This window comes from Desulfonatronum sp. SC1, from assembly GCF_003046795.1.
GTDB lineage: Bacteria > Desulfobacterota > Desulfovibrionia > Desulfovibrionales > Desulfonatronaceae > Desulfonatronum.
On sequence record NZ_PZKN01000035.1, the window covers coordinates 1 to 42937 of the forward strand.

Annotated in this window: 36 protein-coding genes and 1 pseudogene; 8 read left to right on the plus strand and 29 right to left on the minus strand. The window is 59.3% G+C overall.

Annotated elements, in window-relative coordinates:
- Window positions 1-176: 176 nt before the first annotated feature.
- From C6366_RS15725 to C6366_RS15755, 7 genes are all read right to left on the minus strand, one after another.
- Window positions 177-653, minus strand: a complete 477-nt coding sequence (locus C6366_RS15725) for a FeS-binding protein (protein WP_107739625.1) — start codon at window positions 651-653, stop codon at window positions 177-179.
- Entirely contained in the window at window positions 646-1644 is a 999-nt protein-coding gene (locus C6366_RS15730) for a 4Fe-4S dicluster domain-containing protein (protein ID WP_107739626.1), read from the minus strand. The genes C6366_RS15725 and C6366_RS15730 overlap by 8 nt, the downstream gene beginning before the upstream one ends.
- Before the next feature lie 282 nt (window positions 1645-1926).
- Window positions 1927-3423 carry an efflux transporter outer membrane subunit gene (locus tag C6366_RS15735; RefSeq protein WP_199221536.1) on the minus strand — a complete coding sequence of 499 codons (1497 nt, stop codon included), beginning with the start codon at window positions 3421-3423 and terminating at the stop codon, window positions 1927-1929.
- The gene (locus C6366_RS15740) at window positions 3416-6559 is read right to left on the minus strand and encodes an efflux RND transporter permease subunit (protein WP_107739628.1); all 3144 of its coding nucleotides are present in this window, start codon (window positions 6557-6559) and stop codon (window positions 3416-3418) included. Before C6366_RS15740 ends, C6366_RS15735 begins: the two co-directional genes overlap by 8 nt.
- Window positions 6560-7774 (minus strand): efflux RND transporter periplasmic adaptor subunit, encoded by a 1215-nt coding sequence (locus C6366_RS15745; protein WP_199221537.1) that lies wholly within the window; start codon window positions 7772-7774, stop codon window positions 6560-6562. It abuts the gene before it with no gap.
- Between the two features lie 135 nt (window positions 7775-7909).
- Window positions 7910-8182 carry a hypothetical protein gene (locus tag C6366_RS15750; protein ID WP_107739633.1) on the minus strand — a complete coding sequence of 91 codons (273 nt, stop codon included), beginning with the start codon at window positions 8180-8182 and terminating at the stop codon, window positions 7910-7912.
- Window positions 8183-8232: 50 nt separating this feature from the next.
- The gene (locus C6366_RS15755; RefSeq protein WP_107739635.1) at window positions 8233-8520 is read right to left on the minus strand and encodes a hypothetical protein; all 288 of its coding nucleotides are present in this window, start codon (window positions 8518-8520) and stop codon (window positions 8233-8235) included.
- A gap of 270 nt (window positions 8521-8790) precedes the next feature.
- On the opposite strand from C6366_RS15755, the gene C6366_RS20340 reads away from it, so the two are divergent.
- Complete coding sequence (locus C6366_RS20340) at window positions 8791-10326, plus strand: sigma 54-interacting transcriptional regulator (protein ID WP_233248535.1); 1536 nt, start codon at window positions 8791-8793, stop codon at window positions 10324-10326.
- 181 nt (window positions 10327-10507) lie between these two features.
- Here the strand turns inward: C6366_RS20340 and C6366_RS15765 are convergent, their stop codons facing one another.
- Both C6366_RS15765 and C6366_RS15770 read right to left on the minus strand, forming a co-directional pair.
- Window positions 10508-13681, minus strand: a complete 3174-nt coding sequence (locus tag C6366_RS15765; RefSeq protein ID WP_107739637.1) for an efflux RND transporter permease subunit — start codon at window positions 13679-13681, stop codon at window positions 10508-10510.
- Between the two features lie 7 nt (window positions 13682-13688).
- Window positions 13689-15065 carry an efflux RND transporter periplasmic adaptor subunit gene (locus C6366_RS15770; protein WP_158269821.1) on the minus strand — a complete coding sequence of 459 codons (1377 nt, stop codon included), beginning with the start codon at window positions 15063-15065 and terminating at the stop codon, window positions 13689-13691.
- Window positions 15066-15724: 659 nt separating this feature from the next.
- On the opposite strand from C6366_RS15770, the gene C6366_RS15775 reads away from it, so the two are divergent.
- The gene (locus tag C6366_RS15775; RefSeq protein ID WP_107739641.1) at window positions 15725-16849 is read left to right on the plus strand and encodes an NAD(P)-dependent oxidoreductase; all 1125 of its coding nucleotides are present in this window, start codon (window positions 15725-15727) and stop codon (window positions 16847-16849) included.
- A 655-nt stretch (window positions 16850-17504) separates the two neighbouring features.
- On the opposite strand, the gene arsB is transcribed toward C6366_RS15775, so the two are convergent.
- A complete protein-coding gene (gene arsB, locus C6366_RS15780; RefSeq protein WP_107739643.1) occupies window positions 17505-18608 on the minus strand; it encodes an ACR3 family arsenite efflux transporter in 1104 nt (367 codons plus the stop codon).
- 28 nt (window positions 18609-18636) lie between these two features.
- On the minus strand, window positions 18637-19008 hold the full coding sequence (locus tag C6366_RS15785) for a helix-turn-helix transcriptional regulator (RefSeq protein WP_107739645.1): 372 nt from the start codon (window positions 19006-19008) through the stop codon (window positions 18637-18639).
- Window positions 19009-19134: 126 nt separating this feature from the next.
- Here C6366_RS15785 and C6366_RS15790 point away from each other — a divergent pair, with 126 nt between their 5' ends.
- The 3 genes from C6366_RS15790 (at window position 19135) to C6366_RS15800 (ending at window position 21592) form a co-directional block, all read left to right on the plus strand.
- Entirely contained in the window at window positions 19135-20556 is a 1422-nt protein-coding gene (locus tag C6366_RS15790; RefSeq protein WP_158269822.1) for a heterodisulfide reductase-related iron-sulfur binding cluster, read from the plus strand.
- 99 nt (window positions 20557-20655) lie between these two features.
- Window positions 20656-20874, plus strand: a complete 219-nt coding sequence (locus C6366_RS15795; protein WP_107739649.1) for a hypothetical protein — start codon at window positions 20656-20658, stop codon at window positions 20872-20874.
- Window positions 20875-21103: 229 nt separating this feature from the next.
- On the plus strand, window positions 21104-21592 hold the full coding sequence (locus C6366_RS15800; protein ID WP_107739651.1) for a universal stress protein: 489 nt from the start codon (window positions 21104-21106) through the stop codon (window positions 21590-21592).
- Here C6366_RS15800 and C6366_RS15805 read toward each other — a convergent pair.
- The 18 genes and pseudogenes from C6366_RS15805 to phnD all read right to left on the minus strand — a co-directional run bounded on the left by C6366_RS15805 (window position 21569) and on the right by phnD (window position 38463).
- On the minus strand, window positions 21569-22063 hold the full coding sequence (locus C6366_RS15805) for a rhodanese-like domain-containing protein (RefSeq protein WP_199221538.1): 495 nt from the start codon (window positions 22061-22063) through the stop codon (window positions 21569-21571). The genes C6366_RS15800 and C6366_RS15805 overlap by 24 nt on opposite strands.
- Before the next feature lie 131 nt (window positions 22064-22194).
- Complete coding sequence (locus tag C6366_RS15810) at window positions 22195-22629, minus strand: arsenate reductase ArsC (RefSeq protein WP_107739653.1); 435 nt, start codon at window positions 22627-22629, stop codon at window positions 22195-22197.
- A 38-nt stretch (window positions 22630-22667) separates the two neighbouring features.
- Window positions 22668-23969, minus strand: a complete 1302-nt coding sequence (locus tag C6366_RS15815; RefSeq protein WP_107739655.1) for a permease — start codon at window positions 23967-23969, stop codon at window positions 22668-22670.
- A gap of 61 nt (window positions 23970-24030) precedes the next feature.
- On the minus strand, window positions 24031-24513 hold the full coding sequence (locus tag C6366_RS20345; protein WP_107739657.1) for a co-chaperone YbbN: 483 nt from the start codon (window positions 24511-24513) through the stop codon (window positions 24031-24033).
- A gap of 73 nt (window positions 24514-24586) precedes the next feature.
- Window positions 24587-25291, minus strand: a complete 705-nt coding sequence (locus C6366_RS15825; RefSeq protein ID WP_107739659.1) for a cytochrome c biogenesis CcdA family protein — start codon at window positions 25289-25291, stop codon at window positions 24587-24589.
- Window positions 25292-25389: 98 nt separating this feature from the next.
- Window positions 25390-25821, minus strand: a complete 432-nt coding sequence (locus tag C6366_RS15830; RefSeq protein ID WP_233248536.1) for a co-chaperone YbbN — start codon at window positions 25819-25821, stop codon at window positions 25390-25392.
- Window position 25822: 1 nt separating this feature from the next.
- Window positions 25823-26056, minus strand: coding sequence for a thioredoxin family protein (locus C6366_RS15835; RefSeq protein ID WP_107739662.1), 234 nt, complete (start codon window positions 26054-26056; stop codon window positions 25823-25825).
- A gap of 78 nt (window positions 26057-26134) precedes the next feature.
- A complete protein-coding gene (locus tag C6366_RS15840; protein WP_107739664.1) occupies window positions 26135-26464 on the minus strand; it encodes a helix-turn-helix transcriptional regulator in 330 nt (109 codons plus the stop codon).
- Window positions 26465-26629: 165 nt separating this feature from the next.
- Window positions 26630-27238 carry a hypothetical protein gene (locus C6366_RS15845; RefSeq protein WP_107739666.1) on the minus strand — a complete coding sequence of 203 codons (609 nt, stop codon included), beginning with the start codon at window positions 27236-27238 and terminating at the stop codon, window positions 26630-26632.
- A gap of 12 nt (window positions 27239-27250) precedes the next feature.
- A complete protein-coding gene (locus C6366_RS15850) occupies window positions 27251-28510 on the minus strand; it encodes an NAD(P)/FAD-dependent oxidoreductase (protein WP_107739669.1) in 1260 nt (419 codons plus the stop codon).
- A gap of 177 nt (window positions 28511-28687) precedes the next feature.
- The gene (locus tag C6366_RS15855; protein WP_233248537.1) at window positions 28688-31918 is read right to left on the minus strand and encodes a molybdopterin-dependent oxidoreductase; all 3231 of its coding nucleotides are present in this window, start codon (window positions 31916-31918) and stop codon (window positions 28688-28690) included.
- The gene (nrfD, locus tag C6366_RS15860) at window positions 31911-33179 is read right to left on the minus strand and encodes an NrfD/PsrC family molybdoenzyme membrane anchor subunit (RefSeq protein WP_107739671.1); all 1269 of its coding nucleotides are present in this window, start codon (window positions 33177-33179) and stop codon (window positions 31911-31913) included. The genes C6366_RS15855 and nrfD overlap by 8 nt, the downstream gene beginning before the upstream one ends.
- An 11-nt stretch (window positions 33180-33190) precedes the next feature.
- The gene (locus C6366_RS15865) at window positions 33191-33943 is read right to left on the minus strand and encodes a 4Fe-4S dicluster domain-containing protein (protein WP_199221539.1); all 753 of its coding nucleotides are present in this window, start codon (window positions 33941-33943) and stop codon (window positions 33191-33193) included.
- Window positions 33944-34064: 121 nt separating this feature from the next.
- Window positions 34065-34448, minus strand: coding sequence for a hypothetical protein (locus tag C6366_RS15870; protein WP_158269823.1), 384 nt, complete (start codon window positions 34446-34448; stop codon window positions 34065-34067).
- Between the two features lie 554 nt (window positions 34449-35002).
- A pseudogene (locus C6366_RS20350) lies at window positions 35003-35148 on the minus strand (arsenate reductase ArsC); the annotation flags it as partial.
- Entirely contained in the window at window positions 35102-35257 is a 156-nt protein-coding gene (locus tag C6366_RS19715; RefSeq protein ID WP_158269824.1) for a hypothetical protein, read from the minus strand. The pseudogene C6366_RS20350 and the gene C6366_RS19715, both read right to left, overlap by 47 nt.
- A 63-nt stretch (window positions 35258-35320) precedes the next feature.
- A complete protein-coding gene (locus C6366_RS15880; RefSeq protein ID WP_107739675.1) occupies window positions 35321-37519 on the minus strand; it encodes a sigma 54-interacting transcriptional regulator in 2199 nt (732 codons plus the stop codon).
- Window positions 37516-38463, minus strand: a complete 948-nt coding sequence (gene phnD / locus C6366_RS15885) for a phosphate/phosphite/phosphonate ABC transporter substrate-binding protein (RefSeq protein WP_107739677.1) — start codon at window positions 38461-38463, stop codon at window positions 37516-37518. The genes C6366_RS15880 and phnD overlap by 4 nt, the downstream gene beginning before the upstream one ends.
- Window positions 38464-39057: 594 nt before the next feature.
- Between phnD and C6366_RS15890 the strand changes: the two genes are divergently transcribed.
- From C6366_RS15890 to C6366_RS15900, 3 genes are all read left to right on the plus strand, one after another.
- Window positions 39058-39447, plus strand: coding sequence for a hypothetical protein (locus C6366_RS15890; RefSeq protein ID WP_107739679.1), 390 nt, complete (start codon window positions 39058-39060; stop codon window positions 39445-39447).
- 131 nt (window positions 39448-39578) lie between these two features.
- Window positions 39579-40814 (plus strand): nitrate/nitrite transporter, encoded by a 1236-nt coding sequence (locus C6366_RS15895; protein WP_158269825.1) that lies wholly within the window; start codon window positions 39579-39581, stop codon window positions 40812-40814.
- Window positions 40815-41033: 219 nt separating this feature from the next.
- Window positions 41034-42937: radical SAM protein (locus tag C6366_RS15900; RefSeq protein WP_107739683.1), on the plus strand; the 1904-nt coding region annotated here is incomplete at its 3' end.

Sequence of the window (42937 nt, forward strand, 5' to 3'; positions counted from 1 at the left end):
GGGGGGGAGAGATATGGCTGTTGCTGAATTACCCTTTGTGGGTTGGGTGGCGCGGGCATCCTACCTGCGTGGACAGGCAAGATGCCTGTCCACGCTATTTTGACACCAACCGCCCATGCAAGGGACAAAAAAGCATGGGTGATGGAATAAGGTAAATAGAGACCCAGCTAACTCCCTTATTTCAAGGAACGGGGGACCAGATACGCGGAGTTCCCGCTGATCCGGGCCAACAGGGCCAGAACGCCGAAGAGCAGGGCCGCCGCCAGGTGGGACCAACCGATGAGCATCACGGCTTCCGGGGAAAAGGACCATTCGGGCAGGTTCTTGAGCACCCGGAAAAAGCCCGTTCCGATCAGGGCGGCCACGGTCGCGACGCGCAGCCAGCCCCAGAGAGTAATCCGGTATTTCCGGGAATGAATCCGCAGGTGGATCACGGCCCAATAGGCGACCAGGGCCAGAAAAACCCCGGCCGCGACGTAGTGCAGGACGTGCTGGACAAAAAAGTCCGCGGTCCAGGCCAAGCCGGGAATGTCGGCGACATAGTACCGTTTGAACAGAGGCATCTGGCCCAGCCCGGAAATGGCCAATACGAACACGCTGACCGCGAAAAGCCGTGTCTGCCAGAGGGATACGGGAGATTTCGGGCTATTCATGGTCGACCTCCTTCCGGGTCATGGCCCGTGCGCCGGTCAGCAGCCCGGCGGCAATGCCCGCCAAAGGCGCCGCGACCAGGGCCCAGGTCAGATTTTCCGCCTTGGCCATCACGTCCGGGACCGGCTTGAGATGTGGCCGGCCCGGGCCGGTCTGGATCGTGCCATTCAGCACCTCAAAGGGCACCGGGGAAACATAGAAGGTGTTCGTCCCGCCGTTCTCTTCAGCCCCGTACACGTACCCATCCATGTCCGCGGCCAGCTTACGGGCCAGGTCCAACATTTCGGAACGCGGTCCGATGTGCTGAATATGCATGGGGCAGATCTCGATGCACGCCGGTTCGTGTCCTTGGGCCACCCGCTGGTAACAGCGGTCGCACTTGTACATCACCCCGTTCCCGGCGAACCTGGGCATCAGGTCCAGATACAACCCCACGCCGGTCTGGCGCTGCGGAATCTCCCAGGGGCAGACGTCACGGCACTTGCCCCCGCCCAGGCAGATTTTTTCGTTGATCCGTACAATCCCGTCGGATTGGCGAAAGGCCGCGCCCCAGGGGCAAAGATTGGCGCAGGGCGGGTTTTGGCAATGCAGGCATCGTCTGGGGACGTGCAGCTCGAAAGGCTTGCCGTTCCACTCCCCGGCGGCGGTTTGGATATACAGCCAGTTAAACGGGGTCAGCCGGTCGTCCGTGAACCGCCGCTCTGTCCAGTCCTCAGCCTGCACCCGCTTGGGAAACATCTCCGGAAACGGCTTCTCCGGTTTGGGATGCTTGAACCCGTTGACCTCCCGGCAGGCCTCCACGCAGGCCCCGCAACCGATGCACTGGCTGATGTCCAGGACCGTTGCCAACTCCTCCGGGCGACCGGCTGCCTCGACGGAGCCTACGTTCATGGGCATAACCGCCGCCGCGCCGGCCACTCCCGCGGCTTTCAGGAAATTTCGCCTGGAAAGGGTACTAGGGCGCGTCACCGCGCCATCTTTGGCATCGTGCATGAGAGACCTCCCGGTCGCTATTTTTTCACGGAATCGGACCTTGTTTGTCTCACTGTTAAAGCATGAAGCATGCCATACGATTGCCATCCATCATTCCATTAAAATGATAAGAATAAATACACGGCCTGTCCTGTTGAAAAAACAACCTTTCCCGACTTGTTTACATATGATTAATCAGTCGTGAGCAGGCTGGCGAAACAAAGCCTCCTTGGTTCGGGAAAAACTCGGTATGGCGCAATGTTGTAATCGTTGCCAACAACCAGATAATCAAAACCGCATTTCTCATCTCTTCGTTAAACTTTCCGGATGAAAATCCACTGGCGTCATTTCCGCTCTATCGTGCTCCCCAGTCCATCCCCCGCCCAGAGCCTTGAACAGGGTAGCCGTGGCGCTGAACACGTCTCTGACGGCATTGTTCAGGTTCTGTTCCGCGGCCAACCGCGTCCGGTGGGCGTCGAGAAACTCGATGAAACGCACCAGACCCTGACGATAGCGGATGTCCGCCAGTTCCTCGGCCCGTCGGGCGATAGCCAGTTGCCGATCAACGGTGTTCATGTACTCACGGGAGCTTTGATAAAAAACCAGGGCGTCCCGTACCTCGTTGAAGGCTTGGCTCACCGTTGCCGTATAGTCAATTTCCGCCTGCGCGAACTGCGCTTCGGCGGATTCCACCCGGGCCTTGTTGCGTCCGAAATCCAGCAATGGGCCAGCCGCTCCAACGCCCAGGCTCCAAGTTCTGGCCGAAGAAGTAAACAGATCGCCCGCCTCCACGGACGTCCCGCCTAGGAGGGCAGCCAAGTTCAGCTTGGGCAACCGTTCTGCCTGGGTGATTCCGATCCGGGCCGAAGCGGCCCGCAGGGCCTCTTCCACGGCCCGGATGTCCGGTCGGCGGAATAGCAGTTCCGAAGGCAGCATCAGGGGCATGACGCCGGGATCACGAATATCCGCAAGGACCCGCGTGCCCATGTCCGGCTCAGCCATCAGCCCAGCCGGACTCAGGCCCGTGAGGATGCCCAAGGCCCCCTCCAACATCCGGACCTGTCTGTGTTGAAGGGGCAGCATCGCCCTGGTCGCCTCCAATTCGGACTCGGCTTGGCGCAGGACCAGTTCGTCGACCTGACCATGCTTGAACCGGATCGCCTCCAATCGATACATTTCCTCGAGGATGCCCAATGCCTGCCGGGTAACCTCCAGTTCCCGGCGAGCCGCCTGCAGGCTGAAATACGTACTCACCACTTCGGCGATCACGGCCAGACGCACGGCCTCATGGGCGTACACACTCCCCTGCAGCAAGGCCTCGGAGGCCTCGCGCTCCCGGGCTAGTCGGCCCCAAATGTCCACCTCGTAGCTAAGCACGCCGGCCAGGGAAAACAGGTTTCCGACCGGCCCACGGTCCTGGGACAGGCCCGCGGCCTGACCGGATGCCTGCTGGCGGACTGCGTCGGCCTGGATCCCCACCGTGGGGAATTGATCGGCCGTGCTGTAGCCCAGGCGAGCCCGGGCTTCCCGCACGCGGGCCGCCTGCATTCGCACGTCCGGATTATCCTGAACGGCACGGGCCACCAGTTTGTCCAGGGTTGAGTCATCGAAGCGCTTCCACCAATCCTGCCAATCCTCGGCGCCCTCGCCTCGCAACGCGGTGTTCTCCGGCCATACCTCGGGCAGCGGCATGGCCGGGCGGCGATAGTCCGGCCCCAGGGCGCATCCCGCCAGCGGCAACACAGCGAAAACCAGCAGAACTGCTACCATATGGAAGAGAAAAAAACATCGCCTATACATTGCTGACCTCTTTTTTCGGGCACAACATTTTTCGATTATGGAACCAGAAGGAAGAGTCGTCCATCAGCTTGTAGAACACCGGGACGAAGAGCAGGGCCAGGGAGCTGGCCAGGATCATCCCGCCCACCACCACGGTCCCGATCTCCTGGCGGCTGTTTGCTCCGGCCCCCGTGGCGAAGACCAGAGGCATGGAGCCGATGATGAAGGTCAGGGCGGTCATCATGATCGCCCGGAAACGCTGCCGGGCCGCGGCCAGGGCCGCGTCGAGAGCGCACAGGCCTTCGCGTTCCCGGTTCTGGGCCGCGAACTCCACGATGAGAATGGCGTTTTTGGCTGCCAGCCCGATGAGCACCAACAACCCGATCTGGAAGTAGATGTCGTTGGGAAAGCCGCGCCACAGCCCGGACAGGGCCGCGCCGAGCACGCCGAAGGGCACGGCCGAGGCCACGGCAAAGGGCAGGGACCAGCGCTCGTACTGGGCGGCCAGGATCAGAAAGACCATCAGCAATCCCAGCCCGAAGGCCAGCCCCCCGGCCCCGGCCGCGGCGTCCAGCTGATAGGCCTCGCCCACCCAGCCGATGCGCGCCGACAGGCCCAGAATTTCCGCCCCCGCGTCCTCAATGGCCTGCTTGGCCTGGCCCGTGGTGTAGCCCGGGGCCGGATCGGCGAAGAACTTGGCCGCGCTGTTGACGTTGAAGCGGTTGATGACGTCCGGTCCCGGTCGGCGCTCCAGGGTGACCAGGGCGCTCAAAGGCAGCATCTCGCCGTGCTCCGAGCGGACGAAGACCCGGTTCAGATCCTCGGGGCGGCTTCGGAACTCGCCTTCGGACTGCATGTTCACCTGCCAATTGCGCCCGGCCAGGGTGAAGTCGTTGACGTACAGGGAGCCGAAGGTGCTCTGCATGGCCTCGAAGATCTGATTGATGGACACTCCCGCGGCCCGGGCTTTTTCCCGGTCCACTTCGGCGTGGTAGCGAGGAATGGTGGTGCTCAGGGTGACCCGGGCGTTGATCACTTCCGGGCGGGCATTGATCGCGGCGATGAAGCGTCCGGCCAGGGACTCGATTTCCCGGGGCGAGGAACCGTCGCGGACCTCCAGGTAGCCCTGCACGCCCCCGGTCAGGGACAAGCCCTGGATGGGCGGCGGGGTGAAGGCCAGCACGTTGGCTTCCTGAACACCCATGCCCATGCCCATGATCCGCCCGGCCAGGGACATGGCGTCCTGGCCCGGGGCTTGGCGGTCCTTCCAGTCGGTCAGATTGGCGAAGCCCAGGCCGACGTTGGTGCGCAGGGCTCCGTCAAAAATGTCGAATCCGGCCACGGTGGTGAACTCCTGGACCTCCTCCAGGCTGGTGAGCATGTCCGTGATGGTCTCGCGCGCGGCCTCGGTGCGCGGCAGGGCCGCGCCTTGGGGCAGTTGATAGACGACCAGGGCCACGCCCTGGTCCTCCTGAGGGACCAGGCCGGAGGGCAAACGCGAGACCGCGTACACCGTCCCGGCGGTCACGGCCAGAAAGAGCAGCATGCTGATCACGGAGTGGCGCAGCATTTTCTCCACGACCCAGGCGAACACGGAGGTGAGCTTGTCGAACAGATAGTTGAACAGGGCGAAGGGCCCGGAGGTTTTCCGAGGCTTGCGGTCCAGCAACAGGGCGCACATGGCCGGAGTCAGGGTCAAGGCCACCACGCCGGAGACTACCACGGAGACGGAGATGGTCACCGCGAACTGACGGTAGAGTTCGCCGGTCATTCCGCCCAGAAACGCCACGGGCACGAAGACCGCCACCAGGACCAGGGTAGAGGAGACCACGGCCCCGGAGACCTGTTTCATGGTCTCGACGGCCGCTTCCCGGGCGCGCAGACCCTGCTCGCGCATCAGGCGATCCACATTTTCCAGGACGATGATCGCGTTGTCCACCACGATGCCGATGGACAGCACCAGGCCGAACAGGGTCAGCAGATTCACGGAAAAGCCCAGGAGCAGCATTCCGGCGAAGGTGCCCACCAGGGAGACGGGGATGGCCGCTGCCGGGATCAGCGTGGCCCGGAAGCGTTGTAGGAAGACGAAGGTGACCAACACTACCAGGACCACGGCGATGAACAGGGTGATCATCACCTCGCGGATGGAAATCTCCACGAATTCCGTGGTGTCGTAGGCCACGGTGTAGGCCACGCCGGGGGGGAAGTGCCGGGAGAGTTCCTCCAGGGTATCGTGGACCCGGGAGGCTGTATCCAGGGCGTTGGCGCCGGGTTGGAGATAGACCCCGAGGGGCACGGCGGATTGACCATTGTACGAGGCGGAAAACGCATAGCTCTGCGAACCCAGCTCGGCCCGGGCCACGTCGCCCAGGCGCAACACGGCCCCGTCCTCGGAGGAGCGCAGGATGATTTCCTCGAATTCCCGGGTGTCGGCCAACTGCCCTCGGGTGGTCACGGCAAAGGTGAAGGCCTGGTCCGCCGAGGAAGGCGCGGCGCCCAACTGCCCGGCGGCGAACAGGGCGTTCTGTTCCCGGACCGCGGCGGCCACGTCCGACGGAGTCAGGTCGTACTGGGCCAGCTTGTCCGGGTTCAGCCAGATGCGCATGGAATAGTCCTGGGCTCCGAACAGAGACGCATCGCCCACCCCGGGCAACCGGACCAGCTCGTCCAGGACGTTGAGCAGGGCATAGTTGCTGATGAACAGCGTGCTCTGGCTGTCGTCGGGCGAATAGAGCACCGGGACCATCAGGATGTTCGTGGAACGGGCCTCCACGCGTACTCCCAGGTCCCTGACCCGCTGGGGCAGCCGGGAGGCGGCCGCCTGGACCCGGTTGTTCACATTGATGGCCGCCTGGTCCGGGTCCGTGCCCATTTCAAAGGAGACCGTGATCTGCAGCATGCCGGAATCCGTGGCGCTGGACTCCATGTAGATCATGTCGTCCACGCCGTTGATTTCCTGCTCCAGAGGCGCGGCCACGGCCGCGGCGATGACCTCGGAACTGGCCCCGGGATACATGGCCGAAACCACGATCTGCGGCGGGACGACGTCCGGATACTGCTCCACGGGCAACACGCGCAGGGCCGCGGCCCCGGCCATGACGATGATGATGGAAATGACCGAGGCGAAGATCGGCCGGTCGATAAAAAACCGAAACATCTAGTTTTCCTCCAGCTTCGGATTCTCCCTGGGAATTTGGTCGTTGCTCACTTGGTCGCTCACGTGATCACCCTTGGGGGCGTCCTCCATGGCATCGTCATGGACGGTCTCCACGACGTTCACGGGCATGCCGTCGCGCAGGGCCGCCTGGCCGTTGATCACGACTTGGTCGCCGCTCTTCAGCCCCTCCAGAATGATCTGCCGACCATCGGTCACGGGTCCCAGGCGGACCGGCCTGAGCCGAGCCGTGTTCTCGTCGTCCACGACGAACAGGTGCGTTGTTTCCCGCCCCTGCCCCACCGCGGCCTCCGGCACCGTGAACACCTCCTCCAGAAGCCGCAAGACGACCTGAATCCGGACGAATTGCCCGGGGATCAGCGTCAGGTCCGGATTGGGGAAAACGGCCCGGGCCGTAACCGTGCCGGTCCGGGGGTCGATGACGCTCGCGGTGAAGTCGATGTCCCCCTGGCGAGGATGTTCCAGGCCTCCCGGCAACAGCAGCTTTGCGCGCCGGGAGCGCTCGTCGACGCCGCGCATCGCGGCGTCGACTTCCGGCATGGCGAACCGGACATGCACCGGATCCTGTTGGGTGATGGTGGCCAGAAGCCCGGCCCATTCGATCAAATTGCCCTCGGAGAGGCTCTCCATGCCGGTCACCCCGGCTACGGGAGCGCGGACTTCCGTGTAGCCGAGGCTGCGCCGGGCGTCGGCCACGACCACTTCGGCCTGGGCGTGACGGGCCTGAGCCCGTTCCAGGTCGGTCAGAGCCTTGTCCTTTTCCAGTTCGCTTACCGCGGCTTCGGCGAACAAATTGGAGTATCTGGCCCATTCCCGCTGGGCATGGTTCAGACTGGCCCGGGCGTCGGCCAAATCGGCCTCGGCCCGAAGCAGGGCGATCTCGTAGCGTTCCGGATCGATGCGAAACAGCAGCTCATCCTTATTGACGGACCGCCCTTCCTCGAACAGCCGTTCCCGGAGGATCCCCTCCACCCTGGAGCGCACTTGAACCTGACGCGAGCCGTGAACCCTGGCCGGATACTCCCGAACCACTTCCACGTCCCGCGTCTGCACGGTCAAAACGGTCACCGGCGGAGGAGGAGGCGCGGGACGCTCCTGGGACTCCGAGGGCCCGCCGCACGCCGCCAGTCCCAGAACAAGCAGCAAAACGACCATCATTGCCGCGCCACGCCGTACCCAAAAATCTATCCTTCGCATCCAACCCTCCATATCTTCACATCATCCCCATTCTGCTTTCCATTCAACACAATCAGCCAGTGCATGCTCGAAATCGAGATCATTCCGACCTCCTGACTCCTGACTTCTGACTTCTGACTCCTGACTTCTGTTTTTTCACACTCTCGACCATCGAGTATGCGACACCCAGCCGAAGCGCGAAAAAAAGTCCGCGATCCGGACGCCTTCCGTGGACAAATCCTGCATGCCCGGTTCCTGGTCCTGATAGAGCAAAATGACGATGTCGCCCTCCCGCTCCGGACACGTCCAGACATCTATACAGTTTACGGCCCCGTCGCCGGAAAGATACAACTCCTCGGCGCTTTCTTTCGCCCTCGCTCCATCTTCGCGACTGAGGGGGCAGACGTAGATAACTTCCATTCGTTGCATGGCATCGCCTTGGCGCGGCCTGTTGCGCCGCGGTCGGAATTCGGGTTCGGTCAGATCATTGTCCGGAAAAACGACGCGTCGTTCTTCATGATGAACCGAACGGCGTCCATATCCTTTTCCGAAGTCGCGAAGGCGTTCAACTCCTTCAGGGTGTCGAAAAGCTGGGCCCTTCTGAGATAACGCAGACCAAGAAAGGAATACTCGCGAGACAAGACGTACCTCCCCTCCCGCGTCAGATAGAGCACGAATTTGACCTTCTCCAATCCCAGAGCGAAAATGACCCTGCCCTGAAACACAAGATCGGCCTTGCCTGTCTGCTTGACCCTGAACTCCTGCATTTCCCCGCCTCCGGACAAAACGTTCGAAGTAGCGTTTGTTTTGACGCCAGGAGTATTCATTTGTCATGCCATAATGGATAGCCATTAATTTCAGCGTAGTGAGACGCCGTGCTGATGTTTTACGTCATATTTGACAAGAAATGGCCAGCCAAATATGACGCTTTAACGCAATCCGCCAAATATAACACAACCGAGGCACATCTGGACGAAAACATTTTTTTCCGGGAAGCGACGCTGCGGATCTGCAGCAGTTTGAATCCGAGACGGGCCATGGAGCGGACCCTGGAGTACATTCGGGAGTTTGTTCCGGCGGATGGTTTGTTCGTCGGCCTGTTCGAGCCGGACCTGAACATTGGGCGGACCATCGTCCGCATTGTCCCCAACGATTGGCCCAAGGTCCCGGAACCCTTGCCCATTCCTGACGATTCTCTGGCATATATGCATCAAAAATGGCAGTCAGAGCCCACATTCCGTATTATCAACGACTGGCGCGAGGCTGAACCGGAAATACAGCCGCTGCTGAAGATGACATGGCCTGAAAACACCTCTCTACTTATCACCGACCTGGCTTTGGAATCCAAGCGCATCGGCGTTCTTCTGCTGGGGGCCGAGGGCCGCGACCGCTATACGGACCGGCATGCCCGGCTGATGAACAACCTCAACGAACCATTCGCCGTGGCCCTGGCCAACGCCCTGCAATATCAGGAGGTGGTTCGGCTCAAGGAAATGCTTGAGGACGACAACCAGTATCTGTTCAACGAGCTGCGCGGCATTTCCTCCAGCGACACCATCGTCGGCGCGGATCTGGGACTTCGGGAAGTGATGCGGTTGGTCCGGCAGGTCGGGCCACTGGAGAGTCCGGTGTTGCTTTTGGGGGAGACCGGCACGGGCAAGGAACTCTTGGCCAACGCTTTGCACCGGGCTTCTCCCCGGCGCAATGGCCCGTTCGTCAAGGTCAACTGCGGCGGTTTGCCGGAAAGTCTGTTGGACAGCGAGCTGTTCGGCCATGAAAAAGGGGCGTTCACCGGCGCCATCGCCCTGAAGCGTGGCCGGTTCGAGCGCGCCCACGGCGGCACGATTTTTTTGGATGAGATCGGCGAGCTGACGCCGGGCGCCCAGGTCAAGCTCTTGCGGGTCTTACAGCAGAAGGAAATCGAACGGGTCGGCGGTACGCGGACCATTCCGGTGGACGTCCGGATTATCAGCGCCACGCACCGCAATCTGGAGCAGATGGTCCGGGAGGGGACGTTTCGCGAGGACCTCTGGTTCCGGCTGAACGTCTTCCCGATCATGATCCCGCCCCTGCGGCACCGCCCTCAGGATATTCCGGCCCTTCTGGACCATCTGCTGACCAGGAAGACCCGGGAGATGAAGATCACCCGCAAGGTCCGCCCGGCCCCAGGGGCGCTGGACCTGCTTAAACAGCATCCGTGGCCCGGCAACGTCCGGGAACTGCAGAATCTGGTGGAGCGCTCCCTGATCCAAAGCCAGAGCCAGAGCCAGAACCAACGCCTGAATCAGGCAACCTCGACTGATGCGGTCCTGACCTTGGAACTGCATCCCGGCGGCCCGGCACCAACAGCGACACCGTCGCCGTCCTTGGCAGAAGACGTGCTCCCCTTCGACCGGGCCGTGGCCCGGCTGATCATCACGGCCCTGGAACGCACGGAAGGCAAGGTCATCGGTCCCGGCGGCGCCGCGGAATTGCTGGGCCTTAACCCCAGCACCCTGCGGGGTAAAATGCGCAAACTGGGGATCAGCGCATCCCGAAGCCGGAAGAAGTCCCAGGGCGTTGCCCCGGGCTGACTATTTCGCCCTTTCAGGGCTTGCCCGCAGCCCAACGGAGCGGCATTCGATAGCCCAGGGCAACGCCCTGGGATGGAGATGGTGCAACAAGAACAGCCCTGAAAGGGCGACCCTCTTTTACCCCTTGACCCAGCCCACCAGAACGACTTCCGCCTTGCGGCCGCTCACCAAGGCACCCTCATCAAGGCGTCTCAGTTCCATCCTCCGTGGGCCCGGTCGGCTCTGGCTGAGCTTCGCGTCGCCCACCCCGGAGCCGATCCAGCATCCCGATCACCATGGCATAGAGAAAGGGCACGAAGACCACGCCCAGGAAGGTGGCCGCGATCATGCCGGCGAAGACCGAGGTGCCCAGGGCGTGGCGGGCCGAGGCTCCGGCACCGGTGGCGATCACCATGGGCAGAACCCCGAGGATAAAGGCCAGGGAGGTCATCAGGATCGGGCGGAAACGCATCCTGGAGGCCTCCAGCGTGGCGTCGAACAGGCTCAGGCCCCGTTCATAGGCCGCCTTGGCGTATTCCACGATAAGCACGGCGTTCTTGGCCGCCAGACCGATGAGCATGACCAGGCCGATCTGGGCGTAAACGTTGTTGTCCAGTCCGCGCAGCCATTGCCCGCTATAGGCTCCGAAGACCCCCAGGGGCAGGGCGAAGAGCACGGCAAAGGGAATGGCCCAACTTTCGTACAATGCGGCCAGACAGAGAAAGACCATCAGCAAGGCCAGGGCGAAGACCGGGCCGTACTTGTCGGCGGACTCCTTTTCCTGCAGGGCCAGCCCTGCCCATTCATAGCCAAAGCCCGGGGGCAGAGATTGTTCCGCGGTTTGCTCCATGGCCGTGATGAGCTGCCCGCTGCTGAACCCCGGCGCCGCCGCGGCGGTTACGCTCACGGCGGGATAGACGTTGTACCTGGCGATATATTCCGGACCGGAGGCGTCCGTGACCGTGACCAGGGTAGACAGGGGAACCATGTTGCCCTGGTTGTTGCGCACGTAGAAGTTCACGATGTTCTCGGGCCTGGCCCGGAACTCCGGCTTGGCCTGGAGCATGACCCGGTAGGTTCTTCCGAACATGTTCAGGTCGTTGATGTACAGCCCGCCGAGAAAGGCTTGCAGCGCCGAATAGACCTGGTTCAGGGGCACGCCCATGGCCTTGGCCTTGTCCCGGTCCACTTCCAACAGCAGGTGCGGTACGCTGGAGGAAAAGGAGGTGAACGGGCTGGCCACCTCGGGACGCTGGCCGGCCGCGGCGATGAATTCGTTGGCCACTCGGGCCAACTCTTGGACTCCCGCCCCGGCCCGGTCCTGGATTTGAATCTCCACTCCGCCCGTGGATCCCAGCCCAGGAATGGGCGGAGGAGAAAAGGCGAAGGCCAGACCGTCGTCGATGGTCCAAAAGTATCGGCTGGCCTTGGCCAGAATGGCGTCCAGGCTCAGGTCAGGGGTTTGCCGCTCGTCCCAGGGATCCAGGATCACGAACAGGGTCGCGGCGTAGGAGGTTATGCCCGCGCCCAGGATGTTGAACCCGCCCAGGGTGATGTAGGCGTCCACGCCCTCGGCCTGGTCCAGGTAGGCCTCGATCTTGCGCACCGCGATGTCCGTACGCTCCAGGGAGGCAGCCGGAGGCAGTTGGAGGCTGACCAGGAAATAGCCCATGTCTTCCGGGGGGACGAATCCGGTGGGCAGGACGCGCAGCAGACCGTAGGACGAGCCGAAGATGGCGATCAGCACGCACAAGGTCAGGGCCCAGCCGCGGATGGACGCCCGGACTGTGGCCACATAGCCCCGGGTAAAGGCCTCGAAAAAGCGGTTGAACCAGCTGAAGAACCATCCCAGGGGGCCGCGCATGGGTTTGGAGGGCCGCAGCAGGAGCACGGCCAGGGCCGGGCTGAGGGTCAGGGCGTTGAAGACTGAAATGCCCACGGATACCGTCAGGGTCAGGGCGAACTGCTTGTAAAGCTGTCCGGCTATCCCTCCCAGGAAGGCCACGGGAATGAACACCGCCGCGATGACCAACCCGTTGGCCACCACCGGCCCGGCCACGTCGTCCATGGCCTTGAGGGTCGCGGCCCGGGGTTCCATGCCTTCCTTGTCCATGTTGTGCTGGGCTGCCTCCACCACCACGATGGCGTCGTCCACCACCAGGCCGATGGCCAGAACCAGGGCGAACAGGGTCAGGGTGTTCAGGGTGAAGCCGAGGATGGGAAAGGCGATAAACGCCCCGATCAGGGAGACCGGCACGGCGATCATGGGAATGACCGTGGCCCGCCAGCTTTGCAGGAAAAGAAAGACCACCAGGAAGACCAGGAGAAAGGCCACGAACAGGGTTTCCACCACCTCGTCGATGGAAGCGGAGACGAACTTCGTGGTGTCATAGGCAATGGCATACGCCACGTCGTCCGGAAAGGTCCGGGACAATTCCTCGATGGCCTTGCGCAAGTCCGCTACCACGGTCAGGGAGTTGGCCCCGGGGAGCTGGTAGATCATCAGGGTGGCCGTGGGCTTGCCGGAAAAACGGCTGAACGAGCTGTAGAAATCCCCGCCTATTTCCACTTCGGCCACGTCCCGCAGCCGGACCAGGGCTCCGGAATCCGCGGTCTTGATGATCACGTTTTCAAACTCCTCCACCTCGGAGAGCTGCCCACGGACCTTCACAGAGTACTGGAACAGCGTGCCCGGGGGGGCCGGGGCCTGGCCGATCTGCCCGGCCGGGGCCGGGATGTTCTGGTCCTGCAGGGCTTGATCGATGTCCGAGGCCACGACGCCCAGGGAGGCCATCTTGTCCGGATCCACCCAGATGCGCAGGGAGAACTCCCCTGCCCCAAAGGCGTCCACCTTGCCCACTCCGGGCACCCGGCTCAGGGCGTCGGTCAGGTTGATTTTGGCGTAGTTGAGCAGGAACAGGGCGTCGTAGGTCTCCTCCGGCGATGTCAGGTTCACGGCCAGCAGCATGTCCGTGGCCTGTTTCTGCACCGTGACCCCCATCCGCTTGACCATGTCCGGCAGTTTGGGCTCGGCCTGGCTGACCCGGTTCTGGACCTCCACCGTGGCCATGTCCAGATCGTGACCCACCTCGAAGGTCACGGTCAGGCTGTAGCTGCCATCGTTGGAGCTGGTGGAGGACATGGAAACCATGCCTTCCACCCCGTTGACCTGCTCCTCGATGGCCGAGGCCACGCTTTGCTCCACCACCTCGGCCGAGGCACCGGGATAGCTGGCGCTGACGTTCACCGTGGGCGGGGTGATTTCCGGATACTGGGCCACGGGCAGATTGATCAGCGCCAAGGCCCCGGCCAGGGTCATGACGATGGATAGGACCGAGGCGAAAACGGGCCGATCTATGAAATATTTATAAAACATGGCGGCCTCACTGGCCTGTGGCGGCGTCTGAAGTGTCGCCTGGATGGCCGTCCGAAGGGGTGCCTAAAGCACCTTCCGTTTCCTCACTGGTTTCCTCCCGTGAGGCCGAGGCAGGCGACGTGTCGGAGGATGGTAAAGAAGGCGACGTGTCGGCGGATGGTGAAGAAACCGACGTGTCAGTGGGATCCGAAACCGGAGTGCCGACCGGTGCCGTCAGCGTCGTTTCAGAGTCTTCCAGCTCGTAGGAAATAACGGTGGGGGCGACGTGGGCGCCGGGACGCAATTTTTGAAGATTGTCCACGACCACCCGGTCGCCGGGCTCGACGCCCCTTACAGCGCGCAGGTTGTTCAGACGCATGCCCACCTCCACGCCGCGCGAGGCGACCAGCCCCTGATCGTCCACCACGAAAACGCTCTTGCGGCCCAAGGTGTCCATGATCGCCACCTGGGGAATGAGCAGTGTTTCCCATTCCTGTTCCAGGGTCACCCGGACCCGCCCGAACATGCCCGGGCGGAGCATTCCGTCCGGATTGGGAAACACGGCCCGGGCCGCGATGCTGCCGGTCTTGGGGTCCACTTCCCGGTCAAACATGTCCAAATGGCCGATATGCTGGTAGATCAAACCCCCAGCCAGGGTCAGTTGGATGTCCAGGGTCTTGATCACGTCCTCGAAGTCGTCCCCGAAGTGGTCGCTGAGATTGAGATAGTCTTCTTCGCTGAGATAAAAGAAGAGGTGCATCGGGTCCACGGTGGATACCCGGGCAAGCAGAGTGGTCCCGGCGCTGACCAGCCCGCCCTGATCCACCAGGGCAAAGCCGATCCGGCCATCGATGGGCGAATTGATCCGGGTGTAGCGGAGCTGGAGTTCCGCCAGATTGACCGAGGCCGCGCTGACCAGGACACTGGCCTCGGCCTCCTGCTCCTTGATCTCTTTCAGGTCGAACTCCTCCTGGGAGATCATGGCCTGACGAAGCAGCGTGGCGTAACGCTGGGTCTCCTTGCGGGCCAGCTCCAGGCTGACCTTGGCGTATTCATGCTGGGCCTTGGCCTTGGCCAAATCCTGCTGGTACTGTTCCGGGTCGATCAGAAACAGAAGCTGATCCTTTTTGACCAAGGCCCCATCATCGAAATCGCGGCGCAGCAGATGTCCGTTGACCCGTGAGCGGATTTCCACGGTTTCCAAGGCCTGGGTGTTGCCCACGGCCTCCCCGTAGATGGGCACGGTCATCATCCGGGCCGTGATCACGTTCACCGGCAGGGCCGATGGCGGCCTCTGGGCAGGCGGCGAGGAATCCCCGCAGCCCGCCAAAAGCGCCGTCCCACCTAACAACAAGCAAACGCTTATCCACCGCCAAAAACGCCTTGCTCCAGAATCACTACGCATCAGGTGGACTCCTTTCCGCCGAGTCAACATTATTATCCGAGAAGTTCGGCGATTGAGGAAGCTGGTGGTCAACACAAGAATCGCCGTGAACACTTCTGATCAAGCCATTTACCATCTTGTGTGCCGTAATCCAGGAGGACAGGGTTTGCAAGGACCTGCTGGAAACACCAGCATGAATACCGTGCTTTTGGCACGATCCAAATGAACGACCTACCGGGAGTATCGATTAAAATGGCTGGACATGCACGCCATGTGCGCATGTCTTCCGATTCCCCTCTGGAGCTTCGCGTACCGGCGGAGAATCGGGCGATCATTTGGGGAGAAGCAGCAACAATATGCCCACGGGCACGATCCAGGCCACAGCCAAGGTGGGGATGAGGACTTCATGCATGCGGATGGATTGTTGGGTTTGCTTGACCATTTCGGTGTCGGCCAGGTCCGTGGGCAGGCCGACGATGTCCGGGGCGGACTATTTTGATGTACCATTCTGCTGGGTTCATGTTTTATTATTAATTCCTCGTGTGTGAGACCAAAAGGCTTTAATAAAGAGCGATACGGGTTATTTTGTCGCGATATTATTGCCTTATGAGCGAGGATCGCATAATTTGTCAGGGGCGAATTGTACAAGGTGATTCTCAGTAACAGTGGAGGAATTTGGCATGGCCGAAAAGAATATAGAGTGTTTAGGCAATGTCGCTAAAAGCGGTTTGCTGGTAGGTGGGTCCGGCTTGATCGGCGGTGGAATTCTCCATTATTTCAAGACATATGTTGATGGTGAGTTCGAACTGATGGGGCCCAACAGCAAACAGTTAAGCTTGCGCAACCCTGAAGACGTACGTCTTCATGTTCGTCGCCACCGTCCAGAATTCATCGTCAACTGCGCCATCGCCGCCCTTGATTCAAATCCTTTGCTCGCCTACCAAATCAATTATCTTGGCACTCTGCACTTGGCCCGCGCGGCTCTGGAGCAGGGAATTCCTTATATTCACTTCAGCTCCGCCGCCGTGTTGCCTCCCGGCGAGAATCTTACCGAAGACGACCACCTGGAGCTGACCGCGAAGCTCCCCAACTACCCCAAATCCAAATTGCTTGCGGAAATGGCCCTGGCCGAGATGCACCGGAAATATGGGCTGGATTATACAATTATTCGCTTGGCTGTGGTTTACGGCGCCCATGATCACAAGATCCAGGGCTTTCATCGCATGTTGTTCGCCATTGCCGACCAGACAATGCCCCTGCTCTTCACGAACCGTCGGGCTGCGCACTCCTATACCAACGCCATGAAGATTCCGCCCTTTGTTCATCATATTCTCACACATCGCGAGGAATTCGGGGGAAGAATTTGGCATTTTGTCGATCCTGCTCCTGTGTCGCTCAGCGAACTTATCCTCACGATCAAGTCCTATCTCCAACTGAAGCGGCCTTGGAAGATTTATCTCCCCTATCCCGTGGCCCATTTCGGCGCTGGTATCATACATTGGTTGATCCGCATGCTGGGGCGAATCGGCATTGATGCCCGAATGCCGGCGGAACTGCTCTTCATGGAACAATTTTACCAGACCCAAACCCTGTCCTCTCGTCGCCTCCAGGAGTCCAGCTTCTTCGACCCCAAGCCTGAAACCACCGTATTCACGGAATTGCCTCATTTGCTGGAATATTACCTGACCCGCTGGGAAGCTCTCAATCTGATCACCACCTACAACAAAGACTTTTTCGATTGCGGACGCCAAAGCGAGGATTTTGTGAACAATCCGTCCAAGTTGCTGGAAACTTTGGGCAAGTGAAGATGTCGCGTTCTCTGTGGCACCAAAGACAAGCCTCACACGCCAGTTGGTCGATGGTCGTTGTCGGAAGAGGATAAGGGCTGGATCAAACAACCGCGGCTTGGGAATTTTCGTCGTCGACAAGACCGGTCAATACCTCACGGCGACGCAGTTACCTTCGACCACGGGGGGGCATACCCAGGTGGACTTGCACCTCATGCCGGCGAAAGCCGACGATCGCTGTTCAGGTGATGCTGCCCGGAATTGTTGAGCAGTTACGGAACAACGATTTCCGGCTTTTGCACTCAAGTTCGTTGGGTGCCCTGGATCGGATGGCCCAGGGCCAAGGCCGAAAGTTTGAGACTGGGGAACGCAACGTGGCCCCGTGCCGGCGAGGAAGATTTTCTTCCGGCATGGGGCCACGTCTTTGTGAGGTCTACTTCAGGAGAAGCAGCAGGCCCACGGGCACGGACCAGGCCGGCGCGAAGGCGGAGATGAGGATTTTTGGGAAGTGGATCAGTTGGCGGGTTTGTTTGATTATTTCAGGATCGGCCAGGTCCTCGAACAGGCCGACGATGTCCGGGGCGGACTTTTCCGATGCTCCATTCTGCTGGGATCATGTTTCATTATCAATTCCTCGTGTGTGAGGCTAAAAGGCTTTAAAATGCGATACGGGTTATTTAACCTCCACCGGCTTGCAGGTCACATGGCAAATCCCGGTCGGGGTCTGCATTGCATAGGGGAAGTACCTGCGTTTGAAATACAGGGCCACGTGGACCAGCCCGATGAGCACGGGTACTTCCACCAGGGGCCCGATGACCGCGGCGAAGGCCACTCCGGAATGGATGCCGAACACGGCGATGGCCACGGCGATGGCCAGTTCGAAGTTGTTGGAGGCCGCGGTGAAGCTCAGTGATGTGGACTGTTCATAGGTGGCCTTGAACTTCATGGACAGGAAAAAGGAGATGATGAACATGGTCACGAAGTAGATCAGCAGCGGAATGGCCACCCGGACCACGTCCATGGGCAGTTCAACAATGTACTCGCCCTTGAGGGAGAACATCACCACGATGGTGAACAGCAGGGCGATCAGGGTAAAGGGACTGATGAAGGGGATGAATTTTTCCTGGTACCATTGTTCGCCCTTGGTCCGTACCCCGTACAACCGGGAGAAGATGCCCCCGGCAAAGGGAATGCCCAGATAGATCAGGACGCTGACGGCGATTTCCTTCACGGTGATGTCCACCAGGGTGCCCTCAATGCCCAGCCAGCTTGGAAACACGGTCAGGAAGAGGTAGGCGTAGACCGAGAAGAGCAGGATCTGAAAGACTGAATTGAAGGCCACCAGTCCGGCGCAGTATTCCCGGTCGCCCTTGGCCAGATCGTTCCAAACGATGACCATGGCAATGCAGCGGGCCAGACCGATCAGGATCAGACCGACCATGTACTCGTGATGGTCGGAGAGAAAGGCCACGGCCAGCAGAAACATCAAAATCGGCCCGATGATCCAATTCTGGACCAGAGACAAAACCAGCACCCGTGTATGGCGGAAAACCAGATGCATCTTGTCGTACTGGACCTTGGCCAGGGGCGGGTACATCATCACGATCAGGCCGATGGCAATGGGGATGTTCGTATTTCCGATCTGGAAGAGATTGAGGATGTCCGGGATGGCCGGGAAGAGATACCCGGCCCCCACGCCAACGAGCATGGCCAGGAAGATCCAGAGGGTCAGGTAGCGGTCCAGAACGGACATTTGTTTGGCAACGGATTCAGTCATTGCGTTCTCCTTGAAACACGTTGGAAGATTACGCGGAGCATTCCGCATTTTCCCGTTGACGTCGGCAGACTTCGTCAGGTTCACAGGCCAGGATGGCCTCAAGGCTGTTCCTGTCAGCTTGAATGGTCGCCGATGCGGCCAAGGAATCCCGCAACCATTTTTGCAGTAGATCAGGGAATTGATCGGCCAAGCGATAATAGACCCACCGTCCCTGCTTGCGATTCTGAACCAGACGGGCGGCCTGCAGGATGCTCATGTGCCTGGAAACCGTTGCCCCGGCTATGCCGAGCATCTCGATCAACTGGCAGACGCAGAGTTCGTCCCGCTCCATGAGCGCGGCGACAATCCGCATCCTGTTGCCATCGGCCAGTCCTTTGACCATGGTCAGGGGTGTCTCCATTTTTTCTCCTGGAATGCACATCTAGCTAAACGACGAAATATAAGTTACAAAACAATTTCTCGTTGTCAAGCGAACTACACCACCATGCGGACCCCATAAAAGATTCACGCAACAAGGATGTGCGCGATGCCCCAAGACGCACCGAAAAACGCCCCGGAAACACTGATCCAAAAAGTGGTCACGGCCTGCGGCTCCTGCGAGGACTGTCGCCACTTCATCGAGGACGCCTGCCTGTTTCTGCCGGAATTGTTCCGCCTGCACGACCGCAAACGGGAACACGGCGAAGAAGCGACAAAAGATGAATTGCAGCGACTGTCCGACCTGTGCAATCTTTGCGGGCTTTGTCCCTGCGCCAAAATCCGGCGAGAAATCATGACCGCCAAGGCGGCTTACGCAGCAAGGGACGGGTTGCCCTTCAGCGTGCGGGCCCTTCAGGATGTGGGGCGGATCGGCAAACTGTGCGGAGCGTTTCCGCGGTTGAGCAATGTGATGGTCGGCAATCCCGTGACCTCGGCCCTGATCAAGAAAACCCTGGGCATGCACGCGGACCGAACAATGCCGGCGGTGCCCCGGAAAAATTTCGACCATTGGGTGCGGAAGCGTTCAGCCAGGGTGGGCCGAGACACGGATCATCAAGCGCGCAAGGCGGTCTATTTTCCGGGCTGCACGGCCCGCTTTCTGTTTCCCGAGGTGGCGCGGGCCGCGGTGGAGGTTCTGGAAGCCTTCGGAGTGGATGTGGTCGCATCCGTGCACGACCCGGACGGCGAATGCTGCGGCATGCCGCCTCTGCTGGAAGGGGACCGGGACATGGCCCTGAATCTGGTCTCGCGCAACCTGCAATGGATGGCGGAGCATGTGGCCGAGGGGTTCGACATGGTCTGCTCCTGCCCGACCTGCGGGTATTTTTTCAAGCATCTCCTGCGGGACGGGGCGTATTATTCCGAGGCGTATCAGCAGCATGCCGGGGGAGACGCGAAAACGCTGCGCATTCCCGTGGGCATGGGCGTCAACGGGCCGAGTGAAGGGAACATGGTGGTCCTGCACCGGGCCACTTATGGACCAATCCTCCGGGACAATGGCCAATTTTCCAGCCTTGATCCGCTCCAGCGCATCGCAGTGGGCGAACACGCCTTTGATCTGGGCGAGTACCTGGCCGCACTGGCCGTGGAGGGCCGAGCACCAAAAATGGCGCATCCCGTTCCCGGGAGAGCGGTCTACTACCCGCCCTGCCACCTCCGGGAACAAAAGATCGGATATCCGTTTCTGGAATTACTGGAAAACGTCCCCGAGCTGTCCGTTGTTCCGCTCACCGGGACCCTGAACTGCTGCGGCATGGCCGGGATCATGGGCTACAAGAAGCAGTTTCATCACTCCAGCCTGGAACTGGGCGCGCCGTTGATGGACAAGATCCGAGCGCTTCAGCCGGAAACCATCATCACCGAATGCTTGAGCTGTCGCCTGCAATTCCAGCACATGGACAACATCCCGGTCCTGCACCCCGTGGAAGTGCTGCGGACCGCGATGAATGGTCGACGGAGCATCTCGTGAGCGTACGCCGGGTCGGAAAAGAATCTTCTGGCTTTCCGGCCAGCGCGCGAACAGAGGGACGAGATCGATTTATCACTCAGATTCGATAAAGGAGTCGTTATGGCAGAGGAAAAAAAGAATAAAGGATTGTTCGCTCGTTTGTTTGGAACACAAAGTTCTCGCTGCTGCGGCATGCAGATTGAAGAAGTGGGCGAGAATGTACCAATGGCTCAGAGCGAGGATGTCAACGCGGTAAAGCAGAGCCAAGAGCAAGCTTCCGCCAAGCAGGATTTGGGGTCTGAAAATAAAGAAACCGAAAAACCAAACGCACCGACGTGAAGCTGGTCTCCGCCTTCTCAGTCTGAGGAGAAAACAACCCGGAAGCCCATGCAACCTTTGGAAATGGCCCCTTGTTGCGGCGGTGCCGCAACACCTGCTGGAAACGAACAGGCAAGTTCCGACGTTTCTGGTGGTGGGGGCGGCAATCCACGACCATAGGCAATTTTCAAAACAATCTTGGCAGGATGGTTGAGCCTGAACGGCATCCTTTTACAGCAAGGAGAACGCGATGTTCGAAAAAATTCTCTACCCCACCGACGGTTCCGAGGTTTCTCTCCAGGCCTTGAAATACGTGAAAGGGTTGCAGGGGGCCGGTGCCAAACTGGTCGTCCTGCTCAGAGTAGTGGACGAAAAAACCATGGACGTCGTACGCAAGGGAATGACCTTGGCGGGAAAAGAATCCGGTGCGTTTTTAAGCACGGTGTATGAGTCCCTGCTGGAGGAAGCCCGCCAACAGCTCAAACCCATAGCCGAAGAGCTCGAAGCCGCCGGACTGAACGTTTCCATGCGCATTGAATCCGGCAGACCCAGGTCCAGAGTTCTGGAAATCGCTGATGAAGAAAATGTCTCGGCCATTGTCCTTGGCTCCCACGGTCGCGGCAACATGGCCGGCATGCTTCTGGGCTCGGTGGCGGACTACGTTGTGCGTCACGCTAGGCAGTCGGTGATCGTGATCAAAAGACAGGAAGGGCAATCAACCAGGGCAAATGTCAGATGATTCCAGGGGCTCGTTGTCATCGCTCGGAGGCAATACGTCCGTCAACTCCAGCGCCATATCCCCCCGCAGATACTCGGCCAGGCCAAGCATGCCGTCGGCCAGATATTTCACGTCAAAACTTTTGGTTTTCAGATAGGTCATGGCGATGATCGCCCGGTCCTTGAGTGGGCAGGCCGTGACCACCAGCTTGTCGGGGTCGAGCCTGTGCAATTGCCGGGGCAGGTCGGGCAGCGGAATGTGCAGGCCAAACCCCATTTTCCAGGTCGCATGTTCCTCGGCGAAACGGATGTCCACGAACTGGACCTTGTCCTGCTGGAGCAGACCGACCAGCTCCCGACTGGTAATCTTCATGTCCCAGCGGGCCGCATAGTCGTATTGCAACAGGTACTCCTCCAGGGTCGGCTCGTCGGCATGCAGGTTGGAAACCATGAGCAAGGCCGGCAACAACAATGATATCAACAATTTTTTCATGGAACTCTTCTCATAATTTTTTTCATAGTTTTCAATAAAGAAACTACTTCTCCGAGTGTATCAGCTCAAAAAGTCCGGGCAAACTCCACGAATCGACCGCCGTGACGGATGCGCTGAGAGGTGCGTTCCGGCTATGATTCAAGCAGAGACGCAGGCAAGCTCTGCACATAGTCTCTAATTTTATCGCGTACGCGGCGGTAATGGGTCAAGGCTTCCTCTTCATTTTGGGCTTGTTCGGCGAGTTTGGGCGGATCGTCAAAGCCAACGTGGAGCCGTTTTGTCTTGGCGGGAAAGAAAGGGCAGGTTTCTTGGGCATGTCCGCACAGGGTGATCACGTAATCGAATTCCTGCTCCGGCAATTCATCCACGGTCTTGGAGCGAAACCCGCTGATGTCCACCCCGGCTTCGGCCATCACCTTCACGGCCAGAGGATTGAGGCCGTGCCTTTCAATGCCTGCTGAGTAAGCGTCGATGGATTCACTCCTCAGATGCCGAGCCCAGCCCTCAGCCATTTGGCTGCGGCAGGAATTTCCCGTGCACAGAAACAGAATTTGCATTTTTGCCATGATGGCCTCCTCGTTGCTCTTGTTCGGAGATTGCGGGGCTACCCCCAGAAATGACCGAAAATCATCCCGCTGATCGTGGCCATGATCACCACCAGGGTGACGAAGACCACGGTTTTTTTCGTGCCCATGATGCTGCGAATGACCAGCATGTTCGGCAGACTCAGGGCCGGGCCGGCTAGAAGCAGGGCCAGAGCCGGACCCTGGCCCATGCCGCTGCCCAGGAGTCCTTGCAGGATGGGTACTTCAGTCAATGTGGCAAAGTACATGAATGCTCCGGCAAATGCGGCGAAGAAATTCGCGCCCAGTGAATTACCGCCAACGGCCGCGCTGACCCAGGCCGAGGGGATCAGGCCTTCGGCTCCCGGACGCCCGAGGAGCAGGCCGGCAATCAGTACGCCGATGAAGAGCAGGGGCAGAATCTGCTTGGCGAAGATCCACGACGAGGAAAACCACTGGCCCAATTCGTCTTCACGGGTGCTGATCATCACGGAGAGACCCACAAAGCCGACGACAAAGGCAATGGTCGGTTCTTGCGGAAAGAGCAGGGCCAGGGCTGCCGTGGGCAAGGCGACCATGGCCATCCGGGACCAGGGCAGACCGTACCAGGTGGGCAGAATCACGGCCAGGCCAATGGCGAAAAGTGAGGTCAACAACCATTTGTTGCTGTAGACGGCATGCCATATTCCGGTGGATTCACCGGGGGCGCCCCAGTTGGCGAAGACCAGAATGCCGATCATGCTCATGAAATACAGCCCGGTTTGGGTGAGATTTCTCTTCGGCTCCTCCACGGGCAATTCCGCCATTTTGGCGGCCTTGTCCGCTTCTTCCCGGCGATACAACACGTGCATGATCAAGCCGATGACCACGGCAAAGAATATGGCACCCACGGCTCGGGCGATGCCCAATTCCGGACCGAGAACCTGGGCCGTGAGCACAATGGCCAGGATGTTGATGGCCGGACCGGAATAGAGGAAGGCCGTGGCCGGACCGATGCCCGCGCCCATCCGGTAGATCCCGGCGAACAGGGGCAGAATGGTGCAGGAACAAACGGCCAGGATCGAGCCGGAACAGGAGGCCACGCCGTAGGCGCAGGCCTTGTTGGCCTGAGGCCCCAGATATTTGAGCACGGAATTCTGGCTGACGAACACGCCGATGGCTCCGGCGATGAAAAAAGCCGGGATCAGACAGAGCAGGACATGCTCCTGGGCATACCATCTGGCCAGTTGCAGGGCTTCGTGGACCGCGTTGTCGAATCGGGGCACGCCCACGGGCAGATAAAAAGTGGCTAAAAAAACCGCTACAATGACGGCCAGGGGCTTCCATTCGGATTTCCAGTTCATATCAACACCTTTTGTTGTTCAAAAAAGCGGACTGGATTCCCGCCTGCGCGGGAATGACGTTCTACCCCGCTTTCGCCACATTCACCCCTAGTTGCTTCCAACGCATCAAAATGTCCTGCTTGGACATGAAGCCTTCGTGTCGGAAGAGTTCCTTGCCGTCGGTATCGAAAAAAATCTGGGTGGGAATCATCCGAATGCTGAATTGCCGACCGGCCGTCGGGTTTTTCCAGACGTCGATGAAGTGCGTGGCGAATACCTCTGCGTATTCGACCTTCAATTCCTGAAGGATCGGAGCCATCAACTTGCAGGGGAGACAATTGTCCGCGCCTAGATCCACCATGCGGGGCAGGGGCGAGGGATTGCCGGGAAGCAGGCTCGGGTCCACGTCGTTGTCGGCATCATGGGCGGCGGGTTCCCCGAGGCTTTGCAGGTTGACGGCCGCTCTCTCATCAAGCTGCCCGCTTTGGTGCTGATGGATCAAGACAATAGTCCCGAGTACGGCGATCAGAACGACCGCAATGCCGATATGGGTTTTCGAGTTCATGGGGCTTTCCTGGGAAGGGGAGGGTTAATTGGTTGAGATGCCATGTTGAACGCGGGACTGTAAAATGGACTCGCTAGATATCCAGAAACGGCAAGGCGATGAAGTACAATCCCAGCAGGCCGATGAGCATGCCCGCCCCGCGCTTAAACCACAGGCCGCCAGTGGCCATGGACCGGCTTTCCAGGATGCGGCGGACCAGAGCCGTGGAACTGCCGGCAATGACGATGGGGATGCAGTGGCCGATTCCGAAAAGGACGATCAGCAGAATGCCGTTGGCAAACTGTTCCTGAATGGTGATGATGGCCAGGATCGGGGCGATGAAGCCGAAAGTGCAGGAGCCGGAGAGCACTCCGTAGGCAAGTCCCAGAATCAAGGCTCCAGAACGTCCGGAGACCTTGAGCTTGCTCATCAGTCCGGTGGACATGGAACAGCCGGACACACCAATCATGTCCAGAGCCACCCAGATAAGGATCAGCCCCACCAGGATAGTCCACCAGGGGCCGATGTCCCCGAGCATCCGGCCCAGCAGGGCACAAATGATCCCCACCAGGGCGATGGTCACGAACAGGCCGAAAGAAAACAGGCCCGCGTAGACCGCGGCGGCCCGGCCTTCAATGAGCTTGTTCTGTCCGGCCACGTAGCCGACGATGAGTGGAATGGAAGCCAAGTGACAAGGGCTGAAGAACACGCTGACCATGCCCCACAGAAAACTGCCGGCCATGGCTAGCCCCGTACCGCTGGTGATCCACATGTTCAGGGTAATAAAAAACTGGTCCATACAAATCCTATTTTGAGTTCTGAAAAACCCTATTTTGCTGTACGTTGAAAAACACCCAATTGCTGCGACACAGCAATTGGGTGTTTTTCAACGTACAGCTATTCAACACCGAGCTTGGCCATTTCAGCCTCAATGGACTTTTTGTCCATGAACCCGATATGGCGCTTCGCCTCGTTGCCGTTTTGATCGTAAAAGATCAGCGTGGGGATGACCCGGATGGCGTATTGGTCGATCAGTTCATAGTGGCGATGCAGGTCGATGAACACGATCGCCACCCGGCCCTCGTACTCCCGCTGGAGCTCCTCCCGAATGGGAACCATCATCCGACAGGGGACGCAGTTGACGGCTCCGAAACTGGCCACGGTGACCATGCCGGGCACAGGGATTTCAGGTGGCTCCACGGCCCAGGCCGCAACGGAAATGGTAATGCCGACCAGCAACACCGCAAGACCGTACCGGAAGGCCCAGGCTCCGGAACCGACGGCTTTCATCCGTGGTTGAAAGCGCTCAGGCTGAGATGAAAAGCGCATATTATCCGTTGATCCAGCCCAGCACGTCCTTCTTGCTCGGCACTTTGCCCATGGCCTTGACCTCTTCGTCCACCACCACGGCCGGTGTGCTGAATACGCCGTACTTCATGAATTCCTGCATATCCGTGACCTTCTCCACCTCAACGGCCTTGCCGGACTCGGCCACGGCTTCCCTGACGATCCGTTCCACTTCCGAGCACTTGGCGCAACCTGGTCCCAATACTTTGATGTTCATTCTTCGCTCCTTGTCCTGGTATTTGATTCAACGGTTCTTAAGTTAAGGGTGCCGCCCTTCGCGGCCTGACTTCCACACTCAACGCTGGTTCTTCCGCTCCCCGCAAAGCACGCAAGCGTGTTCCTCGACTCTGAGAGCATTGAAGCGGTCCACGCAGGCCAGAAAGCCACGTACGCATTCCATGCGTAAAGAATAATACACATTGGCCCCACGTTTTTCGTAGCCCACCACGCCGGCCTCCTTCAGCACGGACAAATGCTTGGACACGGTAGAGATGTCGGCTCCAACCAGTTCGCGAAGATCGCATACGCACTTTTCTCCACCAAGCAAGGCGTCCACCAGGAGAATTCGACTGGGGTGGCCCAACGCCTTGAAAATCTTGGATCGGAATTCGTGTCTGTGTCGCATGCGCATGTCCTCGAGTTTGGTATTTGGCAAAATAGCCAAATGTTTGCTCGGCGTCAACCGCAGGGTGTTGGTGCAGTCGCGCGCACGTTTCGGCAACACCGTGGCTTGCCCCACGCCGGCAGAGTGGTTCTTCTACCGGCGTGGGGGCTGTGTCTATATGCGCGTCTACTTCAGCAACAGTAACAGTAACATGCCCACGGGCACGATCCAGGCTACAGCGAGGGCGGGGATGAGGATTTTTTGGAAGCGGAGCAGCAGGCGGGTTTGTTTGAGGGTTTCCGGATCGGCTAGGTCCGCGAGCAGGGCCCCGATCTCCGGGGCGGACTTTTCCAGGCGATCCATGGTGTCCTTGGGCATGGATTCGTACATTTTGGCCATGACGTCCACGGTCTGCGCGGCTGATCGGAAATATCCCTTCTGCTCCCATTCCGTGGCCCGCTCGATATAGTCCATCATCAGGCCGCGCAAGGTGTCGTAGGACTCCTTGCCCAGCTCGGCCACGGCTTCCAACTGGCGCATGGCGTAGTTGATGTTGTGAATGTTCTTCAGAAACAGGATCAGCATCTGCCGCAGCTCCCGTCCGTCCACCTGGACGTTTTCCAGCTCCAACTCCTCCTGCAGGGAGAACATCGCGGCATTGCCCACGATATTCAGGTCTCTGGCCAAATCCTGGGCCATTTCGTTGCGGCTTATCATTTGCCTGGCCATGGAGGAGATATCGTCCAGTTTGCGTTCCAGGGAGGTCAACGTTTCCATGTGTTGTTCCACGGTCATGATCCACCTCCTCTAAGCCGTGACCGAGGTCGGCATTTCCTTGCCGGCCATGGTCATGAATGGGGAAACCGGAAGATCTTTGCCCTTGAGCAGGAGATGCCAGTAGGCCCACCGGAACATCATCTTGCCGTAGTGGTTCATCTTGGTCTCCTTAAGCAGGGTGAAAGGCCCGGCCCCGGGCAGGGGGAATTTCCCGGGCAATGGTTCCTGTGTATAATTGAAGTCGATAAGCAGGGCCTTGCCGAATCCGGACTCGATGAAGCAATTGGAATGCCCATCAAACTTGGGCAGGGGTTCCAGACCGTCCAGGTAGCGCAGGATGTTTTCGATCAGGATTTCGCTTTCAAAGTGGGCCACGGAGCCGGCCTTGGACGTGGGCACATTGGTGGCGTCGCCGATGACGAAGATATCCTGAAAGTTCTTGCTCTGCAGCGTGTGGTTGTCCGTGGGCACCCAGCCCAGGGGATCGCCCATCTCCGAATCGATGATGAACTGCGCGCCCTTCATGGTCGGGATGGAGACCAGCAGGTCGAAGTCGATCTCCCGCTTGTCGTGGGAGACGATGCGCTTTTTCTCGTTGTCCACGTGGCTCAGGGCGAAATCCGGCATGATCTTGATGTTTTTTTCTTCGCAGACGTATTTCAGGGTCTGGGAGGCCAGAGGCTTGGTGAACGGACCGCTCAAGGGCGTGGCAAAGGTGATTTCCACCTTGTCCCGGATGCCCCGCTCATGGAAAAACCAGTCCGCGAGCATCACGAATTCCGGAGGGGCCACCGGACATTTCACCGGCATCTCGGCCACGTTGAGCACGATCCTGCCGCCCTTGAAGGAGCGCATGGCCTGCTGCAGCTTCAAGGCACCGTCCAGGGTGTAGAAGTCGAAGATGGATTTTTGCCAATTCGGACCGAGCAACCCTTCGTTTTCCGTGGGATCACAGCGCGAACCGCTGGCAATGATCAGCAGGTCGTAGTCAATGGTGCCCTTCTTCATTACCACCTTCTTGGCATCAGGGTCCACCTTTTCGATCTTGGAGACGATGAATTTGGCCTCGGAGGGCAGAAATACGTCCCGAGGCTTAAGTACGTCCTCCTTGGACCGATACATGCTGAAGGGGAGAAACAGCAAACCGGGTTGGTAGAGATGGACGCGGTCCTCATCGACAATGGTCACGCTGATCTTGTTCTGGTCGATTTCCGTGCGCAGGTTCTCGCACAGCCGGTTGGCCATCATTGTGCCGGCGGTCCCGGCTCCGAGAATGACGATTTTCCTCATGAGCGCACCTCCTGGTGTGTTTGTGTGAGGTGGAAATGGATGCGGCGTAGACTCTGCCAAAGAGCACCTGTCGCATGGCAACGGATAGAGGTGTGGCTGAAGGTGACGACCAGCGGAGACGAATTGGTGATTTGTCTCCGCTGGTCGCCAGTTGGAAGAATGCGTGAGGGACGAAAATTAAACTTTTACCAATTTGACCTGGCTTTGGTAGAATACCGCGCTACCGCCGACCACGTCACTGAGAGTGGTGTTCCCAAGGATCGGGTCCACGCGCATGGCCGCGTTGGCGTGAAAACCTTTGCCGCGGCGACTATCCATCGTGATGGCCTTTCCGTCGATTTCAAAGGGCTGAGAGCCTTGCGCCCAGTGACCATGGCCCAGGGAAAAGGCCACTACTCCGGGCCGGATGCCTTCCATGGCCTTGACTTTGCCCTGCATCGGGATGGTCGTGCCGTTGCCCAGATCCCAGATTCCTGCGGTGTTGGTGGCGGAAACCACACGCACAATATCTCCGTTTTGCAGACCCATCCGCCGGGCGTCCGAATTCGATATCTCCACGAAGTTCTCCGGGTAGACCGCATTCAGCCAGTAGTTGCCTATGGTCCGGCTCTTGGTCTGGGTGATGAACTTGTAGGTGATCAGCGTCATGTCGTACCCGGCGGCCCGATCGTCGATCAGGTTCCCGGCGCAGTCCGTGGGGCCGGGGATGTAAGCCGCATATGGGACGTAGGTTTCACCGGTCATGGAATGCTTTGTGGTTGCCAGCTTCTCGAAGTACAATCCGAGCATCTTGTCGTACTTGTTCACCAGTTGCTCGTTTTTGTACGCCTCGGCATAGCCCTGAAAGCGTCCACCGCGATTGAGCACGTAGACCACGTACGGCCAAGCTTTCTCGCCTACCACCTGCTTCCACCGCTCATAGTCGTAAACGGTTTTAGGCAGGTGTCGCCGCGATTCCTTGAAGATGCGAATTTCCTCTTCGTCGGCGGGAGGCAGTTTGTCAGAGCCGTCCGCCGCATCTCCGTACGCCACGTTGGCCACCATGCGCAGATAAAGGTCCTCCTCGCGCTTCATGTGCCCGCCGGGACCGAAGATATCTTCTCCATATCCAGGAACTCCCAGTTTCTCAGCAAAGGCCAGGATCATGGATTCCATGTTCATGGGCATTTCCTCGCCGAAAACAGTGACCGTCGGCGTCAGCGGCGCGGCCACGGGTTGGCGGATGGGGAAAACCTTGGGGGCTACGGAAGGGTGCGTCCCTGGAAATTCCCAGCGCTCCAGATAGGTCGTGTCCGGAAAAATATAGTCCGCGTACATGCTCGTCTCACCGATGATGATGTCCGAGGCGATGAAAAGAGGTATTTTGTCAGTATTCTTGAGGATCTCGTTCAAAGTGTGGCCTGATGGAAGGGCGTAGTTTGGCGCACCCATGTACAGCAACAGCGCTTTTATCGGATAGGGATACTTGTCTCCGATGCTGGGAATGACCTCCTGATAGATGTCCGTGGCAAAGGGATACCAGGTCCGCTTGGCCGGGTAGCCTTCAAAAAGCGTACTCTTTTCGTATTCCGCGCTGTGGCGGATGATGTTCAGGCCAAAGGCCCTGATCCCTCCGGCATATTGCTTGGTCACATCGAACGGCTTGCCTGGGCGGTTGCCCGTTCGGTTGTACTGCACGGGCTGACAAAGTCCGCCCTGCCAGCCGGTGTTGCCGATCAGAGCGTTGACCACGTACCAGGCGCAGACATTGTAAAAACCATTGGTATGCTGGGACACGCCCCGGTGCAGGTCGGCCACTGCCTTTTTTCCGTGACTGGTGAATTCCTTGGCGATGTCCACCACGTCCACGGTGTTGACCCCGGCCAGTTCGCACCATTCGTCAATGGTTCGGGCCTTGGCCTCCTCGTGGATGATCTGCAGGACGCTTTTCACTCGAATACCGTTTTCCAGGACCGCGTCCACGAACAACTCGCCTTCGACCGGCGTGCTCTCGTCATTGGGGTCAAAAGACGTGTAAACGGGACCGGCCTTGGTGATGAACGTATCAAATTCCCAGGTACTCTCATCTTTTTTGGCCCGGTTTTCCGTGGGTCGCCCCAGGTCCGAGCCGCGCAGGAACGTGCCGGGTTTGCCTTCGGCGTCGATCTTTACCAGCCAGGCGGCCTGGCTCCAGGTGGGCTCGTTGTCCTGCCGGGACGCGGCCTTGTTGGCATTGGCCAGATAGCGGGCGTCGAAGCGATTGTTGTCGATGATCCACTGGATCATGGCCATGGCAATGGCCGGAACCCCGTTGACCGGCTCCACGGGCAGCCACTTCCAGGCTCTGGAGGCGGTCTTGGAGCAGCGTGGATCGATCACCGCGATTTTCATCCGGCCGTCCACCGTGCCTTCGGTAACCTTCTGCACGCGCAAGGGAGGGCCGTAGTTGGCCTCAAAGGGATTGGCCCCGACAAAGATGCAGAACTCGGCATTGCCCGTGTCCGCCTGCCAGTAGAACTTGCTGCCGCCGGTGAACCTGCCTTCCACGAACTGATCGCTCATCTGTGTTCCCGCGAAGTAAAGGGATCCCTGGCAGACCGTGGTGTGGCCGTGATAGTTGACCGAACCGCAGGCCTTGCTGAAGAAGTCCTTGATCAGGTCGCCGCGACCGTTCTTGATGCGGCCCCAGTTGAAGCAGAACTGGTTGTTTTTCGGCCCCATGTCCGGATGGTCGGGATCGATCAGATAGTGCAGGTCGGCGGCATGTTTGGTCTTATAGTCTCCAATGGTCATTATTTTGTCCACCACCTGCTTGGCGTCGTCGGCCAGGGCCTTGGCAATGGCCGGATCACGCAAAACCACGATGTCCTTCAACCCCTCCACATGGCCCTCGCCGAAAAGGTCTCCGCCATCGACCACTTCCTGGACGGCCTGTTCAAAGGGGATGCTTTTCCATTTGTTTGCGCCGCGGTTGCCGACCCGTTTGAGCACCTGGACGATGCGGTAGGGGTCGTACATGGTCTGGATCCCGGCTTGGCCCTTGGGACAGAGCGATCCCTCAATCAGGGCCGCTTCGGAAATGGGGGTGTTTTCCGGAATCTGGGGAGTCATGCACCAGGGGCTGTAAGGGTTGCCGTCGATCTTTTCGATGCGTCCGTCCCGGATCTTGACCTTGATCCCACAGTTGGTGTTACATTGCTGGCAACAGGAATAGAGTTGATTTTCCGGTTTGTAGTGCTCGTAGGCGTTGTTTTGAATGTCCGCGGCCCTGGCGTCCGGGGTTACGGCGGAGTCGATGACCTGCAACCCCGCGCCGGCGATCGCGGCGCTGCCGCCCAGCAAGGCCGTGTATTTCATGAAGTCGCGTCGATCCATGCGGCCTCCCTGGGGCTGTTCCAGTTCTTCATGCTTTTTATAGTGCTTAGGCATGGTGCGAACCTCCATTGTTGTTGAAAAGGGGCAGATACCGCGTCCCCAAGAGGGTGACCAATAGGCCTGTGGAAATCACCCAGAGGCTGACCAGCCACTCATTGAGGTTGGGCACGTATTCCGTGCGCAGACGGGGATGGTAGAAAACAGCCTCGAGCCCCTCCATCTTGTAGACGGCTAAATCCGGAATAACGAAATTGTAGCGTACAGCGGCAAAAGTGCTGAAGATCAAAAAGCAGGCAATGACCACTGATTTGACGTCCTTGCTTTTGAAAACTAATAAAAACAATGGTATAAGGCTGCCGATGAGCAGGTGTATGATCCAGAAAACCCACCAGTGAGGTCCGAAGACAATGAGGTTAAGGCTGGTAACCACTGCCTCCATGGCTGCCTGGTAGCCGATGAAAAACTGCATGGCTTCCAATCCAAGAAATACCAGGAGTAAAAACAGGATGACTCTGCCCAGGTCCAGGCACAGCCTGTCTTCATAACAGACACCGTCAGGATTGATGGGGTCCCTGCGCCGAAAAACATAGGTCAAGAAGGTGATCAACGCACCGCCGGAGAGCAGGGCCGCGACCACGAACAAAAAGGGCGTCATGGCGCTGTTCCAGACCGGGCGGCTGAGCAGAATCGCGAAAAATGAACCGTTGGTGGCGTAAAAGATCAGACCCACGGGAAGGCTGATCTTTGCCAGAATATGAACCTTATGCATATCCTTTTCGCGCTGTTCCTCACTGTAGCTGGTGCCGCCCATGGCAAGCAATCTATAGATGCGTCTGAGCGAGGAGCCCTTTGTTTCGTCGTTGGACCAGCGAATCAGGTCGCCGCGGATTAGGAAAAATGTTTTCAGGGCGTAAATGCCCAACATGGCGTTGAAGAGCACGAACATCCAGGTCAACATGGAGGAAAATGCCGGCGTAAGAAAAAATTGGTAAAAAGCCCGATGAATTTGACCAAGATCGAGAAGAATGAATTGAACCTCGCAAATCAGGGCCACCAGCACGACAAAAGCGGAGAGTGGCCCGATTTCCTCGAACTGTTTCATGCCCAGCACGTAGGTCATGATGGTCACCAAAAAAGCGCCGGCGGACAGACCGAGAAAGAAAAGATAGAACGCTACCCACAGCCCCCAGGGGATATAGGAGGTGAGGGCCGTAGGATTCAAGCCGTTCAGCAGCCGGTCAACAAGTCCGATTCCTCCGACCACCAATCCGACCGCGGCAATGATCATTAAGGGTACGAAGTATTTGTATTTCATGTTCAACCTCCTTATTTGAGATAGTACAGGGCCGGTTTGGTGGACAGTTCGGGTTTAAGTACGAAGACCCGTGGGGAGGCCAGTAATTCGGCGATCAGGCTGTCCGGGTCATTGCGATTGCCGAAGAACGTGGACCGACCGATGCACGTCGTCACGCAGGCCGGGAGCATGCCTTTGTCCAATCTGTGCTTACAGAAATGGCATTTACGGGCGTTGCCGATGGGGGAGCGCCATTTGCGTTGCGGCAATTCTTCGCCGTACTCGGGGGCGGGGTGGCGTTCATAAGCTTCAGCGCAAGCGGTTTTACCCAAGAGATTTCCCGGTTGGTCCGGGGTGTTGTTGGTGTACCATTCTCCAAAATCCGAGGTTCTGGCGGCATAGGGACATGCCACTAGGCAGTACCGACAACCGATACAACGATTGTACTTCATTATCGTAATGCCCTGGGCATCCTTGTACGTCGCGCTGACAGGACAGACCTTCACGCAGGGAGGATTTTGGCACTGCAAACAGGGTCTGGGCACAAATCTTCGGCGGACATTGGGATACGTCCCGATCTCTTCTTCCAGTACAGGTCGGTAGACCACGCCCGGGGGCAGCTTGTTCTCGGCCACGCAAGCCAGGGTACAGGCATGGCATCCGACGCATTTTGCCAGGTCGATGACCATGCTCCACTTGATCTTTGAATGATCGCCGGCCATGGCCCGTTGCACGTCGCGTTGCATGCGCACGAGCAGATCTTCACTGGGCAGGATTCTTGCCACGGGATACCTCCTTGAATTTTAACCAGATTTGATCGTATTTGATCGTAAAGCGAAAAGACTGTTGGCGGCTGTGTTGGCGATTTTGACTGATGTCCCGGGTCCCTCCTTATCTTGTAATTGCTCACTTCATTGCTGAAGGACAATGAGATAGGTCTAGGGCGGATCGCAGGCAATAAATCAATTCTTCCGGATCAATTAGCTTCGATATGACCGCGAAAAGATGTGTGCGTAACGCATCCTCAAGTTCCGGATGAAAAACTTTTCCGGAAATACCGATGATAATGACGTCTGGACGGACGCTTTTGATTTTGCGGATCATTGCGTTTGTGACGCCGTTCATTTGCAAATCTAGAAGAACGATGCATGCTCCCGAATGACCGAGGACCCTTTCGAAGTCTTGCAAACTGGGTACGAAAGAAAAAGCTTGGCCAACAACCTTAACCGCTTCCAGCACCGTTTGGCGATTTTCATCGTACTTTCCAACCAGTAATATTGGGCATCCCACGCTCGCCCCCTTTTTTATGCTTGGTCGTGGCGATTATCCGCAAAAAACAGTAACTCTTAAAGCAAAGGCCATGCCGTTGATCAGGGGCATTTCCCCGCTTTTTACATATCAATCCGACATCATTGCTTTAACTGATGGCATGCAGCCAGCGCACTGGATTCGGTGGAGCATTGTGTCGGCTATGTTGTGTCCAAAAACGAAACATTTTTTTAATTATTTTAAAATTAGTTTTTGGTTTAAGCTGGTTGTAGTGTGTAAATGTTGGACACAGTGATATGGATTTGCAGATATTTTACTGGTGCAATGTCTGGAAATATGATGGGCGGATCATTACACGGCCCTGGAAAAATCCTACCAGGACTTCTACGCTAAGCTGCTGACCACCGTCGCCCTGTTCTTCGAAAACAGGCTGGAACGCGGCCGGACAACACTCAGAGAACTGGAGGAGAGCCACGTCTTCATCTTAGGCAAGTTACGGGCCGTCATGAGCACGGCCACCGACGACGGCTGCGTGCCGTGTTTTTCGCGGTAAGCGTGGCGGACGCGGTTTATGATCAGCCGAGGGCGTCCGGAGGAGTCCGCACGTAGTCGCGGATTTCGTCGCGCACCCGGCGGTAGTGGCCCAGGGCCTCTTCCTCGGATTGGGCGGGTCGTCAACGCCGACGTGGAGCCGCTTTGTCTTGGCGGGGAAAAAGGGGCAGGTTCACGAAGTAGCCGTGGAGGCCGTGGCTCAGACCGTCACGGCCCTGAAACAGATCGCGGAGCGGCCGGTCGGAGATCCCCACATGGACGACATTCTGATCAGCCATCCGGTGGAGGTGTTGCGGGAAGCGCTCCTCGACGCCTACCTTGGTTCATCGACTGCGCGATGGTTACGCATCATCAGCTGCGATCCCCAGCCGCTTCATCTTGGCATAGAGCGTACTGCGACCGATGCCTAGGCGCTGGGCGGCCAGTTTTTTGTTCCATGAGCAGGATTCCAGAGCTTCCAGAATGATCGTCCGCTCCTGTTCCTCCAGGGTGACCGAGGATTCCTGGGACGATGCAACGGCCTTCAACCGGGTCGGCAGCTCCTCCGGAGTGATCACCGAGGACTTGGCCAGGACCGTGGCTTGTTCCACGACGTTTTCCAGCTCCCGGACATTGCCCGGCCAGGGGTAGTCCAGCAGCAGACGCATGGCCTTGGAGCTGAACTCAGTGATCGTTTTCTTTTGATCCTCGCTGAAGTGGCGCAGGAAGTGAGCGGCCAGCAGGGCCACGTCGTTGCCGCGATCCCGCAGGGGGGGAAGCTGGACCGGGATCACGTCCAGACGGTAGTAGAGGTCCTCGCGAAACCGGCCGGATTTGACCTCCTCCAGCAGGTTCTTGTTCGTGGCCGCCACGATGCGCACGTCCACGGTCACGGTCCGCTCCCCGCCGACGCGCTCGAAGCGCTGGGTCTGAAGCACGCGGAGCAGCTTGACCTGGGCCGAGGCGGAAATCTCGCCGATCTCGTCCAGAAAGACGGTCCCGCCGTCGGCCTGCTCGAACCGCCCCGGACGCTGCTTCAATGCCCCGGTGAAAGCCCCTTTCTCGTGACCGAACAGTTCGCTCTCCAGGAGCGTGGCCGGATAGGCCGAACAGTTGATGACCACGAAAGGTTTGATCTTGCGGGGACTGAGATCGTGAATGGCCCTGGCCGCCAGTTCCTTGCCCGTGCCTGATTCACCCTGGATCAGCACCGTGGCGTCCGTGGCGGCAACGTCCTCAATCAGGCGGAAAATCTGGGTCAGCTTCGGGTCGCGACCAATGATGCCCATGAAGCTGGACTGGGAGTCCTGACGGGTCAGAAACTGCTGCGCTTCCGCCTCCTGTTTGACGGCGCGGCGCAGGGTCCCGGCGGCCTGGGACATGACGAGGCTGACCAGTTCCAGATCCCGGGGCTGACAAGCGCATTTCTTCACGCAGCCCACGATCATGGCTCCGCACAGGATATCCTCGTGATACAGGGGGAGAATGGACTGGCCGGGGAGTTTTGCCAGGCTTTCAGGAATCATGGGCGGGTGGAAGGCCGGGAACTCGGGCTGAAAAATCGGTTCCATACCCTGGAGCAAGGCTTCGGCTTCAGCCGCGGCCCGCGGGTCCGTGACTTTGCGGACATCTTTCGCAGTGAGCACGAAAAACATCTCCCGCCCGGGATTGAAGACCAGCAGACTGACGTCTCGACATTGCAGAATGCCCTTGGTTTGCCGGATCAGGTATGCGGCGATTTCCGGCAGGGAACCCAGAGCCGAAACGTCGCGGACGATTTCACAGGATGCCCGCAACTGGCTCTGAGTCTGCTCCAACTCGGTGGCCTGATCCTCCAGCCTGCGGGTATACTCGTGGATGCGCTCGGTCATGGCGTTGAAGGCTTCGGCCAGCACGGCGATCTCCTTCTGTCCCTGGACCGGGATGGGCGATCTGCTCTTGTCCGGTGCGTAGTCCTGGGCCGCCTGGACCAAAGCGAGCAGGGGCCGGGTTGTGCGATTCAGGAACAGCAGGCCTCCGCCCAGGGCTGGAAGCAGAATCACCAGGGCCACAAGGCCGATGGAGACCCACAAGTTTCGGATTTCCCGACGCAGATGTTCCTCAGATACGCCCAGACGCAGGATGCCGGCATGGCCCTCGAAGATGGGCAGGGCCATGTCCAGAAGTTTGTGACCGGTTTCGGAAACGATTCGTTGCGTCACTGTCCCGTCGTCGGGAAAGTGTCCGGGGAGATTGAAGTTCAGCAGATCCCAAGGTATTTCCCCGCCAAAGGTGCTCGCCAGGACCCGGCCTTCGCGGATGATGAACAGATAGCTCAATGAAGGGTGGGCCGTGCGGTGTCGATCCAGCATGTTCCGCAGGCTGACCAAGTCGTTAACCAGGACCAAATCAGCTGCTTCCGCGGCCAGGGCGCGGCCCACGTTTTCAGTCTGGGCGGCCAGGGTCTGCTCCAGGCTCTGAGCGTAGCGGTGCGAAGCCAGCAGGGTCACCAGCAGGGTGCTCAGCGCCACGAGCCCGGCCACGGCGGCCAGGAGGGTCCCCTTGAGGGAGCGTGGTTTCATGGTGCGCCGCGCTCCCGAAGGGCCTGCACGGTTTCATGCAGCTCCCGGATCGAGGCGTACCAGGCCGGATCAGCGGGAACAAAGCGGTCGATCATCAGTTCGCCGAGAATGACCGCTCCCTCGGGGTCCGTATGCATGTTCAGAAGGAGCCGTTGGATTTGGCCGACCCGTTCCCGCGGCATGTCCGGGGCGATTACGATGGGCGGGATGCCGTACGGCTTCGAGCGCTTAATGATCCTGGTCCGGGACGTATGTTCGGGGTTTTCTCGGGCGTAGTAATCCCAGATCAGGCTGTCCACGGCCGCACCGTCCACCAACCCCTGGGCCACGGCCTGGATGGAATTGTCGTGGCTGTAGGTGTAGATCACGTCCCGGAAAAAGCTCTCCGGCCGCTCGCCTATTTCGGCCAGCCAGTATTCCGGCACCAACCGGCCGGTGTTGGAGTGCGGGTCCGTGAAGGCGAAGATGGTCCCGCGCAGGTCTTCCAGAGACTGGTGAGTACCTTCCTGATTGACGATCAGGTAGGAATAGTACGCGGGAGCGCCCTGAACCACGGGAGCGACCAGCAGCTCGAACCCGTGCTCTTCCCGGCCCAGAGCGTAGGGACCGGAACAGATGAAGGCTAGGTCGATCTCTCCTTGCCCCAAAATTTCGTTCACTTCGGCGTAGGTCTTGCGCTGCACGAATTCCAGTTCCATCTCCATTTTTCGGCTGACGTAAGCCAGGAGCTGGAGATAGATTCCGTGGGTCTCCTTGGGAGAGATCATGGCCCCCACCGCGGCACGCAGCACGGGGCGCCCGCCGGCATCGGCCACCGGTTCGGAAATCGCGACGGTTTTGCTGAAGTCCACGGGCCTGACCTCCTCCCCCCGCTCGCAACCGGCGAGCAGAAGCAGGCTAAACAGCACCGCCTGGAACAACATGAGGCGCGAAGCGTTGCGCATGAAGACCTCCTGCTCATCAACACATCGTGACGGAAAAATTCGACATGCTCGACCTTACCCGGATATTGAGATGGTTTGCAAGAAGGCTGTTCCATGTTTATCCAACGCTGAATATCTTGTCCGCTTCAGGATCCCTCGTGTCGTGGACTTCATGCTATCAGCCTCTCCAAATTGTGCGGAGCACTCCGCGCTTTTCCGTTGGCGTCTGCACGCTTTTCCAGGCTCGCGGACTGCGAATGGTTCGCAAATTGTCCCTGTTGGTCAACCTTGCCAAGGGATGGCGACATAGCACCCAAGACGACGTCAAAGATTTTTCTAATCTTCTGAAATGTTGAGTGGAGTTTTGCATTATGGCTTCTTTTCAAAGTGCTAGCCAAGTATACGCAGCCTGCGTGAGACATTTTAACAATATCTTTGAGGATGACCGGTGCCAGCGTCTGACTTTTACAGGTCCCTGCATTTTCCCGCCCGCGCCGACTTTTGACATTTCAGTCCAAGCCCCATACATCCCAAAACGTTCCTGAATGCATCCCAACAACCGCGCGCGGGTAACGGACGCACGCCCAACGCTTTTCCTTCCACCCGGGGTGACCCATGAAAATCTATTTCTTCCTGCTGGCGATTCTTTTCCTGGCCACCACCGCCACGCGGTTGTTGCTGCTCGCCATCTCCGCCGAACCCGCGCTCACCGTGAAAATCCTGGCCGACATCGCCTTTTTCGCCCTCTGCCTGCTGGCCTGCCACGGGTTGGCCTTTGGACGACGCTACTTCTCCTCGGCGTTCTGGACCTGGCCGGGGCGGCTGACGTTGATCCTGGGCGGGGTCCACGTCTTGCTGGTGCTGTCCACCCTGGACGAGTCCGCTTCACCGTTCTGGCCCATTGACCTGGGCATGGCGGTGGTCATCTACGGCCTCTTCGCCATTCCCGCGATCCTTTACGTCAATGAGCTGAAAACCGGAGCATCCTCGGCTTCGGGTCCGTAACGGACCGAGCAAGGCCCGTCCTCGCCCCTGATCCGGGCGACCTGCAACGGTAACGCGACACACCCCCGCGCGGCGTGTTTCGTCCATTCCCTCGGCGTATTCCCCTTTCACTCTTTCCTCTGGTCATGCCCATGCCTCTTGTCTCTCCCGGCACGGATGCCGCGGGCTATCCGGCCTTTCGATCCGTGGTTCCCGGCCTGCTCAGCCTGATGGGCATTTTTTTCGCCAACTTCATGACCCGGGTCGTCCTCGCGCCGTTTTTGCTGCATATCCGCGACGATTTCGACCTGACCAAGGCCCAGGCCGGGGAGCTGTTCTTCATCGTCTCCCTGGGCTACAGCGTGGCCCTGCTCTGCTCCGGCTTCTTCTCCTCCCGCCTGGAGCACCGTCAGGTGATCATGGTTTCCGCGGTGGGCATCGCCCTGGCCCTGGTCCTGGCCGCGTTCAGCCCGAACCTGCTCTGGCTGCGGTCGAGCCTGCTCTTGGTCGGCCTGTTCGGCGGGCTGTACTTCCCGTCCGGCTTCGCCGTGCTCACGTCCATGGTTCCGCACACCAACTGGGGCAAGGCCCTGGCCATCCACGAACTGGCCCCGAACCTCAGCTTCGTCCTGGCCCCTCTGCTGGCCGAAATGATGACCGGCCTGGGTCTGGGCTGGAGGGCGGCCCTGGCCGGAAACGCCCTGTTGGCCCTGGGCGCCTTGGTCCTGTTCCTCAGGTACTGCTCCGCGGGTCGGGAGAAAAGCATTCCTCCCCGGCCCAAAGCCTACCTGACCACTTTGGGTCAGGGCCGCTTCTGGATTCTGGCCGTCTTTTTCGCCATGGCCATCGGAGCCACCCAGGGCGTCTACTCCCAAACCCCGCTGTACCTGGTCAGCGTGCGCGACCTGCCGGCGGACTGGGTCAACTACCTCCTGGCCGCGTCCCGGGTTTCCGGCCTGTTTCTGGTCTTCTGGGCCGGGATGATCGTGGATCGCCTCGGTCCCATCCGGGCCTTGCGTATTTTCGTCGCCCTCACCGGCATCGCGACCATCACCTTCGGCCTGCTGCCCGGAAGCTGGGTCATGCTGGCGGTGCTGGTCCAGCCGACCATGGGCGGGTGCTTCTTTCCCGCCGGGTTCGCCGTGCTCTCCCTGGTCTACCCCGCAGCCGTCCGCCCCCTGGCCATCTCCCTGGTCGTGCCCATGGCCGTGCTGGCCGGAGGCGGACTGATCCCGGCCGGACTCGGCATCTTCGGCGACCACGATCTCTTCGCCCTGGGCTTCATCCTTCTGGGCGCGGCGATCCTGCTCAGCACGGTCCTGACCACGGCCCTCAAGCCGTCGCCGTCGCCTTCACCGGTGCCGTCGCAAGATCAACCCACGCCCTGATTCGCCCGATCGGTCTGGCCCGCCCGATCCGCCCAATCCGTCTGATCCGCTTTTCCCCCGCGCAGCCGAAACCTTCGCCCGCCCGCCCAACACCATTGACGAAAAAGCCCGCGTCCGGCACCTCTCTCCGGGGCGAACGCGCGGCACGACCGGGATCGGCCCGGCCCAAACACATGCTGCGGTTGGGGTGATCGACGACAACATTTTGGAGCAGCGGGCATGAAGACCTATTCCGTACGATTCAGTCATTCAGGAAACGAAGCGAACATTTCCCACGACGCGCTGCGGGCTGCGGTGGTGGATTTTCTGGAGCGCTGGGGCACGCGGTTCTATCTGGGGCCGGACTTCGGAACGCTTTTGGGCCATGGCGACCGGTTCGCGAACCTGCTTCGAGCCTGTGGAAAGGACGAGGCGGCGTTTTTCCAGGAGGTCTTGCATCAACTGGCCCAAGCTCATCACCAGATGGACGATCAGGAAGGTCCGGAGGTGCGCGTCTCCGGGATCGTTCTGCCCAAGCGGCTGCTGCTGGTCTTCCTGGAGCAGATGCTTCCCGGCGACGGGTTCGTGGCGGTGCGTTCCGTGGAACAGTACGCGGAGTTGACCAACACCGTGGTTCCGGGGGAACAACGCGAGGATCTGCAACAGGTCATCGACACCTACCCGGTGCGGCTGTCCCGGCATGTCCTGCGCCAGTCCCGCCTGTCCCGGCATGTAGCCTATCAATTCATGCCCTTTGTCCAGGAGCTGGACCAGACCGGCCTGAAAAACACCTGGATCGGCCAGTTTCACCAGGGGCTCTTGGAACAGATGTATCAGAACCGACCGATCTTCGTCCTGCACATGAGCTGCCCGGTCTACTGCCGATTCTGCTTCCGCAAGCACAAGGACTGCCGCAACCTGCCAGCTCCCACGGTGGAGGACGTCCAAAAGGCGGTGGAGCACATCGCCGCATCGCCCCAGATCAAGGAGATCGTGCTCACCGGCGGGGAGCCGCTGATGAACAAGGCCACCCTGACCACGGCCGTGGCCGGCTTGGCCGGGATTCCCCACGTCCAGACCATCCGGATCGCCTCCCGATGCATCTCCTACTATCCGTCCCTGTTCTTCGCGGAGAACGAATTCTGGCTGAACTACCTGATCAACCAGAACCGGGAGCTGCAAAAGACCAACAAAAAAATCGAAATCGCCACCCACTTCATCCACCCGGACGAAATCTCCCACTACAGCCTGGAAATCATTTCCCGGCTGGTCAAGGGCGGGGTCGGCGTCTACACCCAGACACCGTTCCTGAAGGACTGCAACGACACCGGCGCGGAACTGGCCGAACTCTACGCCCAACTGCGCGCCGTGGGCTCCGAGCTGCACTATATCTACATCCCGTGCAGCCCGATCCAGGGCAACAACATCTACTGGACGCCCATTTCCGCGGGCCACGCGGCCCTGGCCCATCTGCGCGGCCACCTGCCCGACCGGGCCATGCCCATTTTGTGCACGGCCACCAAGATCGGCAAGATCGACTGGAACACCAGCGGCTGGGCCGTGGAGCAGAGCGGGGAGGAGCCGGACATGATCTGGATCCGCACGCCCTACACCGAAGGCTACTTCAAGTCCTTTGCTCCGCGATTTTCCCTGGAGAAGAGCCGCGTGAACCGCGAAGAAACCCTGGACTCCCGGTTCATGGCCCAGATCGGCGACGAGTCCCTGTTTTTCGGCCACCTTTCCCAAAGCGCACCCCCGGTCAGGGACTTTGACCCCGAGGAGCTGGGCCGGGTCCAGCAGCTCATTTGCCGGGACCAGCGCATTCGCCAAAGCATCGTCCCCACGGGCATCGAGGCCCTGCAGCGCGTCCACCGCGCCCAGGTGGAGGTGGACGTGTCCGCGAACCGGGGCATGGACGACATTCTGGAGTACATCCGGGCCAATCCGGAGATTTCGGACGTGGTCCTGGCCGCGGAAGACAAGATTCTCAACCACCTGTCCGAGGTCCAGGCCTATGCCCGGGCTCTGCGCTCCCTGCCCCAGGTCACCGCCCTGCGGGTGCGCAGCCTGATGTTCGCTTATGAACCCGAAGCCTTCACCGACGACGTGATCGCGGAACTCATCGCCCTGAACCACCTCGATCC

Excerpts from the sequence above, each read along its gene's own strand:
- C6366_RS15840 (WP_107739664.1), bottom strand. The coding sequence starts at position 26,464 with ATGCGACACAGACACGAATTCCGATCCAAGATTTTCAAGGCGTTGGGC.
- C6366_RS15850 (WP_107739669.1), bottom strand. The coding sequence starts at position 28,510 with ATGAGGAAAATCGTCATTCTCGGAGCCGGGACCGCCGGCACAATGATG.
- arsB (WP_107739643.1), bottom strand. The coding sequence starts at position 18,608 with ATGACTGAATCCGTTGCCAAACAAATGTCCGTTCTGGACCGCTACCTG.
- C6366_RS15845 (WP_107739666.1), bottom strand. The coding sequence starts at position 27,238 with ATGACCGTGGAACAACACATGGAAACGTTGACCTCCCTGGAACGCAAA.
- C6366_RS15785 (WP_107739645.1), bottom strand. The coding sequence starts at position 19,008 with ATGGAGACACCCCTGACCATGGTCAAAGGACTGGCCGATGGCAACAGG.
- C6366_RS15735 (WP_199221536.1), bottom strand. The coding sequence starts at position 3,423 with ATGTATAGGCGATGTTTTTTTCTCTTCCATATGGTAGCAGTTCTGCTG.
- C6366_RS15755 (WP_107739635.1), bottom strand. The coding sequence starts at position 8,520 with ATGCAGGAGTTCAGGGTCAAGCAGACAGGCAAGGCCGATCTTGTGTTT.
- C6366_RS15800 (WP_107739651.1), top strand. The coding sequence starts at position 21,104 with ATGTTCGAAAAAATTCTCTACCCCACCGACGGTTCCGAGGTTTCTCTC.
- phnD (WP_107739677.1), bottom strand. The coding sequence starts at position 38,463 with ATGCGCAACGCTTCGCGCCTCATGTTGTTCCAGGCGGTGCTGTTTAGC.
- C6366_RS15770 (WP_158269821.1), bottom strand. The coding sequence starts at position 15,065 with ATGCGTAGTGATTCTGGAGCAAGGCGTTTTTGGCGGTGGATAAGCGTT.
- C6366_RS15835 (WP_107739662.1), bottom strand. The coding sequence starts at position 26,056 with ATGAACATCAAAGTATTGGGACCAGGTTGCGCCAAGTGCTCGGAAGTG.
- C6366_RS15855 (WP_233248537.1), bottom strand. The coding sequence starts at position 31,918 with ATGCCTAAGCACTATAAAAAGCATGAAGAACTGGAACAGCCCCAGGGA.
- C6366_RS15830 (WP_233248536.1), bottom strand. The coding sequence starts at position 25,821 with ATGCGCTTTTCATCTCAGCCTGAGCGCTTTCAACCACGGATGAAAGCC.
- C6366_RS15725 (WP_107739625.1), bottom strand. The coding sequence starts at position 653 with ATGAATAGCCCGAAATCTCCCGTATCCCTCTGGCAGACACGGCTTTTC.
- C6366_RS15730 (WP_107739626.1), bottom strand. The coding sequence starts at position 1,644 with ATGCACGATGCCAAAGATGGCGCGGTGACGCGCCCTAGTACCCTTTCC.
- C6366_RS15795 (WP_107739649.1), top strand. The coding sequence starts at position 20,656 with ATGGCAGAGGAAAAAAAGAATAAAGGATTGTTCGCTCGTTTGTTTGGA.
- C6366_RS15775 (WP_107739641.1), top strand. The coding sequence starts at position 15,725 with ATGGCCGAAAAGAATATAGAGTGTTTAGGCAATGTCGCTAAAAGCGGT.
- C6366_RS15750 (WP_107739633.1), bottom strand. The coding sequence starts at position 8,182 with ATGCAACGAATGGAAGTTATCTACGTCTGCCCCCTCAGTCGCGAAGAT.
- C6366_RS19715 (WP_158269824.1), bottom strand. The coding sequence starts at position 35,257 with ATGGCTGATCAGAATGTCGTCCATGTGGGGATCTCCGACCGGCCGCTC.
- C6366_RS15805 (WP_199221538.1), bottom strand. The coding sequence starts at position 22,063 with ATGAAAAAATTGTTGATATCATTGTTGTTGCCGGCCTTGCTCATGGTT.
- C6366_RS20340 (WP_233248535.1), top strand. The coding sequence starts at position 8,791 with ATGGAGCGGACCCTGGAGTACATTCGGGAGTTTGTTCCGGCGGATGGT.
- nrfD (WP_107739671.1), bottom strand. The coding sequence starts at position 33,179 with ATGAAATACAAATACTTCGTACCCTTAATGATCATTGCCGCGGTCGGA.
- C6366_RS15880 (WP_107739675.1), bottom strand. The coding sequence starts at position 37,519 with ATGAAACCACGCTCCCTCAAGGGGACCCTCCTGGCCGCCGTGGCCGGG.
- C6366_RS15765 (WP_107739637.1), bottom strand. The coding sequence starts at position 13,681 with ATGTTTTATAAATATTTCATAGATCGGCCCGTTTTCGCCTCGGTCCTA.
- C6366_RS15890 (WP_107739679.1), top strand. The coding sequence starts at position 39,058 with ATGAAAATCTATTTCTTCCTGCTGGCGATTCTTTTCCTGGCCACCACC.
- C6366_RS15740 (WP_107739628.1), bottom strand. The coding sequence starts at position 6,559 with ATGTTTCGGTTTTTTATCGACCGGCCGATCTTCGCCTCGGTCATTTCC.
- C6366_RS20345 (WP_107739657.1), bottom strand. The coding sequence starts at position 24,513 with ATGAACTCGAAAACCCATATCGGCATTGCGGTCGTTCTGATCGCCGTA.
- C6366_RS15825 (WP_107739659.1), bottom strand. The coding sequence starts at position 25,291 with ATGGACCAGTTTTTTATTACCCTGAACATGTGGATCACCAGCGGTACG.
- C6366_RS15895 (WP_158269825.1), top strand. The coding sequence starts at position 39,579 with ATGCCTCTTGTCTCTCCCGGCACGGATGCCGCGGGCTATCCGGCCTTT.
- C6366_RS15790 (WP_158269822.1), top strand. The coding sequence starts at position 19,135 with ATGCCCCAAGACGCACCGAAAAACGCCCCGGAAACACTGATCCAAAAA.
- C6366_RS15745 (WP_199221537.1), bottom strand. The coding sequence starts at position 7,774 with ATGCGAAGGATAGATTTTTGGGTACGGCGTGGCGCGGCAATGATGGTC.
- C6366_RS15815 (WP_107739655.1), bottom strand. The coding sequence starts at position 23,969 with ATGAACTGGAAATCCGAATGGAAGCCCCTGGCCGTCATTGTAGCGGTT.
- C6366_RS15810 (WP_107739653.1), bottom strand. The coding sequence starts at position 22,629 with ATGGCAAAAATGCAAATTCTGTTTCTGTGCACGGGAAATTCCTGCCGC.